The organism is Streptomyces dioscori (genome assembly GCF_003024195.1).
Taxonomy (GTDB): Bacteria; Actinomycetota; Actinomycetes; order Streptomycetales; family Streptomycetaceae; genus Streptomyces; species Streptomyces dioscori.
Genome location: NZ_KZ679061.1, coordinates 1 through 57,282, shown reverse-complemented (window position 1 = coordinate 57,282; position 57,282 = coordinate 1). Strand labels below are relative to the sequence as shown.

Annotated in this window: 52 protein-coding genes and 5 tRNA genes (1 of these 57 only partly in view); 37 read left to right on the top strand and 20 right to left on the bottom strand. The window is 70.5% G+C overall.

The window, feature by feature from the left end; all coding sequences use genetic code 11:
• The 3 genes from C6Y14_RS40600 to C6Y14_RS40590 form a co-directional block, all read left to right on the top strand.
• Positions 1-1,566 carry the 3' portion of a polysaccharide lyase 8 family protein gene (locus C6Y14_RS40600; protein WP_107021950.1) on the top strand. Its footprint begins 810 nt before the window's first position, so the window shows 1,566 of its 2,376 coding nt (coding positions 811-2,376); the start codon falls outside the window, past its left edge; it ends in the stop codon at positions 1,564-1,566.
• Positions 1,567-1,720: 154 nt separating this feature from the next.
• Positions 1,721-3,313, top strand: a complete 1,593-nt coding sequence (locus tag C6Y14_RS40595) for an acyl-CoA carboxylase subunit beta (protein WP_107021949.1) — start codon at positions 1,721-1,723, stop codon at positions 3,311-3,313.
• 57 nt (positions 3,314-3,370) lie between these two features.
• Positions 3,371-3,565, top strand: a complete 195-nt coding sequence (locus tag C6Y14_RS40590) for an acyl-CoA carboxylase epsilon subunit (RefSeq protein WP_107021948.1) — start codon at positions 3,371-3,373, stop codon at positions 3,563-3,565.
• 76 nt (positions 3,566-3,641) lie between these two features.
• On the opposite strand, the gene C6Y14_RS40585 is transcribed toward C6Y14_RS40590, so the two are convergent.
• Positions 3,642-3,827 (bottom strand): DUF397 domain-containing protein, encoded by a 186-nt coding sequence (locus C6Y14_RS40585; RefSeq protein WP_107021947.1) that lies wholly within the window; start codon positions 3,825-3,827, stop codon positions 3,642-3,644.
• Between the two features lie 9 nt (positions 3,828-3,836).
• A complete protein-coding gene (locus C6Y14_RS40580; RefSeq protein ID WP_225891526.1) occupies positions 3,837-4,688 on the bottom strand; it encodes a helix-turn-helix domain-containing protein in 852 nt (283 codons plus the stop codon).
• Between the two features lie 160 nt (positions 4,689-4,848).
• Between C6Y14_RS40580 and C6Y14_RS40575 the strand changes: the two genes are divergently transcribed.
• The 3 genes from C6Y14_RS40575 (at position 4,849) to C6Y14_RS40565 (ending at position 5,877) form a co-directional block, all read left to right on the top strand.
• Positions 4,849-5,178, top strand: a complete 330-nt coding sequence (locus C6Y14_RS40575; protein ID WP_107021945.1) for a hypothetical protein — start codon at positions 4,849-4,851, stop codon at positions 5,176-5,178.
• A 136-nt stretch (positions 5,179-5,314) separates the two neighbouring features.
• On the top strand, positions 5,315-5,635 hold the full coding sequence (locus C6Y14_RS40570) for a DUF6247 family protein (protein ID WP_107021944.1): 321 nt from the start codon (positions 5,315-5,317) through the stop codon (positions 5,633-5,635).
• Between the two features lie 26 nt (positions 5,636-5,661).
• Positions 5,662-5,877 carry a hypothetical protein gene (locus C6Y14_RS40565; protein WP_225891525.1) on the top strand — a complete coding sequence of 72 codons (216 nt, stop codon included), beginning with the start codon at positions 5,662-5,664 and terminating at the stop codon, positions 5,875-5,877.
• A gap of 77 nt (positions 5,878-5,954) precedes the next feature.
• Here C6Y14_RS40565 and C6Y14_RS40560 read toward each other — a convergent pair whose 3' ends face one another.
• The 8 genes from C6Y14_RS40560 to C6Y14_RS40525 all read right to left on the bottom strand — a co-directional run bounded on the left by C6Y14_RS40560 (position 5,955) and on the right by C6Y14_RS40525 (position 16,623).
• On the bottom strand, positions 5,955-6,536 hold the full coding sequence (locus C6Y14_RS40560; protein WP_006375305.1) for a GTP-binding protein: 582 nt from the start codon (positions 6,534-6,536) through the stop codon (positions 5,955-5,957).
• Positions 6,517-7,098, bottom strand: coding sequence for a DUF742 domain-containing protein (locus tag C6Y14_RS40555; protein ID WP_107021942.1), 582 nt, complete (start codon positions 7,096-7,098; stop codon positions 6,517-6,519). Before C6Y14_RS40555 ends, C6Y14_RS40560 begins: the two co-directional genes overlap by 20 nt.
• Positions 7,099-7,190: 92 nt before the next feature.
• Complete coding sequence (locus tag C6Y14_RS40550) at positions 7,191-7,604, bottom strand: roadblock/LC7 domain-containing protein (protein ID WP_033321188.1); 414 nt, start codon at positions 7,602-7,604, stop codon at positions 7,191-7,193.
• Between the two features lie 10 nt (positions 7,605-7,614).
• On the bottom strand, positions 7,615-10,941 hold the full coding sequence (locus C6Y14_RS40545) for a sensor histidine kinase (RefSeq protein WP_107021941.1): 3,327 nt from the start codon (positions 10,939-10,941) through the stop codon (positions 7,615-7,617).
• A gap of 383 nt (positions 10,942-11,324) precedes the next feature.
• Positions 11,325-11,900 (bottom strand): GTP-binding protein, encoded by a 576-nt coding sequence (locus C6Y14_RS40540; RefSeq protein ID WP_055520027.1) that lies wholly within the window; start codon positions 11,898-11,900, stop codon positions 11,325-11,327.
• The gene (locus tag C6Y14_RS40535) at positions 11,881-12,279 is read right to left on the bottom strand and encodes a DUF742 domain-containing protein (RefSeq protein WP_055520025.1); all 399 of its coding nucleotides are present in this window, start codon (positions 12,277-12,279) and stop codon (positions 11,881-11,883) included. Before C6Y14_RS40535 ends, C6Y14_RS40540 begins: the two co-directional genes overlap by 20 nt.
• Before the next feature lie 102 nt (positions 12,280-12,381).
• A complete protein-coding gene (locus C6Y14_RS40530) occupies positions 12,382-12,795 on the bottom strand; it encodes a roadblock/LC7 domain-containing protein (RefSeq protein WP_055520031.1) in 414 nt (137 codons plus the stop codon).
• 9 nt (positions 12,796-12,804) lie between these two features.
• Positions 12,805-16,623 carry a sensor histidine kinase gene (locus C6Y14_RS40525; RefSeq protein ID WP_107021940.1) on the bottom strand — a complete coding sequence of 1,273 codons (3,819 nt, stop codon included), beginning with the start codon at positions 16,621-16,623 and terminating at the stop codon, positions 12,805-12,807.
• A gap of 600 nt (positions 16,624-17,223) precedes the next feature.
• Between C6Y14_RS40525 and C6Y14_RS40520 the strand changes: the two genes are divergently transcribed.
• The 9 genes from C6Y14_RS40520 (at position 17,224) to C6Y14_RS40480 (ending at position 21,254) form a co-directional block, all read left to right on the top strand.
• Positions 17,224-17,412, top strand: coding sequence for a hypothetical protein (locus C6Y14_RS40520; RefSeq protein WP_199855040.1), 189 nt, complete (start codon positions 17,224-17,226; stop codon positions 17,410-17,412).
• 124 nt (positions 17,413-17,536) lie between these two features.
• Positions 17,537-18,325: a fumarylacetoacetate hydrolase family protein gene (locus C6Y14_RS40515; RefSeq protein ID WP_107021939.1), complete on the top strand. Its 789-nt coding sequence runs from the start codon at positions 17,537-17,539 to the stop codon at positions 18,323-18,325.
• Positions 18,318-19,802: a glutamate--tRNA ligase gene (gene gltX / locus C6Y14_RS40510; protein WP_107021938.1), complete on the top strand. Its 1,485-nt coding sequence runs from the start codon at positions 18,318-18,320 to the stop codon at positions 19,800-19,802. The genes C6Y14_RS40515 and gltX overlap by 8 nt, the downstream gene beginning before the upstream one ends.
• Positions 19,803-19,889: 87 nt before the next feature.
• A complete protein-coding gene (locus C6Y14_RS40505) occupies positions 19,890-20,657 on the top strand; it encodes an HAD family hydrolase (protein ID WP_107021937.1) in 768 nt (255 codons plus the stop codon).
• A gap of 89 nt (positions 20,658-20,746) precedes the next feature.
• Positions 20,747-20,818 (top strand) — tRNA-Gln (locus C6Y14_RS40500).
• Positions 20,819-20,860: 42 nt separating this feature from the next.
• A tRNA-Glu gene (locus C6Y14_RS40495) sits at positions 20,861-20,933 on the top strand.
• A 62-nt stretch (positions 20,934-20,995) separates the two neighbouring features.
• Positions 20,996-21,068 (top strand) — tRNA-Glu (locus C6Y14_RS40490).
• 21 nt (positions 21,069-21,089) lie between these two features.
• Positions 21,090-21,161, top strand: a tRNA-Gln gene (locus C6Y14_RS40485).
• 20 nt (positions 21,162-21,181) lie between these two features.
• Positions 21,182-21,254, top strand: a tRNA-Glu gene (locus tag C6Y14_RS40480).
• 164 nt (positions 21,255-21,418) lie between these two features.
• Here C6Y14_RS40480 and ndgR read toward each other — a convergent pair.
• Positions 21,419-22,135 (bottom strand): IclR family transcriptional regulator NdgR, encoded by a 717-nt coding sequence (ndgR, locus tag C6Y14_RS40475; RefSeq protein ID WP_107021936.1) that lies wholly within the window; start codon positions 22,133-22,135, stop codon positions 21,419-21,421.
• Between the two features lie 190 nt (positions 22,136-22,325).
• Here ndgR and leuC point away from each other — a divergent pair, with 190 nt between their 5' ends.
• The 4 genes from leuC to C6Y14_RS40455 all read left to right on the top strand — a co-directional run bounded on the left by leuC (position 22,326) and on the right by C6Y14_RS40455 (position 25,674).
• Positions 22,326-23,759 (top strand): 3-isopropylmalate dehydratase large subunit, encoded by a 1,434-nt coding sequence (gene leuC, locus C6Y14_RS40470; RefSeq protein ID WP_107021935.1) that lies wholly within the window; start codon positions 22,326-22,328, stop codon positions 23,757-23,759.
• A 2-nt stretch (positions 23,760-23,761) separates the two neighbouring features.
• Positions 23,762-24,355: a 3-isopropylmalate dehydratase small subunit gene (gene leuD / locus C6Y14_RS40465; protein ID WP_107021934.1), complete on the top strand. Its 594-nt coding sequence runs from the start codon at positions 23,762-23,764 to the stop codon at positions 24,353-24,355.
• A gap of 266 nt (positions 24,356-24,621) precedes the next feature.
• On the top strand, positions 24,622-24,852 hold the full coding sequence (locus tag C6Y14_RS40460) for an SCO5555 family protein (protein ID WP_107021933.1): 231 nt from the start codon (positions 24,622-24,624) through the stop codon (positions 24,850-24,852).
• A gap of 138 nt (positions 24,853-24,990) precedes the next feature.
• Positions 24,991-25,674: an HU family DNA-binding protein gene (locus C6Y14_RS40455; RefSeq protein WP_107021932.1), complete on the top strand. Its 684-nt coding sequence runs from the start codon at positions 24,991-24,993 to the stop codon at positions 25,672-25,674.
• A gap of 84 nt (positions 25,675-25,758) precedes the next feature.
• Here C6Y14_RS40455 and C6Y14_RS40450 read toward each other — a convergent pair whose 3' ends face one another.
• Together C6Y14_RS40450 and cofC are read right to left on the bottom strand one after the other, a co-directional pair.
• The gene (locus C6Y14_RS40450; protein ID WP_107021931.1) at positions 25,759-25,959 is read right to left on the bottom strand and encodes a hypothetical protein; all 201 of its coding nucleotides are present in this window, start codon (positions 25,957-25,959) and stop codon (positions 25,759-25,761) included.
• 210 nt (positions 25,960-26,169) lie between these two features.
• On the bottom strand, positions 26,170-26,802 hold the full coding sequence (gene cofC, locus C6Y14_RS40445; protein ID WP_107021930.1) for a 2-phospho-L-lactate guanylyltransferase: 633 nt from the start codon (positions 26,800-26,802) through the stop codon (positions 26,170-26,172).
• 144 nt (positions 26,803-26,946) lie between these two features.
• Between cofC and C6Y14_RS40440 the strand changes: the two genes are divergently transcribed.
• From C6Y14_RS40440 to C6Y14_RS40430, 3 genes are read left to right on the top strand one after another with little or no spacing between them, the layout of a single operon-like run.
• Positions 26,947-27,816, top strand: coding sequence for a lysophospholipid acyltransferase family protein (locus C6Y14_RS40440; protein ID WP_107021929.1), 870 nt, complete (start codon positions 26,947-26,949; stop codon positions 27,814-27,816).
• Entirely contained in the window at positions 27,813-28,832 is a 1,020-nt protein-coding gene (locus C6Y14_RS40435) for an NAD(P)H-dependent glycerol-3-phosphate dehydrogenase (RefSeq protein WP_107021928.1), read from the top strand. The genes C6Y14_RS40440 and C6Y14_RS40435 overlap by 4 nt, the downstream gene beginning before the upstream one ends.
• A 58-nt stretch (positions 28,833-28,890) precedes the next feature.
• On the top strand, positions 28,891-30,048 hold the full coding sequence (locus tag C6Y14_RS40430; protein WP_107021927.1) for a D-alanine--D-alanine ligase family protein: 1,158 nt from the start codon (positions 28,891-28,893) through the stop codon (positions 30,046-30,048).
• 226 nt (positions 30,049-30,274) lie between these two features.
• Here the strand turns inward: C6Y14_RS40430 and C6Y14_RS40425 are convergent, their stop codons facing one another.
• Together C6Y14_RS40425 and C6Y14_RS40420 are read right to left on the bottom strand one after the other, a co-directional pair.
• A complete protein-coding gene (locus C6Y14_RS40425) occupies positions 30,275-30,784 on the bottom strand; it encodes a DUF3515 domain-containing protein (RefSeq protein ID WP_107021926.1) in 510 nt (169 codons plus the stop codon).
• 20 nt (positions 30,785-30,804) lie between these two features.
• A complete protein-coding gene (locus tag C6Y14_RS40420; protein ID WP_107021925.1) occupies positions 30,805-31,038 on the bottom strand; it encodes an Lrp/AsnC ligand binding domain-containing protein in 234 nt (77 codons plus the stop codon).
• A 285-nt stretch (positions 31,039-31,323) separates the two neighbouring features.
• Between C6Y14_RS40420 and C6Y14_RS40415 the strand changes: the two genes are divergently transcribed.
• Both C6Y14_RS40415 and thiD read left to right on the top strand, forming a co-directional pair.
• Positions 31,324-32,289 (top strand): thiamine-phosphate kinase, encoded by a 966-nt coding sequence (locus tag C6Y14_RS40415; RefSeq protein ID WP_107021924.1) that lies wholly within the window; start codon positions 31,324-31,326, stop codon positions 32,287-32,289.
• Positions 32,286-33,116, top strand: coding sequence for a bifunctional hydroxymethylpyrimidine kinase/phosphomethylpyrimidine kinase (gene thiD / locus C6Y14_RS40410; protein ID WP_107021923.1), 831 nt, complete (start codon positions 32,286-32,288; stop codon positions 33,114-33,116). The genes C6Y14_RS40415 and thiD overlap by 4 nt, the downstream gene beginning before the upstream one ends.
• Positions 33,117-33,255: 139 nt before the next feature.
• Here the strand turns inward: thiD and rpmB are convergent, their stop codons facing one another.
• The gene (gene rpmB, locus C6Y14_RS40405; RefSeq protein WP_107021922.1) at positions 33,256-33,441 is read right to left on the bottom strand and encodes a 50S ribosomal protein L28; all 186 of its coding nucleotides are present in this window, start codon (positions 33,439-33,441) and stop codon (positions 33,256-33,258) included.
• Between the two features lie 285 nt (positions 33,442-33,726).
• Between rpmB and C6Y14_RS40400 the strand changes: the two genes are divergently transcribed.
• Positions 33,727-35,529 carry a DAK2 domain-containing protein gene (locus tag C6Y14_RS40400; RefSeq protein WP_199855039.1) on the top strand — a complete coding sequence of 601 codons (1,803 nt, stop codon included), beginning with the start codon at positions 33,727-33,729 and terminating at the stop codon, positions 35,527-35,529.
• A 498-nt stretch (positions 35,530-36,027) separates the two neighbouring features.
• Here the strand turns inward: C6Y14_RS40400 and C6Y14_RS40395 are convergent, their stop codons facing one another.
• Positions 36,028-39,174: a tetratricopeptide repeat protein gene (locus tag C6Y14_RS40395; protein WP_225891524.1), complete on the bottom strand. Its 3,147-nt coding sequence runs from the start codon at positions 39,172-39,174 to the stop codon at positions 36,028-36,030.
• Positions 39,171-41,018, bottom strand: coding sequence for an HSP90 family protein (locus C6Y14_RS40390; protein WP_107021921.1), 1,848 nt, complete (start codon positions 41,016-41,018; stop codon positions 39,171-39,173). Before C6Y14_RS40390 ends, C6Y14_RS40395 begins: the two co-directional genes overlap by 4 nt.
• A 163-nt stretch (positions 41,019-41,181) precedes the next feature.
• On the opposite strand from C6Y14_RS40390, the gene recG reads away from it, so the two are divergent.
• The 8 genes from recG (at position 41,182) to mutM (ending at position 49,049) form a co-directional block, all read left to right on the top strand.
• Entirely contained in the window at positions 41,182-43,392 is a 2,211-nt protein-coding gene (recG, locus tag C6Y14_RS40385; protein ID WP_107021920.1) for an ATP-dependent DNA helicase RecG, read from the top strand.
• Positions 43,393-43,760: 368 nt separating this feature from the next.
• On the top strand, positions 43,761-44,348 hold the full coding sequence (gene rsmD / locus C6Y14_RS40380; RefSeq protein WP_107021919.1) for a 16S rRNA (guanine(966)-N(2))-methyltransferase RsmD: 588 nt from the start codon (positions 43,761-43,763) through the stop codon (positions 44,346-44,348).
• Positions 44,349-44,374: 26 nt separating this feature from the next.
• On the top strand, positions 44,375-44,854 hold the full coding sequence (gene coaD / locus C6Y14_RS40375; protein ID WP_199855041.1) for a pantetheine-phosphate adenylyltransferase: 480 nt from the start codon (positions 44,375-44,377) through the stop codon (positions 44,852-44,854).
• Positions 44,855-44,947: 93 nt separating this feature from the next.
• On the top strand, positions 44,948-46,051 hold the full coding sequence (locus C6Y14_RS40370; RefSeq protein WP_107021917.1) for an ATP synthase F0 subunit B: 1,104 nt from the start codon (positions 44,948-44,950) through the stop codon (positions 46,049-46,051).
• A 160-nt stretch (positions 46,052-46,211) separates the two neighbouring features.
• On the top strand, positions 46,212-46,865 hold the full coding sequence (locus C6Y14_RS40365) for a YceD family protein (protein WP_107021916.1): 654 nt from the start codon (positions 46,212-46,214) through the stop codon (positions 46,863-46,865).
• A gap of 2 nt (positions 46,866-46,867) precedes the next feature.
• Positions 46,868-47,041 (top strand): 50S ribosomal protein L32, encoded by a 174-nt coding sequence (gene rpmF / locus C6Y14_RS40360; RefSeq protein ID WP_006139588.1) that lies wholly within the window; start codon positions 46,868-46,870, stop codon positions 47,039-47,041.
• 7 nt (positions 47,042-47,048) lie between these two features.
• Complete coding sequence (gene rnc / locus C6Y14_RS40355; protein WP_225891523.1) at positions 47,049-47,924, top strand: ribonuclease III; 876 nt, start codon at positions 47,049-47,051, stop codon at positions 47,922-47,924.
• Positions 47,925-48,188: 264 nt separating this feature from the next.
• Positions 48,189-49,049, top strand: coding sequence for a bifunctional DNA-formamidopyrimidine glycosylase/DNA-(apurinic or apyrimidinic site) lyase (gene mutM / locus C6Y14_RS40350; protein ID WP_107021915.1), 861 nt, complete (start codon positions 48,189-48,191; stop codon positions 49,047-49,049).
• Here the strand turns inward: mutM and C6Y14_RS40345 are convergent.
• Together C6Y14_RS40345 and C6Y14_RS40340 are read right to left on the bottom strand one after the other, a co-directional pair.
• Entirely contained in the window at positions 49,022-49,426 is a 405-nt protein-coding gene (locus tag C6Y14_RS40345; protein WP_107021914.1) for a winged helix-turn-helix transcriptional regulator, read from the bottom strand. The two genes, mutM and C6Y14_RS40345, sit on opposite strands and share 28 nt — an antisense overlap.
• Positions 49,427-49,529: 103 nt before the next feature.
• On the bottom strand, positions 49,530-50,708 hold the full coding sequence (locus tag C6Y14_RS40340) for a CAP domain-containing protein (protein WP_107021913.1): 1,179 nt from the start codon (positions 50,706-50,708) through the stop codon (positions 49,530-49,532).
• Positions 50,709-50,839: 131 nt separating this feature from the next.
• On the opposite strand from C6Y14_RS40340, the gene C6Y14_RS40335 reads away from it, so the two are divergent.
• The 4 genes from C6Y14_RS40335 to C6Y14_RS40320 all read left to right on the top strand — a co-directional run.
• Complete coding sequence (locus tag C6Y14_RS40335) at positions 50,840-51,121, top strand: acylphosphatase (protein ID WP_107021912.1); 282 nt, start codon at positions 50,840-50,842, stop codon at positions 51,119-51,121.
• 394 nt (positions 51,122-51,515) lie between these two features.
• The gene (locus C6Y14_RS40330) at positions 51,516-51,719 is read left to right on the top strand and encodes a hypothetical protein (protein WP_107021972.1); all 204 of its coding nucleotides are present in this window, start codon (positions 51,516-51,518) and stop codon (positions 51,717-51,719) included.
• Positions 51,720-51,955: 236 nt separating this feature from the next.
• On the top strand, positions 51,956-55,897 hold the full coding sequence (locus C6Y14_RS40325) for an AAA family ATPase (protein WP_199855038.1): 3,942 nt from the start codon (positions 51,956-51,958) through the stop codon (positions 55,895-55,897).
• A gap of 466 nt (positions 55,898-56,363) precedes the next feature.
• The coding region (locus tag C6Y14_RS40320) for an MFS transporter (protein WP_159074405.1) at positions 56,364-57,282 on the top strand (919 nt) is incomplete at its 3' end.

Below are 57,282 nucleotides of genomic sequence, written 5' to 3'. Positions count from 1 at the left end.
GGGCTCGGGCGGCTCTTCGCGCTGCTCGCCGGGTCGCCGTGGGAAGTGACCGATCCCGGCCGGCAGATCATCCTCGACAGCGTGGAGCAGGCGTACGCGCCGCTGATCCACGACGGGCTGATGATGGACAGCGTCAACGGCCGTGCCATCAGCCGGGGTTACCTCAAGAGCGACGACCGGCAGGTCATGCGCAGCGACCACTTCCACGGGCAGGCGCTGATCGCCGCGATCACCCTCCTCGCCCAGGGCGCGAGCGCCGCGGAACGCGAGCGCTGGCAGGGGAGGATCAAGGGCTGGATCGAGCGGGACACGGTCACACCGATCCTGACGGCCCGGCAGTTCGGGGTCGCGGACCTGGCCCGGCTGCACGCCGTCGCCGACTCGGCCCTCCCGGCCGCGCCCGAACCGGCCGGCCACCACCTCTTCGCGGCCATGGACCGGGCGGTCCACCGGGGCTCCGGCACCGGTTCCGGGAAGGGCGCGGGCTTCACCGCGAACATCTCCATGGCGAGCGAGCGGATCGCGTACTACGAGTGCGGCAACGGCGAGAACCCGCGCGGCTGGCACACGGGTGCCGGAATGCTCTACTGGTGGGCCGACGGGAGCCGGTCCGGTCCATCGGGCGGGTCCGGTCAGTACACGGACTGGTACTGGCCGACCGTCGACTGGTACCGGCTGCCCGGGACGACCGTGTCCACCAAGCGGCTCGCCGACCGGGCCGGCGGTGAGTGGGGCGAGCCCAAGCCTCCGCCGCGCTGGGTCGGCGGCACGACGGACGGGGAGTTCGCGGCCGTCGGGCAGCACTTGCTGGGCCTCGGCTCGACCCTCCAGGCCCGTAAGTCGTGGTTCTGCCTCGACGACGCGATCGTCTGCCTCGGCGCGGGCATCACCGCCACGGACGGCGTCCCGGTCGAGACGGTCGTCGACAACAGGAACCTGGGGGAGGGCGGCACCCAGGCCTTCGTACGAGGTCCGGGCTGGGCCCACCTGGAGGGCCACGGCGGCTGGGTCGTCCTGGCGGGACCCGCCCTGCGCACCCTCCGCGAGGACCGCACCGGCGCCTGGTCCGACATCAACACCACCTCCACCACCGAACGCCGCACCCGCCGCTGGCAGACGCTGTGGCTCGACCACGGCACCGACCCGGTGGACGCCTCGTACGCGTACGTCGTGCTGCCCGGGGCCTCGCGCCGTACGGTCGCCGCCCGCGCCGCCGACCGGCACCGGCTGTCGGTCCTCGCCAACGACTCCGGCCGCCAGGCGGTCTCCGTACCGGCGCTGGGGCTCCTCGCGGCGAACTTCTGGCGCCCGGGAACGGCCGGTCCGCTCACCGTCACGGCCCCCGCGAGCGTGCTCGTACGCCGCCGGGGCAGGACCGCGACCCTCTGCGTGAGCGAGCCACCGCGGACCGGAGAGGCCCTGGAGGTGCTCTGGGACCGTCCCGTACGCGGGGTCGTGCGCGCGGATCCGGGCATCGAGGTACTCGCGACGGGACGCCGGCTCAGGCTGCGCGTCACTCCAGGGAAGGTATGCGCATCGATGGAGTGTGAGGTGACTCTCAGCTGAGCGCTTTGTGCGACCCCTACAAGCCAGAGGGCCCCTGAGCAGTCGGATCGCCTGCATGCGGGCAGGGTTCTGTTCAGGGCTACCAGTAAAACGGGCCGGAGACTGTACAGAGTCGACGGCCCGCTTTCCTTGGTGGACTTCGTAAGGTCACTACATGACCGTTTTGGACGAGACCGAATCCTTGGCCGACGAACCCGCGGATGCCCGTGGGCGCGTGGCCGAGCTGCAGGCGATCCGTGCGGAGGCTCTTCGCGGACCCAGCGACAAGGCGACCGCGGCGCAGCACGCCAAGGGCAAGCTGACCGCCCGGGAGCGGATCGAGTTGCTGCTGGACGAAGGCTCGTTCAACGAGGTCGAGCAGCTGCGGCGGCACCGCGCCACCGGCTTCGGCCTGGAGGCCAAGAAGCCCTACACGGACGGTGTCATCACCGGCTGGGGCACGGTCGAGGGCCGCACGGTCTTCGTCTACGCCCACGACTTCCGTATCTTCGGGGGCGCGCTGGGCGAGGCCCACGCCACGAAGATCCACAAGATCATGGACATGGCCATCGCGGCCGGGGCGCCGCTGGTCTCCCTCAACGACGGCGCGGGCGCCCGTATCCAGGAGGGCGTCTCCGCCCTCGCCGGGTACGGCGGCATCTTCCAGCGCAACACCCGCGCCTCCGGCGTCATCCCGCAGATCTCCGTCATGCTCGGCCCGTGCGCGGGCGGCGCGGCCTACAGCCCCGCCCTCACCGACTTCGTCTTCATGGTCCGCGAGACCTCGCAGATGTTCATCACCGGACCGGACGTCGTCAAGGCGGTCACCGGCGAGGAGATCACCCAGAACGGCCTCGGCGGCGCGGACGTCCACGCCGAGACGAGCGGCGTCGCGCACTTCGCGTACGACGACGAGGAGACCTGCATCGCGGAGGTCCGCTACCTCCTGTCGATGCTGCCGCAGAACAACCGCGAGAACCCGCCGGCCACCGAGTCCGAGGACCCGGCGGACCGCCGCTCCGACGTCCTGCTGGACCTGGTGCCTGCGGACGGCAGCCGCCCGTACGACATGACCAAGGTCATCGAGGAGCTCGTCGACGACGGCGACTTCCTGGAGGTCCACGAGCGCTGGGCCCGCAACATCATCTGCGCGCTGGCGCGGCTCGACGGCCAGGTCGTGGGCATCGTCGCCAACCAGCCGCAGGCCCTCGCGGGCGTGCTGGACATCGAGGCGTCGGAAAAAGCGGCGCGTTTCGTCCAGATGTGCGACGCTTTTAACATCCCGATCGTCACGCTGCTGGATGTGCCGGGCTTCCTGCCCGGCGTCGACCAGGAGCACGGCGGAATCATCCGCCACGGCGCGAAACTGCTGTACGCGTACTGCAACGCGACCGTGCCGCGGATCTCCCTGATCCTGCGCAAGGCCTACGGCGGCGCGTACATCGTGATGGACAGCCAGTCCATCGGCGCCGACCTCACCTACGCCTGGCCGACCAACGAGATCGCCGTGATGGGCGCGGAGGGCGCCGCGAACGTCATCTTCCGCCGCCAGATCGCGGAGGCGGAGGACCCCGAGGCGATGCGGATCCGCATGGTCAAGGAGTACAAGGCAGAGCTGATGCACCCCTACTACGCGGCCGAGCGCGGCCTGGTCGACGACGTCATCGACCCGGCCGAGACCCGCGAGACCCTCATCCGCTCCCTCGCGATGCTGCGCAACAAGCACGCGGACCTGCCCTCCCGCAAGCACGGAAACCCGCCGCAGTAACCCGTCGGATTCATGACGGCAACCCCGCGTACCTCTCTCTCCCGGAGACTGACACCCATGGACATTCCTGATATCCGCGTCGAGAAGGGCCACGCCGGCCCCGAGGAACTCGCCGCGGTAACGGCCCTCCTCCTGGCCCGCGCGGCCTCTGCGCCCGCCGAGGCCCCGACCCACCGAGCCCACCCGAAGGCCGGCTGGCGCCGCCTGGAACGCACGCCCGGCTTCCGTGCGCCGCACTCCTGGCAGGGCTGAGCTCCAGCTTTCCGATCGCCGGGCCCGCTCCTCGTGGAGCGCGTCCGGCGACTGCCGTTTCCGGGCCCTGGACCGCTCAGGGGGAGGGGGCCTGCTTGACGGCCACCAGCAGCGCGGAGAGCCCTTCGGGCCGCAGGGCCAGCATTCGGCCGGGGTCGTCACTCTCGCGGAGGCGGAGGGTGCCGTCGGGTGCGGTGGCGAGGTTGAGGCAGTTCGCGCCCTCGGTGCTGAACGAGGACTTCTGCCAGGTGTAGGTGGGCACGTGGTTCCCTCACAGGTCCTTGGCAAGATGACGGATGAAGTCGCGGCTCTTGCTGGGCGCGAGAGCGCACGCTTCCATGCGGGCGAGTACGGAGCGGTATCTGTGCAACTGGGCTTCGGCGTCGAGGAAATCGCAGCCGTGGTCGGAGTCGAGCAGGACCGTGTCCAACTGCGGGACGAGTCCTGACGCGTAACTGATGGGCTGCCCTGAGGCTGGAAAATCGACCTGGTCGAAGGGGACGACAAGGATGCGGATGTTTCTGTGCTCGCTCATCTCGATCAAGTGCAGAAGCTGATCGCGCATCACGCCCGGAGGGCGCACTCGCATCCGCAGCGCGGCCTCGTGGACGATCGCGGTGTACGGGGTCGGCCGCTCCGCGAACAGAATCGCCTGACGCTTGATGCGGAACGAGACACGGTGCTCGATCTCGTACGGGCGCAGCGCGGGGACGCTCTGCCGGAAGGCCGCGCGTGCATGCTCAAGGGTCTGGACCAGGCCCGGCATGGTGGCAACCACGCCGATCCGCAGTTCGGTGGCGTCGGCCTCGAACTCGGCGACCTCGACAAGTGAGGGCGGGAGCAGTTCTCGGTATTCGTCCCACCAGCCCCGGCCGCGGCGCCCGGTCATCGCAGCCAACGCCTGAACCAAGTCGCCGTCGTCGCATGAGTAGGCGATCGCCAGCGTGCGTACGCGCTCGTCGCTGACACCGTGCCGTCCTGCCTCCATCATGCTCATCCGGGCCTGCTGTACGCCGATGTGCGCGGCACCCGCCGTAGAGCTCAGCCCCGCCCGCTCGCGGAGCTTGCGCAGCTCGGTTCCCAGGCGTCGCTGCCTCAGCGTGGGTGGGCCGGTCGCTGCCACTTCTTCTCCCTCTCCTGTCCGTCTCACCCGTCCGCGCGGGAGCGCTGCGCGTCCCTCACGCGAGTGAACCGCATAGGACATGCAGAATATTGAGCATAGATCTATGCGCTAATGACTACCGTTCTGCCAAGCAACTCCCCGTGCGCAAAGGAAAATTGCCATGTCCACCGTATCCCCGGGGCACTCGGTACCCGACCGTCCCGACGGCTTAACCGCCGAGATCCGCGCCCTCGTCAACGCCACCGCCCCGCGCCTCTTCGCCGTGGTCGAGGAGTGGACCACCGAAGCCGGCGACCGCGACGCCCGCGTCGCAGCGTGGGGTCTCGCCCATAGGGACGGGAGCGCTCAGGTCGCCACCGAGAGCGGCGGACTGCGTATGTCGCTGCGGAACCCCGAGCGGGCCGCGCAGCTCGTCTCCAGGTGCCCCGGCAGCGTAGGCAGTCTCGTGTGGCCGCAGGCCGAGTCGGACGCAGGTGGTCTCCTTGCGTGACGTGCCGGACAGGGGTGGCCGTCGGCGTTCACGCACCGACTCGAACGCCGTCGTCGCGCGTCCGGGGTGCGGGGCCGGGCCCACCCCCTCTACGGTGGGCGGCGACTCACCCGTTCCTCGCCGGAGGTCGCCGAACATGGCCCACGAAGTCGACCCGAACGCCTGCGAAAGAACGCCGGCCGCCATTCGCGCCGCGCTTGAGCGGCGACCGGACTGGTTGCAGGGATTCGAGCAGGACTGGCTAAGTGCCGCTGCGGACTTCGATCAGCGGGCTCTTGACGGCGTACTCGACAAGTGGCTGCCGTTCGCCTGCGCCGCCGCGACCCCGGGCTATCTCGACGAGATCGAGCAGACCATCAAGCGGATGACCGAGGGTGACACCGAGGGGCTCGTCTTCTGGGACGAGGAGGGGCGCCCCTTCGACGCTGACAACAACCCAGTGGATACGGGCAGGTGAGCGTGAGCGCGTACACGATCAGGTACGTGGACCGAGCCGCTCGGCGCAAGGCCGCCCTGGCCGCCCCGCAGCGGCTGGCGCTCGAAAGCCTTGAGAAGAGGCTCAGCCTCAACCCGTTCGGACCGCCCGCCCAGAGCAACCGGGACAGCAGTTGGTCGGCGTCCTTCGAAGGCGGCTTCATCACGTACGTCGTGTCGAACCGGCACGTAGTGATCAACGTGATCGATCTGGTCGCGATCTGAGCGCACGGGTCGACGCAGATGGGGCGCGGCAGCCGGTGAACGGCTGCCGCGCCCCATCTCATACTTAAGCAAACCCGCTACCGCAAGCGCGCCATCAAAGCATGCTCCACCAGCGTGATCAGCGCCGACTTCGCGTCCGCCCTGTGGCGGGCGTCCGTCGTGATGATCGGGGTGTCGGGGCCGATCTGGAGCGCTTCCCGGACTTCGTCCGGGTTGTACGGCTGGCTGCCGTCGAAGCCGTTGAGAGCGATCACGAACGGCAGTCCGCTGTTCTCGAAGTAGTCGACCGCCGGGAAGCAGTCGGCGAGACGGCGCGTGTCGACGAGCACGATCGCGCCGATCGCGCCGCGTACCAGGTCGTCCCACATGAACCAGAAGCGGTCCTGGCCGGGTGTACCGAAGAGGTACAGGATCAGGTCCTGGTCCAGGGTGATACGGCCGAAGTCCATGGCCACCGTCGTGGTGGTCTTGTCCCCGGTGTGGGTGAGGTCGTCGATGCCCGCCGAAGCGGACGTCATCACGGCCTCGGTACGCAGCGGGTTGATCTCCGAGACGGCCCCGACGAACGTGGTCTTGCCCACGCCGAAGCCGCCCGCCACCACGATCTTCGCGGACGTGGTGGAGCGGGAAGGCCCTCCGCTAGAGCTTGCGAAGTCCACTGAGCACCCTTTCGAGCAAAGTCACGTCTGGCTGACCGCCGGCGTTCTCGTCGCCGCCGGGCTGATGAATGGCGACCAGGCCCGCCTCCGCCAAGTCGGCGACAAGGATCCTGGCCACACCGAGAGGAATCGTCAGCAGGGCCGAGATCTCGGCCACCGACTTGATCTCCCGGCAGAGGTTGCAGATGCGCTGATGCTCGGGCAACTGCCCCTGCATCTGGTGCGGCTGCGCTGTAGTGTGCACCAGCGCCTCGATGGCGAGCTGGTATCGCGGCCTGGTACGGCCGCCCGTCATCGCGTAGGGGCGGACCAGCGGATTGCTGGCGCTCCCCGCGGGAGACGGTTCGGGCGAGCGCCGCTGCGGCTGCACGGGCTGGATGCGCGGTGCCGGCGGCTGGTCGTAAGGAGAGGGGCCCGGACCCTGAGGAGAGTAGGGCTGCTGGCGTCGGGGGCTCGGCGCGGAGGGAAAGTTGTACCGGTTCGGCGAACCGTCGCCGCCCTGGCCCTGGCCGGGGCCGTAGGACCAGTTGCCCGAAGACGAACCGCCTGGGGGTGTTGCCACTTTCTCCTCCTCCGAATGTGCCGGGCCCATCAATGTGGAGCCGCGTCCCGAAACCTTACGGCCACGGGACGCCAAAACGCATCGCTTGTCTGCTAGTTGAGAAGGCTCCCCTGAAGCTCGGCACGCAGATCCGGGGTGAGGACCGTACCGGCGCGGTCGACCAGAAGGGCCATCTCGTACCCAACGAGACCGATGTCCGCTTCCGGATGTGCGAGAACGGCGAGTGAGGAACCGTCGGAAATGGACATGATGAACAGGAATCCCCGCTCCATCTCCACAACCGTCTGATTCACGCTCCCGCCCTCGAAGATGCGGGACGCGCCCGCGGTCAGTGAGGTCAGGCCCGACGCGACGGCCGCCAGCTGGTCGGCGCGGTCACGCGGGAACCCTTCGGACATCGCCAGAAGGAGTCCGTCGGCGGAGACCACCACGGTGTGGGACACCCCGGGGGTGTTGTCCACGAAGTTGGTGATCAACCAGTTCAGGTTCTGTGCCGCCTGGCTCATCGGGCTCACACTAACGCTCCTGGTTGTAGGTGCTGTCAGGGCCACCGTGCTGGTTCCTGGTGGCCTGACCGTTCGTTTCACTGGTTGCGTCTCGGCCCCGCTGCACGCCCCGTCGCAGGCTGCTCAGCCTGCCCCGGACTTCCTCGGGAGCACGGGAGACCTGAGGGCCGCCCTGCGGGGTCGATTCCGCGGTGCCCTCGACCAGATTGGCCTTGGGTACCCGCCGCGGCAGGCCGGAGGAGGTGACCCCGCCCGCCTTGGGCTGCTTCAGCGCTTCGGCCCGGTGCCACATCTGGTCGTTGTTCGACCGCCAGTCGCCCTTGCCGCCGGTGCCGTTGCTGCTGCCGCCGCCGTTGCTGTCGTTGTTCGCGAAGGGCGCCGGTGACTCCTGGCCCACGGACTGCTTGCCGGCCGCGGTGGCTCCGCGGCGGGGAAGTCCGGCGTCGGTGGTTCCGCGGCGCGGAAGTCCGGCGTCGGTGAGCTCGGGGGCGCTGGAGGGGACCGGTCCCGGAGCATCGAAGCCTACGCTGTCCTGCTCGGCCGCCTCAGCGGTCTGCGAGGACTCGGCCTGCGGAGCGTACTCGGCGGGGAAGCCGTTCTGGTACGCGTCCTGCTGCGGCCAGTCGTCCTGGTACGGCTGCTCCTGGAAGGGCGGGAACGCGTCCTGCCCGGCGGCCGGGTCCGGCTGCTGCTCGTCCTGGCCCGGCTCCGCGTAGGTGCCTTCCTGGTACCCGCCGGCCTGCGGGACCTGCGGGAAGTACGTCTCGTCGTACGACGTCTGCTGCTGTCCCTCGTACGACGTCTGCTGGTCGTAGGCGGGAGCGTCGGTGTACGCGGGCGTCTCGGTGTACGCGGCCGACGTGTCGTCGAACGCGGGCTGCCCGTTCTCGTACCCCTGGCCACCGTTGTCGTAGGCCTGCTGCGGGTCGAACTCGCCCTGGAAGGAAGGAGCCTCGCCGTCGGGGCCGTGCGTCTGGGCCTCCAGGGCCGCGCGGCGCTCCTCACGCATGAGCGAGCGGCCCACCGGGTCCAGCTCGCGTATGTCGTCGGGGACCTCGGGGTTGTAGCGGCTGTCGTCGAAGCCCAGTTCGGCCGCCGTGCGCAGGGCCGGCTGGGCGCTCTGGAACTCCTCGCCGCCGAAGGGCGGCTGCGGCTGCTGCTCGGGCTCCGGGATGATCTGCGAGACCGTGAAGTCGTCGCGCTGCACCTGGTAGTCGCCGCCCCCACCGTGGGTGATGGCGTCGGGGAGCATGACGAGCGAGGTCGTGCCGGCCTGCTCGCCCGAGGGGCGCAGCTGGACGCGGATGCCGTGCCGGTCGGACAGCCGGCCGACCACGAAGAGGCCCATGCGCTGGGAGATCGCGGCGTCCACGGTCGGCGGGTTGGCCAGCTTGTGGTTGATGTCCGCGAAGTCCTCGGCGGTGAGGCCGATGCCCTTGTCGTGGATCTCGACCATGATGCGGCCGTCGGGCAGGCGGGTCGCGGTGACGCGGACCTTGGTCTGCGGGGAGGAGAACGTGGTGGCGTTCTCCAGGAGCTCGGCGAGCAGGTGCACGAGGTCGGTCACGGCACGGCCGTGGATCTCGGCCTCCGGGACACCGGACAGCTCGATGCGCTCGTACTGCTCCACCTCGGAGGAGGCGGCGCGCAGCACGTCGACCAGCGGGACCGGCTGGTCCCAGCGGCGGCCGGGCTCCTCGCCCGCGAGGACCAGGAGGTTCTCGCCGTTGCGGCGCATACGGGTGGCCAGGTGGTCCAGGCGGAAGAGGTTCTCCAGCTGGTCCGGGTCGGCCTCGTTGTTCTCCAGGTCGGTGATGAGGGTCAGCTGGCCCTCGATCAGGGACTGGTTGCGGCGCGACAGGTTGGTGAAGATCGCGTTGATGTTGCCGCGCAGGAGGGCCTGCTCGGCGGCCAGTCGTACGGCCTCGCGGTGGACCTGGTCGAAGGCGCGGGCGACTTCGCCGATCTCGTCCGTGGTGTTGATCGGGATGGGCTGGACACGGGTGTCCACCCGGCCCGGGTCGGTGCGCGAGAGCTGGTCGACGAGCATCGGCAGGCGCTGTTCGGCCACTCCGAAGGCGGCGTTGCGCAGCTGGCGCATCGAGCGGCTCATCTGGCGGGCCACCATGCCGGCCAGGATGAACGCGGCGAGCAGGGCGATGACGACGGCGGCACCGGTGATGAAGGCGTCGCGCTTGGCGTCGGAGGCGATGGTCGAGGCCTCGGACACGGCCTTGTCGCCGAGGTCCGCCTCGATGGTGCGGTAGGCGTTGTACTTGGCGGTGTTGACCGCCCACCAGTTCTGCGCGGTGATGCCCTTGTCGGCGAGCGCGACCCGCGCACTGGCGTCGGTCGTCGCGAGCGTGCCGATACCGCTGACCATGGCGGTGTCGCCGGACGGCGGCGGGACATACGTCTGCCCACGGGCCGCGGCGGTCTCCGCGGCCTCCTTGGCCTGCGCCGCGCCGTCTGTCTGGATCTGCTTCTTGGCCTGCTCCAGCTTGGCGGCGTCGCTTTCCGTACCACCACCGATGTACTCCTCGATGGCGATGCCTTCGAGGTAGGCGTACGAGGTGAGGGCGACGCGCTGCTTGGCCAGGCTCTCCTCGGAGGGCCCCGGCTTGATCAGCAGATGGGTGCCGATGGAGCGCTGGAGCGAGAGAGCGGCCTTGGAGAGGGAGATCGCGTAGACCGTACGGCCGTAGCTGGTGATGTTTCCGGTGCCCAGACCGAGTTCGTTGGCGAACTCCATCAGCGGGTGCTGGATCTCGACGTAACCCTCTTCGGTCTCCACGCCCTTGAGCTTCGAGGTGTACGCGGCCGCGCGCAGGGCGGCGAGCTTGGGCTCCTGCTTGCGGAAGATCGCGAGGCGGCGTTCGAGTCCGGCCTTGGCCGGCATGTTCTTGGCGGCCTCGTTGAAGGCGACGGCCGCCGCGTTCGTCTCGCTGCGGGCCTCGACGACGGTCGCGTCCTTCTCGCCCTTGCCCTCCAGGAGGGGGGCGGCCGTGATGTCGCGTTCGGCGTACAGCTTGTCGCCGTAGGTGAGGGCGGCGCGGACCAGGCGCGCGGTGCTCTCCGCGTCCTCGGCCTCCTGCCAGGTGTCGATCGAGCTCTTCACCTGGAAGCCGCCCATGACGAGGCCGACCACCACGGGTATGAGCAGGATGGCATTCAGTCTGGTCGGTACGCGCCAGTTACGCGGAGACAGACGGCCCCCGCTGGGCGGGGGTGCGGCCGTCGGCTCCGAGCCGGGCACATGTGCGGGTGCCGCTCCGCGCGGCGGCGGGGTGAAGTTGCCCCGTGCCGACGGCTCGGGACCGTTCTTGCTTCGCCTCACTCGACCAACAACCTCTCGGCTCGGCACCTTCGTCGTGCCGCGTGTGTCTTCCGGCCCTTACTACTGGGCAGTTCTGGCATTCCAGCACGTCAGTGTGTGCTCGTCCAAACACTCGGAACCGAAGATTCCGGGTGACGTGAACCGCAGATAAAACGGAACATAAAGAACGAGCCCCGCCAAAAGGCGGGGCTTTTGTGAGCACAGCGGCATCAGACGACCGCGTCGCGTGGCGGCACCACTCGATATCTCTGTCGAAACGTTATGAACACTGAGGCCGACCGTGTCAAACGACACAGCCGGCTCCAATGCGTCTACGACAACTTTCGTACGGCGTTGCCTACTTGAATGCCGAGCCTCCCAGGACGCCATCCGCAGGGCGGGCCCTACCGCAGGCGCGCCATCAGGGCGTGCTCGACGAGCGTGATCAGAGCACTCTTGGCGTCCGAACGATGGCGGGCGTCCGTCGTGATGATCGGGGCGTCGGGCCCGATCTGCAGAGCCTCGCGAACCTCTTCGGGAGTGTAGGGCTGGTGTCCGTCGAAGCCGTTGAGGGCGATGACGAACGGCAGTCCGCTGTTCTCGAAGTAGTCGACCGCCGGGAAGCAGTCGGCCAGGCGCCGGGTGTCGACCAGGACGACGGCGCCGATCGCGCCGCGTACCAGGTCGTCCCACATGAACCAGAAGCGGTCCTGACCCGGTGTACCGAAGAGGTACAGGATCAGGTCCTGGTCCAGGGTGATACGGCCGAAGTCCATGGCCACCGTCGTGGTGGTCTTGTCCCCGGTGTGCGTGAGGTCGTCGATGCCGGCGCTCGCGGACGTCATCACGGCCTCGGTGCGCAGCGGGTTGATCTCGGAGACGGCACCCACGAACGTGGTCTTGCCGACGCCGAAACCACCCGCCACTACGATCTTTGCGGAGGTGGTCGCCCGCCCTCCGTCAGAGCTTGCGAAGTCCACTGAGCACCCTTTCGAGCAGTGTCACGGCCGGAGCGCCACCGTTGCTCTCGTCGCCACCAGGCTGGTGGATCGCGACGAGTCCGGCCTCCGCGAGGTCCGCGACAAGAATCCGTGCCACGCCCAGGGGCATGGAGAGCAGAGCCGAGACCTCGGCCACCGACTTGACTTCACGGCAGAGGTGGCAGATCCGCTGGTGCTCGGGGAGCAGCCCCATGAGCGCTGCCGGATCGGCCGTGGTGCTGATCAGTGCCTCTATGGCGAGCTGGTAGCGCGGCCGGGTCCGGCCGCCGGTCATCGCGTACGGACGTACCAGCGGCTGGTCGCCCTCATCCTCGTACGAATGAGCGTACGGATCATGAGAAGCGGTGGGCGGGGTCATGGATCCTCCGGGCGGGACAGCAAGTCGGTCAGTCGTGCCGTCTGACGGGGCCGGTGGGGGGAGGGCGGCCGGACGGTTTTTCCTGTATTCGGTAGAACCTTGCTAGTGGAGCAGGCTGCCCTGGAGCTCCGCCCGCAGATCCGGTGTGAGCACTGCGCCCGCACGGTCCACAAGCAGAGCCATCTCGTATCCGACGAGGCCGATGTCGCAGTCCGGGTGGGAGAGGACCGCGAGGGAGGACCCGTCCGAGATGGACATGAGGAAGAGGAAACCCCGTTCCATCTCGACGACCGTCTGGGCCACCGTGCCGCCCTCGAAGATGCGGGAGGCGCCGGCGGTCAGGGACGTGAGTCCGGAGGCAACGGCCGCGAGCTGGTCGGCGCGGTCGCGCGGGAAGCCCTCGGACATTGCCAGAAGGAGTCCGTCGGCGGAAACGACGACGGTGTGGGACACCCCGGGGGTGTTGTCAACGAAGTTGGTGATCAACCAGTTGAGGTTCTGTGCCGCCTGGCTCATCTGGCTCAACTAACGCTCCTGCTGGTGAGTGGGGCTGGGGAAGCTGCCGGTCTGGCCGGTACCGGCCTGGCGCCCCTGCTGAATGCCCCTACGAAGATTGGTCAGCCGTCCACGTACGTCATCGGGCGCACGCGAGACCTGCGGACCGGTTTGGTGCTGTTGCTGCTGCTGAGCCGTTCCCGCGACAAGGTTCGCGCGGGGGACCCGGCGCGGCAGACCCGAGACGGTCACGCCACCCGCGGAGGGCTGGCGTACCCGCTCGGCCTGACGGCCGAGTTCGTCATTGGGAGTGGTCCGCCAGGAAGAGGCGGAAGCGCCGGCGGGTGCCGGACGCTGCGGGGCCGCGGGAGCCTGTACGGGCTGCTGCGGCGTCTGCTCGTTCTGGGCGCCGTCGCCGCCCTGAGCCTGGTTGAACCAGTTGGTTTCCAGGGTGTCGTACAGCGGTGTACGTCCGTCGCCGGGACTCGTCGCCGGCGGCAGTTCCCAGCCGTCGTTCGGCCCCCGCACCTCGTCGGGCCGCTGAGGAGCGGTCCTGTTGTCCGGCTCCGGGGGGAGCGCGGGGCGGCGGCGCGCCTGCGGGCGCTGCTGCGGCGGGCGGTTGCCGTTGGCCGGCCGCTCGAACTGACCGGTGCCACCGTCCTGCCGCTCGCCGTAGCCCTGCGCCGGGTACTGCCCGGTGTCCTGCTGGGCGGGCGCCGCGTACTGGCCGTTGCCGTTGGTCCCGGTGTCGTACCCGTTCGGGGCGTACTGCGCCGGGTCCTGGCGGTTGTACTGGCCGCCCGCCTGCGGGTTGTGCCCCGCACCGGAGTGGTTCGGCGCACCGAACACGTCCGTGCGGACGAACTGTCCGTTGTCCTGCGGCGCGTTCGCGCCGGGACGCGGGGCGTCGTAATCGGGCCGCTGGAACTCGGCGGTGGACGCGGGTCCGGCCTGCCGGTCGTCGATCCGCGGCATCTGCGAGGTGACGTCCGGCTCCTCGTGGCCGCGCGGGGCGTCCTGCGCGGAACGCGGCACCGGCGGCTGCGCGTTGTCGTCGCTCCAGCTGGGCACCCGCGGCTGCGGGTTGCCGCCCGGCAGCTCGGCGCGCGGGCCGCCGCGGGGCGGCAGCTGCGGAGACTGCTGCTGGGGGCGACGGCCCTGGTCGCCGTTGCCGGCGGGCCGCTGCTGGGGCTGCTGCCCGGAACCGGGGCCGCGGTTGCCGCCCATGGTGTCCTGGCGGTTGCCGCCGAACAGGTCCTGCTGGCCGCCGGAGTTGTTCCCGAAGCCGTTGAAGCTCTGCTGGGCACCGGCGCCCGCGGGTGCCGGCCTGCCCTGCGGGGGATACGGGGGCTGCTGCGGAGACTGCTGGTTGCGGTTTCCGCCCTGCGCACCCGGTCCACCCGGACGGCCGCCCGCCTCGGGCCTGGGCAGTGCGGCCCGCGGCGCGGAACCCGCTCCGACCTGGCCACGCTGCGGCGGCGGGTTCAGCCGGCCGCCGTTGCCCTGACCGTTGCCCTGTCCCTGCGCACCCGCGCCGAGAGCGGGACCGCTGCCGGCACCGCCCCGGCGGGCCGCCGCGACACCGGCCGCGGCCTGCGCCGCCGCCGGACCGCCGACGGCGGGAGCGCCCTGGCCCTGCTTGTTGCCCGGAACCTTCTTGCCGCCCTGGGCGACGTCGACCGGCAGCATGACCAGCGCGGTCGTACCACCGGAGTCGGACGGGCGGAGCTGGATGCGGATGCCGTGCCGCTGCGACAGCCGGCCGACCACGAACAGACCCATGCGGCGCGAGACCGAGACGTCCACGGTGGGCGGCGAGGCGAGCCGCTCGTTGATCGCCGCGAGGTCCTCGGGCGAGAGGCCGATGCCGGTGTCGTGGATCTCGATCAGTACGCGGCCGTCGGGCAGCGCGTGACCGGTGACCTTGACCTTGGTCTGCGGGGAGGAGAACGACGTGGCGTTCTCCAGCAGCTCGGCGAGCAGGTGCACGAGGTCGTTGACCACGCGGCCGGCGACCTCGGTGGTGGGCACCGAGGAGAGTTCGATGCGCTCGTACTGCTCCACCTCGGACGCGGCGGCGCGGAGCACGTCGACCAGCGGGACCGGGCGGGTCCAGCGTCGGCCGGGTTCCTCACCGGCGAGGACCAGGAGGTTCTCACCGTTACGGCGCATGCGGGTCGCGAGGTGGTCGAGCTTGAACAGGGAGGACAGCTGGTCCGGGTCGGCCTCGCGGGACTCCAGTTCGGAGATGAGCGAGAGCTGACGCTGGATGAGGCCCTGCGAACGGCGCGAGAGGTTGGTGAACATCGCGTTGACGTTGCCTCGCAGGAGGGCCTGCTCGGCGGCGAGTCGTACGGCCTCGCGGTGCACGTCGTCGAAGGCCGCGGCCACCTGGCCGATCTCGTCCTTGGAGTGCACACCGACCGACTCGACGGACGTGTCGACGTCCTGCGGGTCGGACTCGGAGAGCTGCTTGACGAGCTCGGGCAGCCGGTCCTGGGCGACCTTCGTCGCGGTGTCCTGCAGCCGGCGCAGCGAGCGGATCATCGAGCGGGCCACCACGAAGGCGCCGACCAGCGACACACCGAGCACCAGCAGGATCAGCGCACCGGAGATGATCGCTTCCTGCTCGGCCTCGTTGCGCAGCTCGCGGGCCTTCTGCTCCATCTGGTTGAGGAGCGTCAGCTCGATCTTCGACATCTCCAGGATCTTGGCGGAGTCGGCGTCCACCCAGTCCAGGTACGAGCGCTTGGCCTGCAGCTGCAGACCGTTGTTGCGCTGCAGGACGCGCGACAGATAACCGTCGGCGTCCTTGATGGTCGGGCTCGGCTCGTCGAGCGGCTTGGTGAGCTGGTCGGCGTTGCCCTCGTAGATGTTGGCGAAGCTCGTGAGTTCGAACTTCTGGTTCTCGAAGGCGGAGAGGCCGTACTGCCGGTCGTTCGGGGAGAGCTCACCGAACGTCTTGTTCGTGGAGGGCAGGGCCGCCGCGATGATCGCGCGCTGGACCGACGCGTACTCCTTGGCGGTGGAGAACGCCGCCAGGGCGCGCGTGCGCTGGATCATCTCCGGGTTGCTGGTCGCCTCGGCCATGTCCTGGGAGAGACCGAGCAGCTGCTCGATGAGGCGGTGGTACGCCTCCACCGACTGGGACGAGTTGTCCTCGTCCTGGAAGGCGTTGTTACGGACCTTGTTGAGGGTGTTCAGCTGGGTGGCGATGGCCACCACGTTGTCGCGTACACCGTCGAGGTTCTCGTTGTTGTCCGCGTCGTCGAGCTCGTGGGTGCCTTCCAGGAAGGCGGCACGCGCACGGTCCGTCTTGTCGCGGAGGCCCTTGATCGTGACGTCGCTGGCCTTGGTGCCGTTGGCGAGCGGACCGGCCGACTTGTCGCGCTCCGTCTGGAGCGCCGCGGCGAGCTCGGTCGCCTGCTTCGTCATGTCGGTCAGCAGCTTCATGTTTTCGAGCTGCTGGATCTCGTCCATCGTGTCGCTGATGCGCAGCGCGCCCAGCGAGGTGGCCGCGACCACGGGCAGCGCGAGCAGCGAGACCAGACGCGTGGAGATGCGCCAGTTACGCAGTGCTATGCGCGAGCCGGGGCCGCTGGGGCCCTTCGCCTTGGGCGGCGCGGGTGCCGGGGTGCCGGGAGCACCGTTCGCCGCGTTCGGACCGCCCTTGCCCTGGGCGCCCTTGGGCGCACCGGGCCGCGAGGAGCGGTCACCGCTGTTGCCGGCCTGCGCCGGTCCCGGGTTCTGGGCGTGCTGGGGCGAGGAGCCGACTGCCCTGGGGCCAGTCCCGCCTTGCGGCTCCGGCTCCGCCGAAGCGCTGCCATCCCTCTTGAAACGTCCCTGCACTAGCGTCGCAACCTCTGGACCAGGCGCCCCTCCGCGTGAACGGTGGGACGGTGTCGGCGTCTTGGGAGCGCCCTGAAAGCACTCCCAGTGGTGGTCGTGAGTGACCGGCGCAGGTTCCCCTTTCCCGCCGCCACTCGGCGCTGCGTTGCGCCCCTGCGCGCCGGGTCGTTCCTGCGGCGGTCCGAGGAATTCCAGCACAGTGCCGGATCTCCAACAAGGCCCATGAGCCATGCTGTGACCTCCGTGACGCGTTGTGAGGGCAGCGTCACGAGACGTAGAAAGTGACCTCGTCCATATCGGACACTTAGGGACGAGACCTTCGTGGGCGAGGGGTGTCCCAGTCGCCATGATCAGGAGCGGAATGATGTCTTCCGTGGCGCAATGTCCGTTTGATGGCCTGGGGATGCGGGTCCCAATTGACCCAAATGCCCAGCAGTAAGTGAGGAAACTCACACGGCGATCACGGAGTCTTCACGGCTTCGACAGGGAAGCGCATGTTTAGCCTGACGCTTTACAGGGATGGCAAATCCGACAACCCGCGCCTACGCGACGGTTCCCGAACCCGCCGGCGCCTCCAAGGAACAGGGCCTGTAACCCCAGATGAAGACGACGATGACCTTCCTCAACATAGCCAACCCGCGGCGCACCACCCTCGCGCACCTCGACGACGCCGAGGAGCTGCGCACGCCGGAGCAGGAGGGGCACGCCGTCGAGCTCCCCGCGCAGACCGCCAACCCCCGCCGCACGATCCTCATGGACGTCCCGGTCGCGGCGGGCGTCACCGAGTAGTCACCCCACCCCGGCGGGCCACAGCCCAGTGGGCCCGGCCCGTAATGCGCGAGGCGGCCGCCCCTTGCCGCGTTAGCCTGGAGCATCAGACTCCGGCCAGCTCAGTGAGGGGCGCAAGGACACCGTGCGCATCGCCAGGTTCTCCATCGACGGCAACGTCGCGTTCGGTGCGGTCGAGGGCGAGAGCCCTCCTGGATCGACCGACGGCCTCGTGCTCGACATCATCAAGGGCATCCCGTTCGCCGACTTCGAGCTCTCCGGGACCAAGGTCCCGCTGAGCAAGGTCCGCCTCCTGCCGCCCGTGCTCCCGAACAAGGTCGTGGCCTTCGGCCGCAACTACGCGGACCACGCCAAGGAGATGGGCGGCGAGGTGCCCGACGCCCCGTTCGCCTTCTTCAAGCCCTCCACCTCGGTGATCGGCTCCGGCGACGAGATCGCGTACCCCTCCTTCACCGAGGAACTGCACCACGAGGCCGAGCTGGCCGTGGTCATCGGCCGGATGTGCCGTGAGGTCCCGCGCGAACGTGTCAAGGACGTGATCCTCGGCTACACCTGCGCCAACGACGTCACCGCACGTGACGTCCAGCGGCGCGAGAAGCAGTGGGCCAGGGCCAAGGGCTTCGACTCCTCCTGCCCGCTGGGCCCCTGGGTGGAGACGGACCTCGACCCGTCCGACCTCACCATCCAGTGCACGGTCAACGGCCAACAGCGCCAGCTGGGCCGCACCAGCGAGATGATCCACTCCATCGAGGATCTGATCGTCAACATCACCGAGGCCATGACGCTGCTCCCCGGCGACGTCATCCTCACGGGCACCCCCGCCGGGGTCGGCCCCCTCAGTGCCGGCGACGAGGTCGCCGTCACCATCGAAGGCATCGGCACTCTCACCAACAAGGTTGTCAAGCGTGGCTAGCGCATCCGACCCCGCCGTCCGAGTACGTTTCTGTCCCTCCCCGACCGGCAACCCCCACGTGGGCCTGGTCCGCACGGCCCTCTTCAACTGGGCGTACGCCCGCCACACCGGCGGCACGTTCGTCTTCCGTATCGAGGACACCGACGCGGCCCGCGACTCCGAGGAGTCGTACGAGCAGCTCCTGGACTCGCTGCGCTGGCTGGGCTTCGACTGGGACGAGGGCCCCGAGATCGGCGGCCCCCACGCGCCGTACCGCCAGTCGCAGCGCATGGACCTCTACAAGGACGTCGCCCGGAAGCTGCTGGACGCCGGCCGCGCCTACCACTGCTACTGCTCGACCCCCGAGCTGGACGCCCGCCGCGACGCCGCCCGCGCCGCGGGCAAGCCGTCCGGCTACGACGGCCACTGCCGCGACCTGAGTGCCGAGCAGAAGAGCGCGTACGAGGCGGAGGGGCGCACGCCCATCGTCCGCTTCCGGATGCCCGACGAGCCGATCATCTTCACGGACCTGGTCCGCGGCGAGATCACCTACCTCCCGGAGAACGTGCCGGACTACGGCATCGTCCGGGCCAACGGCGCCCCGCTCTACACGCTGGTCAACCCGGTCGACGACGCCCTGATGGAGATCACCCACGTCCTGCGCGGCGAGGACCTGCTCTCCTCCACCCCGCGGCAGATCGCCCTCTACAAGGCGCTGACCGAACTGGGCATCGCCAAGGAGACCCCGGCCTTCGGCCACCTCCCCTATGTGATGGGCGAGGGCAACAAGAAGCTCTCCAAGCGTGACCCCGAGTCCTCGCTGAACCTCTACCGCGAGCGCGGCTTCCTCCCGGAGGGGCTGCTGAACTACCTGTCCCTGCTGGGCTGGTCGCTCTCGGCGGACCGCGACATCTTCTCCGTCGAGGAGATGGTCGCCGCCTTCGACGTCTCGGACGTGAACCCCAACCCGGCACGCTTCGACCTCAAGAAGGCCGAGGCCATCAACGCGGACCACATCCGCCTGCTGGACGTCAAGGAGTTCGCCGAGCGCTGCGCCCCCTGGCTGAAGGCCCCCTTCGCGCCCTGGGCGCCGGAGGACTTCGACCCGGCCAAGTGGGACGCGATCGCCCCGCACGCGCAGACCCGCCTGAAGGTGCTCTCCGAGATCACCGACAACGTCGACTTCCTGTTCCTGCCGGAGCCTGCCGTCGACGAGGCGTCCTGGACGAAGGCCATGAAGGACGGCTCGGACGCTCTCCTCGCGACGGCCCGCGAGAAGCTGGAGGCCGCGGACTGGGCCTCCGCCGAGTCCCTCAAGGAGGCCGTGCTGGCCGCCGGTGAGGCGCACGGCCTGAAGCTGGGCAAGGCGCAGGCCCCGGTCCGTGTCGCCGTCACCGGCCGCACGATCGGCCTGCCCCTCTTCGAGTCCCTGGAGATCCTGGGCAAGGAGAAGTCGCTGGCGCGCATCGACGCGGCCCTGGCGAAGCTGACCGCGTAGGCGATACACGGGGAAGGGGCGGCATCCGTACGGGATGCCGCCCCTTCCCGCGTCCACCGGGAACCGCGCCGGAGGTACCGTCGGACCATGACGATCCGAGCCGTGCTGTGGGACGTGGACGACACCCTCTTCGACTACACCACGGCCGACAGGGCCGGTATGCGCGGGCACTTGACCGCCGAGGGCCTGCTCGACGGATTCGGGTCCGTGGAGCAGGCCCTGGACCGCTGGCGCGAGCTCACCGACGAGCAGTGGGCGCGGTTCGCGGCCGGCGAGGTGGACTGGGAGGGCGGGCGCCGGGACCGGGTGCGGGCGTTTCTGGGCAGGCCCCTGACCGACACGGAGGCGGAGGGCTGGTTCGGCCGTTACCTCGGTCACTACGAAGGGGCCTGGGCGTTGTTCCCGGACGTCCTGCCCGTCCTCGACCTTCTCGCGGGAAGCCACCGGCACGCGGTGCTCTCCAACTCCAGCCTGCGTGTCCAGGACCACAAACTGCGCGTCCTCGGCGTACGGGACCGCTTCGAATCGGTGCTGTGCGCGGCCGAACTGGGCGTCTCCAAACCCGCGGCCGAGGCCTTCCACACGGCCTGCGAGGCTCTGGACCTGCCACCGCAGGAGGTCGCGTACGTCGGTGACCACCCGGAGATCGACGGGCGGGGCGCGGCCGACGCCGGCCTGTTCTCCGTCTGGATCGACCGCACGGGCATGAGCGCGGTCACACCCCCCGCTCCGGACACCGCACCGGGCCCGCCCGCGGATCGGCTCTCCCACCCGCGCCGGATCGTCTCGCTGGCCGAACTCCCCGGGATCCTCCGGCCCGATACCCGTTTTGGAGCGCCGTCCACCTTCAGGTAATGTTCTTCCTGCGCCGCCGGAGTGCGGGCCGAAAGGCCGGAGACCGGAGGCGCAAGCTAAAACAAAATCCCCATGGGGTTGAGTTTCAGTGGCCTATGGTGTAATTGGCAGCACGACGGTTTCTGGTTCCGTTAGTCTAGGTTCGAGTCCTGGTAGGCCAGCTCGCAGAGCTTATCTGCACAAGCAGAGACCAGCTCTGCAAGGCCCCCGTTGTGTAGCGGCCTAGCACGCCGCCCTCTCAAGGCGGTAGCGCCGGTTCGAATCCGGTCGGGGGTACAGATCCTTCCCAGGGGGTCAGTCCGGGTCGCACCCGCTGACTCTCATGCAGGATCGCTAGGGCCCCCGTTGTGTAGCGGCCTAGCACGCTGCCCTCTCACGGCAGTAGCGCCGGTTCGAATCCGGTCGGGGGTACAGAGTGGTGTAGACCACTATTGGGCTATGGTGTAATTGGCAACACGACGGTTTCTGGTTCCGTTGTTCTAGGTTCGAGTCCTGGTAGCCCAGCTGGATCACTTGTGGTCCTCGCCCCCGTTGTGTAGCGGCCTAGCACGCTGCCCTCTCACGGCAGTAGCGCCGGTTCGAATCCGGTCGGGGGTACAGAGAGAAGAAGCCCTCCTCAACTGGGGAGGGCTTCTTTCGTGCTGCGCGCCCGGAGGACAGCGGGTGAGGGACAGCAGGTGAGGCATCAGCTGAGGGCGTCAACCCTGGCCGTTCGCTGCGGCGTTGAAGCGATCGGCCGGGGGAGTCGACAGGGCGGGGATTCAGCTGGTGCGGCGCAGGGCCTCGGACAGACGCGCGGCCGCGTCGATGATCGCCTGGGCGTGCATCCGGCCCGGGTGGCGCGTCAGCCGCTCGATCGGGCCCGACACCGAGACGGCGGCGACCACGCGGTTCGAGGGCCCGCGCACCGGCGCGGAGACGGACGCGACGCCCGGCTCCCGCTCGCCGATCGACTGGGCCCAGCCCCGGCGCCGTACGCCCGACAGGGCCGTCGCCGTGAAGCGGGCGCCCTGGAGGCCGCGGTGCAGGCGCTCCGGCTCCTCCCAGGCCATCAGGATCTGGGCCGAGGAACCGGCCTTCATCGTGAGCGTCGAGCCGACCGGGACCGTGTCCCTGAGGCCCGACAGACGCTCCGCCGCGGCGACGCAGATGCGCATGTCGCCCTGGCGGCGGTAGAGCTGGGCGCTCTCGCCCGTGATGTCGCGCAGATGCGTGAGCACCGGGCCCGCCGTCGCGAGGAGGCGGTCCTCGCCCGCCGCCGCTGCCAGCTCGGCCAGCCGGGGGCCGAGAATGAAACGGCCCTGCATGTCACGCGCCACCATCCGGTGGTGTTCAAGTGCCACGGCGAGGCGATGTGCCGTGGGCCGTGCCAGTCCGGTCGCCGCGACCAGTCCCGCGAGGGTGGCCGGACCGGACTCCAGTGCGCTCAGGACAAGGGCTGCCTTGTCCAGAACGCCGACGCCGCTACTGTTGTCCATGAAACGATACTCGCGTCTCACTCTGTGAAACGCAAGTTCAATTTTCCGTGGAACGCGCCACCCTGATACATACACGGCCCGTGGACCGACGGGCCTGGCGGAAGACGTCCGGTACGGGGGGTACGGGCGCCCGCCGCCCCGGAAATCTCTAGTTGGGCCGGCGCCACACAGGCCGGCCGGAGGGAAAGCGATGGGTAGGACACTCGCGGAGAAGGTCTGGGACGACCACGTCGTCCGGCGCGCGGAGGGCGAGCCCGACCTTCTCTTCATCGATCTGCACCTGCTGCACGAGGTGACCAGCCCCCAGGCCTTCGACGGCCTCCGTCAGGCGGGGCGCCCCGTGCGCCGGCTCGACCTCACCATCGCCACCGAGGACCACAACACCCCCACCCTCGACATCGACAAGCCCATCGCGGACCCGGTCTCCCGGGCCCAGCTGGAGACGCTGCGCAAGAACTGCGCCGACTTCGGCGTGCGCCTGCACTCGCTGGGCGACGTCGAGCAGGGTGTCGTCCACGTCGTCGGCCCGCAGCTGGGCCTGACCCAGCCCGGCACCACGGTCGTGTGCGGCGACTCCCACACCTCCACGCACGGCGCGTTCGGCGCGCTGGCCTTCGGCATCGGCACCTCCCAGGTCGAGCACGTGCTGGCCACCCAGACGCTGCCGCTGGCCCGCCCGAAGACCATGGCCATCACGGTCGACGGCGAACTGCCCGAGGACGTCACGGCCAAGGACCTGATCCTGGCGATCATCACCAAGATCGGAACGGGCGGCGGCCAGGGCTACATCCTGGAATACCGCGGCTCCGCCATCGAGAAACTCTCGATGGAGGCCCGCATGACCATCTGCAACATGTCGATCGAGGCCGGCGCCCGCGCGGGCATGATCGCCCCGGACGAGACCACCTTCGCGTACATCGAGGGCCGCGCCCACGCCCCCCAGGGCGAGGACTGGGACGCCGCCGTCGCGTACTGGAAGACCCTGAAGTCGGACGACGACGCGGAATTCGACGCGGAGGTCGTCATCGACGCCGCCTCCCTCGCGCCGTTCGTCACCTGGGGCACCAACCCCGGCCAGGGAGCACCGCTTTCGGCCGCCGTCCCCGATCCTGCTTCGTACGAAGACGCTTCGGAGCGGTACGCCGCCGAAAAGGCCCTGGAGTACATGGGGTTGACCGCCGGACAGCCGCTGCGGGACATCAGGGTCGACACCGTCTTCGTAGGTTCGTGCACCAACGGCCGTATCGAGGACCTGCGGGCCGCCGCGGAGATCGTCGGAGGCCGCAAAGTCGCCGACGGCGTACGCATGCTGGTCGTCCCCGGCTCCGCGCGCGTCGGACTGCAGGCCGTCTCCGAGGGCCTCGACCTGGTCTTCAAGGAGGCCGGCGCCGAATGGCGGCACGCGGGCTGCTCGATGTGTCTGGGCATGAACCCCGACCAGCTGGCCCCCGGTGAGCGCTCCGCGTCCACCTCCAACCGCAACTTCGAGGGCAGGCAGGGCAAGGGCGGCCGTACGCACCTGGTGTCGCCGCAGGTCGCCGCCGCCACGGCCGTACTGGGCCATCTGGCGTCCCCCGCCGACCTGTCCGAAGCCGATGCCCGTACGCCCGCTGGAGTCCGATAGCCATGGAAGCATTCACCAAGCACACCGGCCGGGCGGTCCCGCTGCGCCGCAGCAACGTGGACACCGACCAGATCATCCCCGCCCACTGGCTCAAGAAGGTGACCAGGGACGGCTTCGAGGACGGGCTCTTCGAGGCTTGGCGCAAGGACGCGTCCTTCATCCTCAACCAGCCCGAGCGCGCGGGCGCCACGGTCCTGGTCGCGGGCCCCGACTTCGGCACCGGATCCTCGCGCGAACACGCCGTCTGGGCGCTGCAGAACTACGGCTTCAAGACGGTCATCTCCTCGCGCTTCGCGGACATCTTCCGCGGCAACTCTCTGAAGAACGGCCTGCTCACAGTGGTTCTGGAGCAGAAGATCGTGGACGCGCTCTGGGAGCTCACCGAGAAGGACCCGCAGGCCGAGATCACGGTCGACCTGGAGGCCCGTGAGGTGCGCGCCGAGGGCATCACGGCCGCCTTCGAACTCGACGAGAACGCCCGCTGGCGGCTGCTGAACGGGCTGGACGACATCTCCATCACCCTGCAGAACGAGGCGGACATCTCCACGTACGAGGCCAAGCGGCCCTCCTACAAGCCGCGGACCGTTCAGGTCTGACCGGAGCCGGACCCGCACGGCTGATTCCAGCCAGGCAACAAGCCTCTGTACCCCCAATCGTGGACGGTTGGGGGTACATCCGTGTCTGCCTCCGGAAGGGGTGTTCCGGCCTTTGTGATTGGCCTCAACTACCCTTGTTTGCGGGGCCTTTGATGGGGTAGCCGAAACCCGGCAGAGCCTTGTGGGCAGGTGCGCCGGAGGCCTTCGGGAGGCGGTAGTTACCCCCTGCGCAGGCGACAACTCGCCCCAGATGGCACAATCTGTGCATGGAACACGACGGCCAACTCGACCTCTATGCGGCAGTCGCGTCCCAACTCAAGGAAGCGCACACATCGGTGCGCGCACTGCAAGTCCCGGAGGGCGTACGGATGGCGCTGACCCGGAAGCTGCTGGTCATTACGGCCGTGGCCAAACACGATCTCGCCGATGCGACAAGGCGTCTGGAGCGGTTCACGACGGACCTCGACGAGGGCCGAATCCCCGAAGAGGAACGCTGAGGAACTTGGGCGGCGCCCCAGTTCGTTGCGGCACAAGGGTGATTAGCCCGTTTCGTGTTTGATTTGCGGTATATATCTGCCTAACGTGCGAAAAAGCTTGAACACTTTCGTTCTGGCAATGTCTCCGAAGGGGAAGACGTGAACAAGGCGCAGCTCGTAGAAGCGATTGCCGACAAGGTCGGCGGGCGTCAGCAGGCCGCTGACGCGGTCGACGCCGTACTGGACGCCGTGGTGCGTGCAGTTGTCGGCGGGGACCGGGTCTCGGTCACCGGCTTCGGTTCCTTCGAGAAGGTGGACCGTCCGGCCCGTTACGCCCGCAACCCGCAGACCGGAGAGCGGGTTCGGGTCAAGAAGACCTCCGTGCCCCGTTTCCGCGCGGGCCAGGGCTTCAAGGACCTGGTGAGCGGCTCGAAGAAGCTCCCCAAGAACGACGTGGCGGTCAAGAAGGCCCCCAAGGGCAGCCTGAGCGGTGGCGCCTCCGCCACGGTCAAGAAGGCCGCGGCCAAGAAGGCCACCACCGCCAGGAAGGCGACGGGGGCCGCGAAGAAGACCACGGCCGCTGCGACGACCCGGAAGGCGACCGCGGCGAAGAAGACCTCGTCCGCAGCTGCGAAGAAGACCACCGCCACGGCCAAGAAGGCGACCGCCAAGAAGACGTCGGCGACCGCGAAGAAGACCTCGGCGGCGGCCAAGAAGACCACCGCGAAGAAGGCGGCGGCGAAGAAGGCCCCCGCGAAGAAGGCCGCGGCCAAGAAGGCGCCGGCCAAGAAGTCGGCGGCCCGTACGACCACCACCGCCAAGAAGGCCACCGCCCGCAGGTAGACAGGGGCGCAGGGCATACACGCGCCGGGCCGGGCTCCCATGGGGGAGCCCGGCCCGCGGCGTTTGCGGATGCTTTGGGTTGCCTCAGAAGGTCTGCAGGGTCACCAGGGTGATGTGGTGGTTGTCCTCGCCTTCGACCTCGATCCGTACGCGCTGGCCCGGACGGAGCAGTCTGAGGCCGCCCTTGTCGAAGGCCGGGGCGTCGAAGGGGACGGGGGTGCCGTCGTCCAGGAGTACCTGGCCGGTGCGGGTTTCTGGGTCGTATGTGTACGCGGTCGCCTGCATGGCAGCAGGGTATGCGGTTCCCCTTGCCGGGGGGTGGGGCATCTGTGGTTGGGGTCGGTGGGTACGTGCCGGCCCGGTGGGGGCTTGTCGCGCCGTTCCCCGCGCCCCTTTGGGGTGTCCGGCGTGGTGGGTACGTGCGGGTTCGGTGGGGGCTTGTCGCGCAGTTCCTCGCGCCCCTGAAGGGCGCCCCTTGGGGGCGGCCGTCGGGGGTCAGGCTGCTTTGAGGTGTTGGGCTGCCGCTGTCGTGCGGGGGCCCGTGCCCAGGGTCAATGCCGCTTGCAGGTCCGCGCCCGTGTCCACGTCCTGGCGTACGGAATCCACCGCGGTCAGCAGGAGTTCCTCGGCGCCCGAGGCGCGATGGCGCGCGCGGGAATCCGTTCCGAAAGCGGGAAGCAATTCATGGCCCGGGGACGCGGCCAGGAGAGTGGTGCCGATTCCTGCTGCGTCCGCGAGGAAAGCACGGGGGAATTCAGCGGCGGCGGTGAGGACCCGGGCCAATTCGAGAGGGCGCAGAGCGGGCAGATCCGCGTTCAGCGCGGCCAGCGCGGTGTGCGGGTTCGCGGTGCGCACGACCGCCTCCGCGTGCCGCAGGGCGGTGTTCAGGCCGCCCCCGGGTTCGTCCGGGACGATCCGGGCACCCAGGGCCGCCAATTCGCGTCCGGCAAGCGCGTCGCCCGTGACTACGGCCACACCCGCGACTTCCGGGCAGGCCAGCGCCGCGGCCACCGTGTCCTGTGCGAAGGCGAGGGCGAGCCCGGGGCGCAGACCGTCGGCCGCGGTGTCCGAGAGCCTGCTCTTCGCCCGCGCAAGGGCTTTGAGGGGTACGACCATGATCCATTGCACGAGCGTTTCGTCCCTCCCTTGTCCGGCCCATTGTCCCCCGCGCACCGGAGAGGGGCCGAGGCCGGGGCGTACGGTGTTCTCGACAGACCGGCGGCCCGGGGTGACACTTGTGCGGCCCCCAAGGCCCAAGAGGAAGGTGTTCGCGTGTCCCGCCGCAGAATCGGCTTCTGGTACCGCTTCTCAGCGGTCCTCGTCAAACCGCCGCTGGTGGTTCTGATCAAGCGGGACTGGCGCGGAATGGAGAACATTCCTGCCGATGGCGGATTCATCACCGTGGTGAACCATAATTCTCACGCCGATCCGTTCGCGTACGGGCACTTTCAGTACAACACCGGCCGGGTTCCGCGTTTCCTCGCCAAGAGCGGGCTTTTCAAGAGCGGATTCGTCGGCGCGGCCATGCGCGGCACCGGACAGATCCCGGTGTACCGCGAGAGTTCCGACGCGCTCAGCGCCTACCGGGCCGCGATCGACGCCGTGGAGCGCGGGGACTGCGTCGCCTTCTATCCCGAGGCCACCCTCACCCGTGACCCCGACCTGTGGCCGATGACCGGCAAGACGGGTGCCGCGCGGGTCGCGCTGGAGACCAGGTGCCCGGTGATCCCGGTGGCCCAGTGGGGCGCCAACCACCTCCTGGCCCCGTACGCGAAGAAGCCCGACCTCTTCCCGCGCAAGACGCACCACGTACTCGCGGGCCCGCCCGTGGACCTCTCGCGGTTCTACGGCAAGGAGATGACCCCCGACCTCCTCAAGGAGGCGACCGAGGTCATCATGGCCGCGATCACCGCGCAGCTGGAGCTGATCCGCGGCGAGAAGGCGCCGGCCACGCGGTACGACCCGCGCCTGGTGCGGATCGAGCAGCGGCGCAGGACACGGGAACAGGACGAGCAGGAAGCGCACGACGACCACGACGAGCTGACCGCGCGCCGGGGACCGGCCGCGCAGGAGAAGACCGCGCGGGAAGCAGGCGTGCGGGACACGACCGAGGCAGAGCACGAAAAGAGGCACGGCAAGTGACGACATCCGGCAGGCCCGTCAAGGCGACCGTCTTCGGGACCGGATCGTGGGGCACCGCCTTCGGCATGGTGCTCGCCGACGCCGGCTGCGACGTGACGCTGTGGGGACGGCGGGCCGAGATCGCCGAAGCGGTCAACTCCACCCGCACGAACCCCGACTACCTGCCGGGCATCGAACTCCCGGAGAACCTGCGGGCCACCACCGACGCCGCCGAGGCCGCCCGCGGAGCCGACTTCACGGTGCTCGCCGTGCCCTCGCAGACCCTGCGCGAGAACCTGGCCGAATGGGCGCCGCTGCTCGCGCCCGGCACGGTCCTCGTCTCCCTCATGAAGGGCGTCGAACTGGGCTCCGCGATGCGGATGAGCGAGGTGATCGAGGACGTCGCGAAGGTCGGCGCCGACCGGATCGCCGTCGTCACGGGGCCCAACCTGGCCCGGGAGATCGCCGCCCGGATGCCGGCCGCCGCCGTGGTCGCGTGCAGCGACGAAGGGGTGGCCCAGCGGCTCCAGGCCGTCTGCCACACGCCGTACTTCCGGCCCTACACCAACACCGACGTGGTGGGCTGCGAGCTCGGCGGCGCGGTCAAGAACGTCATCGGCCTCGCCGTCGGCATCGCGGACGGCATGGGCCTGGGCGACAACGCCAAGGGGTCCCTCATCACACGGGGGTTGGCGGAGACGACCCGGCTCGGGCTGAGGATGGGCGCCGACCCGCTGACGTTCGCCGGACTCGCGGGCCTGGGCGACCTCGTGGCGACCTGTTCCTCACCGCTCTCGCGCAACCACACCTTCGGTACGAACCTCGGCAAGGGCATGACCCTCCAGGAGACCATCGCGGTCACCAAGCAGACCGCCGAGGGCGTCAAGTCCTGTGAGTCCGTACTGGACTTGGCGCGCCGGCACGGAGTCGACATGCCCATCACGGAGACCGTCGTCGAGATCGTCCACGAGGGCAAGCCGCCGGTGGTCGCCGTCAAGGAACTGATGTCACGCACCGCCAAGCCGGAACGGCACTGAGCGACCCCGCCACCGGCCGCTGACTCGGAGCCGTACCACCGGGTACTCTCAACCCGATATGAGCACCGAGAACCTTCCCCAGAACCCTGAGCAGCCGCCTCGCAAGCCGCGCGTGGCCGTCGTCTTCGGCGGGCGCAGCTCCGAACACGGGATCTCCATGGTCACCGCCGGAGCCGTCCTGCGGGCCGTCGACCGGACCAAGTACGACGTCCTGCCGATCGGGATCACCCGGGAAGGCCGCTGGGTGCTCACGGCCGACGACCCGGAACGGATGACGATCACCGAGCGTCGTACGCCCGACGTCGAGTCGCTCGCCGAGTCGAGCGAGGGCGGCGTGATCCTGCCCCTCGACCCCGCCGACCGCGAAGTGGTCTACAGCGAGCCGGGTTCGGTGCCTAAGGCGCTCGGCGAGGTCGACGTCGTCTTCCCGATGCTGCACGGTCCGTACGGCGAGGACGGCACCCTGCAGGGTCTGCTGGAGCTCTCCGGTGTCCCGTACGTCGGCTCGGGCGTGCTCGCCTCGGCCGTCGGCCAGGACAAGGAGTACATGAAGCGGGTGTTCACCTCCTTCGGGCTGCCCGTCGGTCCGTACGTGGTGATCCGGCCCCGTGAGTGGGAGCAGGACGAGTCGGCGGCCCGCAAGAAGATCATCGACTTCGCGGGGGAGCACGGCTGGCCGCTCTTCGTGAAGCCCGCGCGCGCGGGGTCGTCGATCGGCATCACCAAGGTCGAGGACCTGTCCGGCCTCGACGAGGCGATCGCGGCGGCCCAGCACCACGACCCGAAGATCCTCGTCGAGGCGCTGCTGCGCGGCCGTGAGATCGAGTGCGGGGTCCTGGAGTTCGAGGACGGGCCCCGGGCGTCCGTACCGGCCGAGATCCCGCCGGTGCAGTCGCACGCGTACTACGACTTCGAGGCGAAGTACATCGACTCGACGCCCGGTATCGTGCCGGCGCCGCTGACTCCCGAGCAGACCGCGGAGATCCGGCGTCTGGCCGTCGAGGCCTTCGAGGCCGCGTCCTGCGAGGGCCTGGTCCGCGCGGACTTCTTCCTCACGGAGGACGGCGAGTTCGTGATCAACGAGATCAACACGATGCCCGGCTTCACGCCGATCTCCATGTACCCCAAGATGTGGGAAGCGTCAGGAGTCCCGTACCCGGAACTGGTGGACCGCCTCATCCAGGCGGCCCTGCGCAGGTCGACGGGCTTGCGGTAGGGGGTTGTGCCGTAGGGGGGCGCCGACTCCGGCTTTCGGGCGGGCGGGCACGGCTTTCGGCTTTGAGCGCGTGGGCACCGGCTTCGCTTCTTCGGGCGGCGCCGGGCCGGGCCTTCGCCTTCATGGGCGCCGGGCCCATGCCTTCAGGGGCGCGGGGAACTGCGCAACGCCAACCACGACGCACCCGCGCCCGGCAACGCACCCGCCAACGCTCAGGCCTAAGCCATCAATCCGCGATCCCCAAAGGAATCGCCTTCTTGATGGCCCCGGCCAGATCGACAAGAACAGCGGACGTGTCCCGCCCCGAAGGCACCGTCACCTCGACGTACACCCGCCGCTGAGCGGAGGTGAAGCGGGTCACCCCACCGTCCCGCTCCTCCATCAGCCACCCCACCCCGTTCACGCCACCCCCGATCGCGTCGGGATCGCTCCCGTCGGCCACCTTGGGGTCGACCATCTTCGCGGGCCGCGACACCCCGCAGCGCAGTATGATCGCCGGGCTTCCCCAGCCCGCGGTCAGCGCTGACCGGGGCTCGGGATCCTCCCGATCGAGGCCGTCCACCTTCCGTGGCAACGACTTGTCCAGGTTCCGGCACAACTCGGCGGCCTTCGCCCCCGGACTGGGAACCGGGGCCGGGGCGTTGTCGTCTGCTGAGGAGCAGCCTGTGGCAGCGATCAGCAGAACGAGGGCGGGCAGCCCGACCAAAGAAGCACGCCGGTGACGGAAGAAGTCCACCGGCCCAGCGTAGACGGGGGCTACAGGTGCACGACCGGGCAGGTCAGGGTGCGGGTGATGCCGTCCACTTGCTGGACTCGCGCGACCACCATGCGACCGAGCTCGTCCACCGTGTCGGCCTGGGCCCGCACGATCACGTCGTACGGCCCGGTCACGTCCTCGGCCTGGATCACCCCCGAAATCTTGCTGATCGTCTCGGCGACGGTCGACGCTTTGCCGACCTCCGTCTGGATCAGGATGTACGCCTGTACCACGGAACCTCCAGGGCGGCCACGAGGATCATGTGGGGAAAAGGAACGCCACGGTATCGCGTCGCCGCACGCCACGGGGAGACCCGCGGGGGCGGGGGCTTGCGCGCCAGGGTGCACGGACGGCACAGGTTGACGGTTGACTCGACGGTACCGAGGTACGGGACGGCCCGCGACCGGACGGACGTGCGACGCGACCGGGCCGGCGTGGGAACAGAAGCGCAGCTGAGCGGCAACAGAAGCAGACAAGGCAACCCGGTTCATGGGCACGAAGGGAACAGGTGAGACTCGGTGAAGGGAACCGTGGGCGAGTTGGGGGAGTTCGGGCTCATCAAGGAGCTCACCTCCCGGCTCACCACCACCCCGGCGGTACGCGTCGGGCCGGGTGACGACGCGGCCGTGGTGGCCGCCCCCGACCGCAGGGTCGTGGCGAGCACCGACATCCTCCTGGAGGGGCGACACTTCCGGCGCGACTGGTCCACGGCGTACGACGTCGGGCGCAAGGCCGCCGCGCAGAACCTCGCGGACATCGCCGCCATGGGCGCGGTGCCGACCGCACTGCTCCTAGGCCTGGTCGTCCCGGCCGAACTGCCCGCCACCTGGCCCTCCGAGCTGATGGACGGCCTGCGCGACGAGTGCCAGGTCGCGGGCGCGGCCGTGGTCGGCGGCGACGTCGTACGCGGCGACACGATCACCGTGGCGATCACCGCGCTCGGCGATCTGCGCAACCACGAGCCGGTGACCCGCGCCGGCGCCCGGCCCGGCGACGTGGTGGCCGTGACGGGCTGGCTGGGCTGGTCCGCGGCCGGGCACGCCGTGCTCTCCCGCGGCTTCCGCTCGCCGCGCGCCTTCGTCGAGGCCCACCGGCGCCCGGAACCCCCGTACCACGCCGGCCCCGCGGCGGCCGGGCTCGGCGCGACCTCCATGACGGACGTCAGCGACGGGCTGATCGCCGACCTCGGGCACATCGCCGAGGCCAGCAAGGTACGCATCGACATCCGCTCCGGAGCCGTCGACATCCCCACGCAGATGAACGACATCGGGCAGGCCGTCGGCGTCGACCCGATCCAGTGGGTGCTGACCGGCGGTGAGGACCACGCGATCGTCGCCACCTTCCCGCCGGACGTGAAACTGCCCGCCCGCTGGAAGGTCATCGGCGAGGTCCTCAACCCGTCGGCGCTGCCCCAGGTCACGGTCGACGGGGCGCCCTGGACCAGCAAGGGCGGCTGGGACCACTTCGGGGACATCGAGTCATGAGCGCGCCACCGGATGTTCCCCAGGGCACCCCGCCGCGCGTACTGACGGTCGCGGGTTCCGACTCCGGTGGCGGGGCCGGGATCCAGGCCGACCTGAAGACCATGCTCGCGCTCGGCGTGCACGGCATGAGCGTGCTCACCGCCGTCACCGCGCAGAACTCCCTCGGCGTGCAGGGCGCCTGGGAGCTGCCGGTGGAGGCGGTGCGCGCCCAGTACCGCAGCGTGGTCGACGACATCGGCGTCCAGGCGGTCAAGACCGGCATGCTCTCATCCGCCGAACTCGTGGAGGCCGTCGCCGAGTTGATCGGCGGCACCGACGCACCGGCCGTGGTCGACCCGGTCGGCGTCTCCAAGCACGGCGACCCCCTGCTGGCCTCGTCCGCCCTGGACTCCGTACGGACGAAGCTGCTCCCGGTGGCCACGGTGGCGACGCCGAACCTCGACGAGGTGGCCCAGCTCACGGGCGTGACGGTCGAGTCGGAGGACGGGATGCGGCGGGCCGCGGAGGCCGTGCTGTCCTACGGGCCCGGCTGGGCGCTGATCAAGGGCGGTCACCTGAGCGGGGACGCGGTGGACTTCCTCACCGACGGCTCCGACGAGCTGTGGCTGCGCGCGCCCCGGTTCGACAACCGGCACACCCACGGCACGGGGTGCACGCTCGCCAGCGCGATCGCCTCGGAGCTGGCGAAGGGGCTGTCGGTGCCGGACGCGGTCGTGGCGGCGAAGGAGTACGTCACCGGGGCGATCGCGGCCGGATTCGCGCTCGGGGCCGGGATAGGCCCGGTCGATCACCGCTGGCGGTTCACCTCGGTGACCGAGCGCGGCTGAGAGCAGCTGAGGGCGACCGGGCAGCCGGGCCGCCCGCCGCATCGCGGAGCGGCCAGGGAACAGCAGAAAGCCGGTCCTCCGTGAGGGGGACCGGCTTCGAGCGGTGGACCAGCAGTGGCTGCGCGCTGTTGCAGAGCGATCAGCGCGAGACCTTGCCGGCCTTGATGCACGAGGTGCAAGCGTTGACGCGCTTCGGCGTCCCGCTGACCACGGTACGGACGCGCTGGATGTTCGGGTTCCAGCGACGGGACGTACGGCGGTGCGAGTGCGAGATGCTGTTGCCGAAGCTCGGCCCCTTGCCACAGACGTCGCAGTTGGCAGCCACGGGTCACTCCAAAGACTTCAGATGCTCTTACGGTGGATCCCGGCATGCCGGGATCAGGATCGTAGGATCTGAGTGGCGCTGCCAGGGGGAAGGCCCGATGAGATCGGGCAACCGGAGCAGCATACAACGACTGCGTCCGTACAACGAAACTACCATGTCCGGCGCGGGGTCCCTCCCGGCCCTCGTCCGGCCCTCTTCCGGCGGGCACCCCACCTGGGTCTACGCTGCGTCGGACGTTCGGCCGCTCGCTCCGGCCGCTCAGACCGGCTGCTCAAGGAGGCGCAGGTGCCGCAGGTGCCGCAGACGTTGGACGCATCCGCGGTACGCGCCTGGTGCGGACTCGCGCTGGAGGCCCTCGGCCGTGCGCGCGAGGAGATCGACGCGATCAATGTCTATCCCGTCGCCGACGGGGACACCGGCACCAACCTCTATCTGACCGTCGAGTCGGCCGCCGCGGCGGTCGAGGCGGTCTTCGCGGCGCACGCGGCGATGTCCGTGGTCGGCACCACACCCGAGGGGCCGGAATCCGGCGGGCCGGTGTCCGAGGGGGCTGCGTCCGAGAGGTCTGCGCCTGGCCGGTCGGTCTCCTACGGGCCTGTGATCGAGCCGCCCACGCTCGCGGACGCGGTACGGGCCATGGCGCACGGCGCGCTCATCGGGGCCCGGGGCAACTCGGGGACGATCCTCGCGCAGCTCCTGCGGGGCATGGCGCAGGTGCTCGCCGCCGACACGGGCACGGCCCGGACCGACGGTCCGGGCCTGCGGCTCGCCCTGCGGCACGCGGCCGACGCGGCCCGGCAGGCCGTCGCGCATCCGGTCGAGGGCACGGTCCTCACGGTCGCCTCGGCCGCCGCCGACGCGGCCTCGGGTGCCGAGGGGGACTGCGCGCTGGTCGCGCGGGCCGCGTACGAGGGCGCGCGGGCGGCGCTCGCGGCGACCCCCGGGCAGCTGGCCGTCCTGGAACGGGCCGGAGTGGTCGACGCGGGCGGACGGGGACTGGTGGCCGTGCTGGGGGCGCTGGTGGAGACGTTCACCGGAGCGGCCCCCGCCGTGGGAGCGGTCCCGGTACTCGCGCCCCACGCGCGCGTGCAGGCCGAGACGGGGGAGTGCGCCGACGGCGGTACCGGCGCAGGCCCCGCACCCGCCCGGGACGACGAGAGCGGCCCGGCCTTCGAGGTGATCTACCTCCTGGAGGCGGACGACACGGCCGTGGCGCGGCTGCGGGACCGGCTCGACGCGCTCGGGGACTCGCTCGTCGTGGTCGGCGGAGACGGGCTGTGGAACGTACACGTGCACGTCGACGACGCCGGCGCGGCCGTGGAGGCGGGCGTCGAGGCCGGCCGGCCGCACCGGATCCGGATCACGCACTTCGGTCCCGCCGACGCGCACACCACGGGCTCGACGGTCCGGCCGGTCCGGGAGAGGGCACAGCGCGCGGTCGTGGCGGTCGTCCCCGGGGAGGGCCTCGCACGGCTCTACGCCGAGGCGGGGGCCACCACCGTCCTCGCGCGCCCCGGGGAGCCGCCGGCCAGCGGAGAACTCGTGGACGCGGTACGGCGGGCCCACGCCCTGGAGGTCGTCCTGCTGCCGAACGACGCCGAGCTGCGCCACACGGCCGCCGCGGCGGCCGAACAGGCCCGCACCGAGGGCGTACGGGTCGCGCTGATCCCCACGCGCTCGGCGGTGCAGGGGATCGCCGCGCTCGCCGTGCACGAGCCCGAGCGGCGCTTCGACGAGGACGTGGTCGCGATGACCTCGGCGGCGGGCGCGACCCGGTACGCCGAGGTGGAGGTCGCGGAACGCCAGTCCTGGACCATGGCCGGCATCTGCCAGGCCGGCGACGTCCTCGGCCTCATCGACGGCGACGTGGCCGTGATCGGCTCCGACATCACGGCCACCGCAGAGTCGGTCCTCAACCGCATGCTCTCGGCGGGCGGCGAGATGGTCACCCTGGTCCTGGGCGACGAGGCGCCCCCGACGATCGCCGACCACCTGGAAGCAAGGGTCCGCGAGTCCTACCTGGCGGTGGACACGGTGGTATACCGGGGCGGCCACCAGGGAGCCCTCCTACTGATCGGCGTGGAGTAGCCGCCGCCTGAGCCCCGTAAGGGGCGCGGGGAACGGCGCGAGCGCCGCGACGCTCCCGCACCGACCCGAACCCCGGACTCCGTCGGGTGCGGGCCCGGTGGGGGCTGGCCGCGCAGTTCCCCGCGCCCCTTACAGGGCGCAAGCCGGTCACTGCCCTCGCCTTTCATGGGCGCGGGGAACGGTGCGCCTAGCCACGAGGCTGCCGGAGCACCCGAATCCCGGACTCCTGTCGGGTGCGGGCCCGGTGGGGGCTGGTCGCGCAGTTCCCCGCGTCCCTTACAGGGCGCAAGCCGGTCGCTGCCCTCGCTTTTCCGGGATGCGGGGAACGGTGTGAGCGCGGCGACGAACGGGCGGGTCCCGTAAGGGGCGCGGGGAACGGCGCGGCCGGCCACGACGCTCCCGCACCCACCCCACAACCCCTCCGGGGCGAAGCCCCGTCTCAGGGGCGCGGGGAACTGCGCGACCAGCCACAGCGGACCCGCACCCGGTGCCCGGCGCTCAGCCCCCTCCCGCAGCCCGCAACAACCGCTCCGCCTCAGCAACCCGAGCCACCCCGACGTCGTCGGAGCCGGCGCTGTCGTCGGCCTGGGCGTAGGCGTCAAGGACCGCTCGGGCCCGCCCAACAGCCTCGCCCGGCCGCTCAAGATCCGCCTCCAGCCACCCCGCGGCAAGCTGCGCCCCCGTCCGGTCATGGAGCGCACCCTCACCGAGCGAGAGAAACCCCGACGCGGCCAGCGTGTAATGCCCCAGCGCCTCCTCGAACACGGCACGGATCGCGTCGTCCGCGGCACCCTCGGGCACGGACCGTGCAACCAGGTCGCCGAACTGCCGGTGCGTATGGGCGAGTTCGGCGACCAGTGACCCACGAGCAGCCTCCCTGCCCGCGTCTCCGTCCTCGTCCCTGTCCCCGGACTCGGACTCGGGCCCGGACACGGAACCGGTCACACCCGCCTCGCACGCCCCGACGGCCCGTCCCATCAACCCCCGCGCCACATCGACCCCCGCGCCCGCAGACACCTCGGCGTCCCCGGCACCTTCAAGGCCCCCGCCGTCCCGCCCGCGTACAGCGAGCCACGCGCGGGCCCGCAGCGACCGGACCAGCCCGTGGACGTTTCCGAGGGCCGCCCACAGATCCCCGGCACGCTCATAGGCCAGCTCCGCCTCAGGAAGCTGCCCCGCGTGCCCGAGCGCCTCCGCGGCGAGGTGCGCGAGCGTCGCGTGGTCCTGCTGCTCGGGCCACCGCCGCGCGAGGTCGGCCGCCCGGAGCCAGTGCTCGGCGGCCTCGCGGTGCCCACCCAGCTCGGTGAGACAGTCACCGAGCCACCACCGGGTCTGCACGATCGCCTCGTCGCCGTGCGTGTCCGCGCTCAGTTCCGTCAGCGCCGACTCCAGGACCTCCGCGGCCTCCGCCCACCGCTCCTGGCGCAGCAGGAAGCCGCCCAGCTGATGCCGCGCCCAGGCGCCGAACGTGGCACTCTCGCCGCCCTCGTCGGCCCAGTGCGACGCCTCCAGGGCGTGGTCCGCCGCCGGCCCGAACCGCCCTGTGGCGCCGAGGATCTCGGCCAGCTGGAGATGCAGCTGGGCATGCCCGACCGCCTCCATGAAGGGCGCCCCGTGCTCCAGCGCGGCCCTGGCCGCCCGCTCGGCCGCCCCGGCGTCGCCCAGCCGGCGCGCGAGCCCGGTCAGCCGGGCCTCGTACTCGACCGCGAACCACGGCACCCCGGCCGCGACGAACGCCTCCGAGGCCGCCGTGAGCAGCTCGGCGGCCTTCTCCGTGTCTCCGGAGAGCGCCGCGAGCTCCCCGAGCATCGCCTGAGCCTCCGCGGCCCGCGAGGCGACCAGGAGATCGTCCCCGGCGCCCGGCCCGGCGAGGGCCAGCAGTTCCCGGGCGGCGGTCCGGGCAGCGTTCCTGGCGGCGGCCGAAGCCTTCGACCTGCCCCCCGATCCGCCCTCCGAGCCGCCGTTCACCCCGTTCGTCGCCGCCGCCTCGTGCACCTGCTGCAGCAGAATCCGGGCCCGCCCGACCAGCACGGAAGCGGCCTGCGGGAGCCCGGTCGCCCCCTCCGCGAAGAGCGCGAGCACCAGCTCGTACGGCTCCGAGACGGCGGCCAGTGCCTCCTCGCTCCGGCCGGACAGGGCCAGCGCGTACGCTCCACGCGCGCGTGCCGCCAGTGCCTCGCCCGGGTCGCCCGCGTCCTCGTACAACTCGGCGGCGCGGGCGAACAGTTCCACGCCCTCCGGGCCGAGCCCCATCGCCTGGTGGTCAACCATCTCTGCCCGGTCGCGAGGAGCCAGCTCCTGCTCCCCGGCGCCCTCGACGGCCCCGGCGGCCTCCACGGCTCCGACGGCCTCGGCGACCGCCGCCCACGCCGCGACGGATTCCGGATGCAGCGACGCCGAGAGCCGCCGGGCCTCGGCGAGCAGCGCGGGCAGCTCCGGCCCCGCGTCGGCGACGGGAGCCGGCGCCGACCGCACGGGAGCGGTGGCGACGCCGGTCACCGCCGCTGCCCGTACCCCCAGCGGCAGGCGCTCCACCAGCGGCTGCCGGTCCATGCGCCGACGGATCCGCTCGCTCACCCGTGTCGTGCCGTTGCGCGCGTCGAAGCGCCCGGCCAGCGAAAGTGCCTCCACGCGCGCGTGGGCGCCGAGTTCGGCCGCCGTCCAGGTGCGCCCCGCCGGACCCGGCACGGTCTGGGCGCCGAGCCCGAGCGAGGTCAGCCGGTCCGCGAGCAGGGCGACCACGGCCAGGAAGTCCATACGGCTGCGCGGCTCCCCGCCGTCCGTGAAGTACGAGGGCCGCTCCGACAGCAGTTCCAGGGCACGCGCCTCGTTGCCGCTGAGCACGCAGAACTCCACGTGGTCCGCGTACGCGCCGCGCATGCTCTCCATGGGGCGCACCAGCCGGAAACCGCGCAAGTGGTGGGCGCGTGCCTCATCCGTACGGCCGAGGCGCAGCAGGGGCAGCAGCGAGGACGCGAGAACGGCGTGCGGTTCGTGGGCGCAGGTGTACTCGCCGTCCAGGACCGGCCGCCACAGGTCGAGCGCCTCGGCGTCCGCGCCCCGTTCCGCCCGCCAGCCGCCCTGGTCGTGCAACTCGCAGGCGTGGCAGTCGGCCATGGCGTCCCGGTCCGCGGCGAGCCACGCCGCGTACGCGCGCTCGGCCCGCCCCAGGTCGCCGACCTCCCGGGCCACGGTGAACTCGGCGGCGCGCACGGCTCGTTCGGAGTGTCCGGCGAGCCGGTAGCGGTGTTCCATCTCGCCGAGCCACTTCTCGATGGAGGCGAGCGGTATGTGCGGCTGGCCGAGCATCCCCGAGGACACCCACTTGAAGACCCAGTGCAGGGAGTGGATCTCGTACTCGTCGAAGTCCTCGGGCCGTTCGTCCCACATGCGCAGCAGACGCGCGAAGGGGACGAACATCCGGTCCTTCTCGGAGCTGTAGTTGTAGACCTTCAGCTGGTGGCCGAGCGCCTCGATCACCGCGAGCGGGATGTTCAGCTTCTCGGCCTCGGTGAGCAGCTGCTCCGCGCGCGCGTTGCGGGCGGGGCCCTCCGGCTGCTCGTAGTTGTCCTGCATCGCCCGGCGCAGCGCGTCGAAGTCCCTGCCCCTGCCCCTGTCCATGTCCATGTCCATGGGCTCGCTCATCGGTGGCCCTCCTCCGGGGGGTCGTTGTGGGTGGCCCACTCCAGGAGGCCCATGAAGGCGCGGTTCAGCAGTGCCGAGTCCGCGGGCCGCAGTGGTCGCTGGGCCATCAGCAGGGCCTGCCCGTAGAGCGACTCCGTGGCCGTGCCGATCAGCTCCCGGTCGTCGAGCGAACTGATCCGCCGGATCAGCGGGTTCAGGTGGTTGAGCACCAGCCGCGCGCGCGGGGCGGTGCCGCGCAGCGAGCCGAGGATGCCCGCCCACAGGTCGTCGGCCTGTTCCTCGGCGTCCGCGCGGGCCTGCTCGTGGCGGGCCGCCCGGTCGTCCAGGTGCAGGGCCGGCACGGAGAGCGGATGGAAGGCCCGCAGGACGACATCGCACCCCAGGGGGTCGAGTTTCGCCCGCGCGGCCCCCAGGAAGGCCGACAGGGCCAGCTCCACCGCCGGGTCGACCGCGTCCAGATGGGCGGTCACCGTGTCGGCGTCCAGCTCCGCGACGACCGTTCCCGGGCGTACGGAGGGCAGGGCCTCGACCAGTTCGGTGTCGTACGTGTAGCCGCCGTTGACGACCCCCACGCCCTGCGCGGACGCGATCTGCGCGACCTGCCGGTACTCCTCCACGGTCCGCGTGAAGTGCACCACCGGATGCCGCTGCGCGAACTCCTCCAGGGACAGCCGCCCGTCGGTCGTCTCGAACGGCAGCCACGGCAGCATCGTGCGCAGCATCTCGCCGTCGTGCCGCGCCAGGGACTTCACCCCCAGGTGGTGCACGGACAGGAAGGCGGCGAGGCGCTCCGGATCCCCGGCCGCGAGCCCCGTCAGCCAGGTCCGGATCCGCTCGCCCAGCGCCTCCCGTACGCCCGCCAGGGTCTCGTCCTCGTACAGTGACTCCCTCGACGCGGTGGGCCGCAGGCTGTCCGTGTCCAGGACGCAGCGCACGAAGAACGCCCAGTCGGGCAGCAGCTGTTCGGCCCGCTCGGTGAGCAGCATGCCCTTCAGATGGACGCGGTGACCGGCACGCTGGGCGGGGCTGACCGCGGACGGCAGCACGTACGCCACTCCGCGGATCCCGGCCAGCGGCACGTTCAGCTCGATCGAGTCCAGCGGGGTGAACCCGAACAGGTCGTGGCAGTGCCGGGCCAGGGCGACCCGCCGGGCGGAGGGGCCGGGATACGAGCGGTCCCAGGGCGCCGGCAGATCCGTCACGGCCTCGTCGCCCACCCGGACGTCGTACGGCAGCAGCGAACCGAAGTCCCGGGCCAGCGACAGCACCCGCTCCTCGGCCAGCCAGTCGGCGGCGCCCGGACGGGCCTCCAGATACACGGTGGTGCCCGGTTCGGCACGGGCCTCGGGCGGCAGCGTACGGACCCGGTACGAGCCGTCGTCGCTCGCCGTCCACTCCACGGGTGGTGCGTCGGGCGTACGCGCGCTGCGGCTGACCACCCGGATGCGTTCGGCGACCACGAAGCAGGCGAGCAGGCCGATGCCGAACTGGCCCAGGAAGTCGGAACGGGCCGACTCCAGGCCGTCCGCCCGCTTGGAACTGCGGCCGATGGTCGCGAGGAGGCTGTGCACGTCCTCCTCGGTGAGCCCGATCCCGGAGTCCTCCACGCGCAGGGTGCCGTCCTCGGCGAACAGACGCACCTGGGCAGGCGCGTCCGGCTGCTCGGCACGCCGGGCGGTGATCGCGTCCACGGCGTTCTGCAGCAGTTCGCGCAGATAGACCTTGGGACTGGAGTAGAGGTGGTGGGAGAGAAGGTCCACGAGGCCGCGCAGGTCGACCTGGAACGAATGAGGTGACTGGGATGACTGGGGTGCCTGAGACGGCTGTGGGATCTGGGAGTCCATCGTCGCTGCGCCGGTGGGGGGACGTGCGACGGCGCGGGGTCGGGCGGTCCCGTGACGAGGCGACCGCGAACAGTGCCGGAGCCGCACATCCTAGAGCCGGAACGAGCCGTCTGACCAGGGGATTTCCGGTACGTATACGGCATTGTCAGTGGGGTGGTGTGCAATGGATCTCGTGCCCGCGCTCGAAGAACCACTGAAGAAGGTGCTCGGACCCGCCACCGCGAAGGTGATGGCCGAGCATCTCGGCCTGCACACCGTCGGTGACCTGCTGCACCACTATCCGCGCAGATACGAGGAGCGCGGGCAGCTCACGCACCTCGCCGACCTGCCCATGGACGAGCACGTGACGGTGGTCGCCCAGGTCGCCGACGCCCGCCTGCTCACGTTCGCCTCGGCCAAGGCACCCCGCGGCAAGGGCCAGCGCCTCGAAGTGACCATCACGGACGGCAGCGGCCAGCTCAAGCTGGTCTTCTTCGGCAACGGCGTGCACAAGCCCCACAAGGACCTCCTGCCCGGCACCCGCGCGCTGTTCTCGGGCAAGGTCTCCGTCTTCAACCGCCGCCTCCAGCTGGCCCATCCGGCGTACGAGCCACTGCGCGGCGAGGACGCGGACGAGGCCGTGGACAGCTGGGCCGGGGCACTGATCCCGCTCTACCCCGCCACCGCCAAACTGGAGTCCTGGAAGATCGCCAAAGCGGTGCAGACGGTGCTGCCGAGCGTCCAGGAGGCCGTCGACCCGCTGCCGGAACCGCTCCAGGAGGGCCGGGGCCTGGTCTCCCTGCCGGAGGCTCTCCTCAAGATCCACCGCCCGCACACCAAGGCGGACATCGAGGACGCCCGCGCCCGCCTCAAGTGGGACGAGGCCTTCGTCCTCCAGGTGGCCCTCGCCCGCCGCCGCCACGCGGACTCCCAACTGCCCGCGGTGGCAAGGAAACCCCAGCAGGACGGCCTGCTGACCGCCTTCGACGCGAAGCTCCCCTTCACGCTCACGGAAGGCCAGCAGAAGGTCTCCAAGGAAATCTTCGACGACCTCGCCACGGAACACCCGATGCACCGGCTGCTCCAGGGGGAGGTGGGTTCCGGGAAGACGATGGTGGCCCTGCGCGCCATGCTCGCCGTGGTCGACGCGGGCGGACAGGCCGCGATGCTCGCCCCCACCGAGGTGCTCGCCCAGCAGCACCACCGGTCGATCACCGAGATGATGGGGGAGCTGGCCGAGGGCGGCATGCTCGGCGGGGCCGAGGACTCCACCAAGGTCGTGCTGCTCACCGGCTCCATGGGCGCGGCCGGCCGCCGGCAGGCGCTCCTCGACCTGGTCACCGGCGAGGCAGGGCTCGTCATCGGCACGCACGCGCTGATCGAGGACAAGGTGCAGTTCCACGACCTGGGCCTGGTCGTGGTGGACGAACAGCACCGGTTCGGTGTGGAACAGCGCGACGCCCTGCGCGGCAAGGGCAAGCAGCCCCCGCACCTGCTGGTGATGACCGCCACGCCCATCCCACGCACGGTCGCCATGACCGTCTTCGGCGACCTGGACACCTCGGTCCTCGACCAGCTCCCCGCCGGCCGCTCGCCCATCGCCAGCCATGTCGTCCCGGCCGCCGACAAGCCCCACTTCCTCTCGCGCGCGTGGGAGCGCGTGCGGGAGGAGGTGTCGAACGGGCACCAGGCGTACGTGGTCTGCCCCCGCATCGGTGACGAGGACGACGACCCGAAGAAGTCGAAGAAGAAACCGTCGCCCGAGGACGAGGCCGAGAAGCGCCCGCCCCTCGCCGTGCTGGAGGTCGCCGACCAGCTCGCCAGAGGCCCGCTCCAGGGACTCAAGGTCGAAGTGCTGCACGGCCGCATGCCCCCGGACGACAAGGACGCCGTGATGCGGCGCTTCGCCGCCGGGGAGACGCACGTCCTGGTCGCCACGACGGTCATCGAGGTCGGGGTGAACGTGCCGAACGCGACCGCGATGGTGATCATGGACGCCGACCGGTTCGGCGTCTCCCAGCTCCACCAGCTGCGCGGCCGGGTCGGGCGTGGTTCCGCCGCGGGCCTGTGCCTGCTCGTCACCGAGATGCCGGAGGCGAGCCCGGCCCGCCAGCGGCTGACCTCGGTGGCGTCCACGCTCGACGGCTTCGAGCTCTCCCGCATCGACCTCGAACAGCGGCGCGAGGGCGATGTCCTGGGCCAGGCCCAGTCCGGGGCCCGCACGTCCCTGCGGATGCTCACGGTCATCGACGACGAGGACATCATCGCCGAGGCCCGCGAGGAGGCGACGGCGGTGGTGTCCGCCGACCCGGACCTCACGCACCTCCCCGGCCTGCGCACGGCGCTCCAGGCCCTGCTGGACGACGAAAGAGAGCAGTACCTGGACAAAGGCTGAGAGCCGCCTTCCCCTGGGGGCTGCGCCCCCAGACCCCCGCATCGGCCTGAACGGCCTCGTCCTCAAACGCCGGACGGGCTTAAATGCAGAGGCGCAGCCCCGCTTCCCAGCCGCCGAGATGAAAGGCACGGCGAAGCCGGCTTTTCAGGGGCGCGGGGAACGGCGCGCTCGGCCCTCACCGGCCCGCACCCGACGAAGGACCCCGAGGGCAGGGGCGCAGCCCCGCCTCCCGGGGGCGCGGGGAACTGCGCGACCAGCCCCCACCGGACCCGCACCCGCCCACCGTGCGAAGGACCCCCCACCTGCCAGACTGATCCCGTGACCACCCCCTCCGGCAAGGCGGCCGGTAACGCCGACAAGGACCCCACATGACCCGCGTGATCGCAGGCGTCGCGGGCGGCAGACGCCTCGCGGTCCCGCCAGGCACCGGCACAAGACCCACCTCCGACCGCGCCCGCGAGGGCCTCTTCTCCACCTGGCAGTCCCTGCTCGGCGGCCCCCTGGACGGCGACCGCGTCCTTGACCTGTACGCCGGCTCGGGCGCCATCGGCCTGGAGGCGCTGAGCCGCGGCGCAGGCCACACCCTGCTCGTGGAGGCCGACGCCCGCGCCACCCGCACGATCCGCGAGAACGTGCAGACACTCGGCCTGCCCGGCGCCGAGGTGAGGTCCGGCAAGGCGGAACAGATCGTCCGCACCGCCGCCCCGGAGGCCCCGTACGACCTGGTGTTCCTCGATCCGCCGTACGCGGTCACGGACGACGATCTTCGCGAGATCCTGCTCACACTCCGTGCGGGGGGCTGGCTCGCGGACGATGCGCTCGTCACCGTTGAACGCAGTACAAGAGGCGGCGAATTCCGATGGCCGGACGGCTTCGAGGCCCTGCGCTCCCGTCGCTACGGCGAGGGAACGTTTTGGTACGGTCGCGCCGCCTCTACGTGCGAAGACGCACGATGACCGGACCGGAGAGCGAGGGATCTGAAGTGCGCCGCGCCGTCTGTCCCGGGTCGTTCGACCCGATTACCAACGGACATCTCGACATCATCGCCAGAGCCTCCAAGCTGTACGACGTCGTGCACGTCGCGGTGATGATCAACCAGTCCAAGAAGGGCCTCTTCGAGATCGAGGAGCGCATCGACCTGATCCGCCAGGTCACGGCGGAGTTCGGGAACGTCGAGGTGGAGTCCTTCCACGGCCTCCTCGTCGACTTCTGCAAGGAGCGCGACATCCCGGCCATCGTGAAGGGCCTGCGCGCGGTCAGTGACTTCGACTACGAGTTGCAGATGGCCCAGATGAACAACGGTCTGTCCGGCGTCGAGACCCTCTTCGTGCCGACCAACCCCACCTACAGCTTCCTCTCCTCCTCGCTGGTCAAGGAGGTCGCGACCTGGGGCGGAGACGTCTCCCACCTGGTCCCGCCGCTGGTCCTCGGGGCCCTGACGGAACGTCTCAAGACGGACTGAGCAAGTCCGGCATCCGGTGTCGGACGGGGCGGGAGTGGTCGTACAGTCGAACCGTCCGTCTCCATCACGGTTGTAGAGAGTGGCGAGCACACGGTGGACGTGCAGAAGAAGCTCGATGAGATCGTCTCGACGGTCGGCAACGCCCGCTCGATGCCCATGTCGGCCTCGTGCGTGGTCAACCGCGCCGAGCTGCTCTCCCTGCTCGAAGAGGTACGCCAGGCGCTGCCCGGCTCTCTCGCCCAGGCCGAGGAACTGATCGGCGGCCGCGAGCAGATGGTCGAGCAGGCCCGTCTTGAGGCCGAGCGGATCGTCGAGTCAGCGCACGCCGAGCGCGGCTCGCTGATCTCCGACACCGAGGTCGCCCGCCGCTCGCAGAACGAGGCCGACCGCATCCTGGCCGAGGCCCGCAAGGAGGCCGAGGAGGTCCGCGCCGAGGCGGACGAGTACGTCGACTCCAAGCTCGCCAACTTCGAGGTCGTCCTCACCAAGACCCTCGGCTCGGTGGGCCGCGGCCGCGAGAAGCTGCTGGGCACCGGCCCCGGCACCGACGAGCAGGGGTACGAGGACGAGGACGCCCCCGAGCGCAGCCTCGACCCGGAGACCCTGCGCCACAACGCCGACCAGTACGTCGACGTCAAGCTCGGCGCCTTCGAGGCCGTCCTCGCCAAGACCCTGGACGCCGTCGGCCGCGGCCGGCAGAAGCTGCACGGCCGGATCGCCAGCGACGACCTGGGCGACCTGGGCGCCTTCGGCGAGGACGGGACGACCGGGCAGCACACCACCGACGCCGAGTACCTGGACGGCCTCGCGGAGATCCCCGAGCAGGCCGCCAGGCCCCGGGCCGCCGACCAGCCCCGGCCCCCGGCGGAGGTGCCCCACCAGCAGCAGTACGGGCAGCAGGACGCGTACGCCTACCAGCAGCAGCCCGCCGACCCGTACGGCTACCAGCAACAGCAGTACGCGCAGCACGACGGGTACGGCTACCAGCAGAACGCCGACCCGTACGCCGCCTACCCGCAGCAGGGGTACGACCAGCAGGCCCAGCAGAGCGCGTACGACCAGGGCGGACAGCAGCAGGCGTACGCCCAGGCTCCCCAGACGCCCCAGCCGCAGGAGAACGCGCTCGACGAGACCAGTCTCTTCGACACCACCATGATCAGCGCGGAGCAGCTGCGGGCGTACGAACAGGGGCGCTGACCGGAGGCCCGGCGAGGGCCACGGGAGGGGTACGGGCACCGGATTGGGCCGTGAGCGAAAGGTCCAGTATCCTGGCTCTTCGGTCGTGTGCACGTCCGCGATCACCGCTGCCCGGGAATCACCGAGGGCAGCACCCCGAGTTTCGAGATCGAAAGCAGGAATGGCTCTGAACGCCCGCCTCGACCACCGCAACCCTCTCGTGTTCGACACACACGAGCTGGGGCGGCGTCCCGGTGCGCTGCAGCGCCTGACCCGTGAGATCGACGCTCCCAAGGACCTCGGTCTGCAGGGAGTCATCGGAGTGCCGGAAGGCGCCCCGGTGAAACTCGACCTCCGTCTGGAGTCGGTCATGGAAGGGGTGCTTGTCACAGGCACCGCCCATGCACTGGCCAAGGGGGAGTGCGTAAGGTGTCTGGAGCCGGTCGAGCAGCAGCTCGAAACGGATTTCCAGGAGATGTTCTCGTACCCTGACGCCGACGACCGGGGCCGTGTGAAAGCGGAGCCGGCCGACGACGCCGAGGACGACGAGGACACGCTCTTCATCGAGGACGGTTTGTTCGACCTCGAACCCGTGCTGCGTGATGCGGTGGTGCTCGCACTGCCGATGCAGCCGGTGTGCCAGGACGACTGCCCGGGCCTGTGCTCCCAGTGTGGAGCCCGGCTCGCGGACGACCCGGACCACCATCATGACGCCGTCGACATCCGTTGGGCGGCACTGCAGGGACTCGCCGGTTCACTCGAAGATGGCGAGAAGGACGAGTTGGCCGGCGGCGCGCTTCCATCAGCGCCCGCCGACGAGAAGCAGGAGAAGTAGCCGTGGCTGTTCCGAAGCGGAAGATGTCGCGCAGCAACACGCGCCACCGCCGGTCGCAGTGGAAGGCTGCGGTCCCCACCCTGGTTGCGTGCGAGCGCTGCCACGAGCCCAAGCTGCAGCACATCGCGTGCCCTGCTTGTGGCACCTACAACAAGCGCCAGGTCCTCGAGGTCTGAGCGGCTGGTGAGAGGCACTGTGTCTAGCCCCAAGAAGGCGGACGACGCCAAGGCGGAAGTCAGCGCCAAGAAAAAGGCGGAGAACACAGCCTCGTCCCACACCCTTCTGGAAGGGCGGCTCGGGTACAAACTTGAGTCCGCCCTTCTGGTGCGTGCACTGACCCACCGTTCGTACGCGTACGAGAACGGCGGTCTGCCGACCAACGAGCGTCTGGAGTTCCTCGGGGACTCCGTGCTCGGCCTCGTGGTCACGGACACGCTGTACACGACCCACCCCGACCTGCCCGAAGGCCAGCTGGCCAAGTTGCGGGCCGCGGTGGTCAACTCGCGTGCGCTTGCGGAGGTGGGCCGTGAGCTCGACCTCGGCTCCTTCATCCGGCTCGGCCGGGGCGAAGAGGGCACAGGTGGCCGGGACAAGGCTTCCATCCTCGCCGACACCCTTGAAGCGGTGATCGGCGCTGTCTATCTCGACCAGGGTCTGGGTGCGGCGGGCGAACTCGTCCACCGTCTCTTCGATCCCCTGATCGAGAAATCCTCGAATCTGGGTGCGGGCCTGGACTGGAAGACCAGTCTCCAGGAACTCACGGCGACCGAGGGGCTCGGGGTTCCCGAGTACCTGGTCACCGAGACCGGCCCCGATCATGAGAAGACCTTCACTGCTGCTGCCCGCGTCGGAGGCGTCTCGTACGGCACCGGCACCGGCCGCAGCAAGAAGGAGGCGGAGCAGCAGGCCGCGGAGTCCGCCTGGCGGGCCATCCGCGCCGCCGCGGACGAGCGTGCCGCGGCAGCCGCCACCGCCGAACCGGAGGCCCCGACGGTCGAGGTCACGGAGGAGCCGCCCGCCGCCTCCTCCCCACCCACGACCGACCCGGCCTCAGCCTGACCCCAAGCCTTTGCCCGCCCCCGACCAACGGGGGCGGGCGAAGTCTTTTCTCCTTCGCTTCCAGGGGCGCGGTCCAGGGGCGCGGGGAACGGCGCAATCTTTGACCTTCGCCCCCCCCAGGGGCGCGGGGAACGGCGCAATCTTTTGTCTTGAGGGGGGCGCAGCCCCCAAGGGGCGCGGGGAACGGCGCGACCAGCCCTCACCCACCCGCACTCGAACACCACCCGCACCCGAACATGGAACCGCCCCCCTCCGGAGGAGCCCGTGCCAGAACTGCCCGAGGTCGAGGTCGTACGGCGAGGCCTCGAACGCTGGGTGAGCGGCCGAATCGTCGCGGACACCAGCGTCCTGCACCCCCGAGCCGTCCGCCGCCACATCGCCGGCGGCGAGGACTTCGGCGCCCGCCTCAAGGGCCACCGCATCGGACTGGCCCAGCGCCGCGGCAAATACCTCTGGCTGCCGCTCGCGGACTCCGCGACCGCCGTCCTCGCCCACCTCGGCATGAGCGGCCAGCTTCTCGTCCAGCCGCAGGACGCGACCGACGAGAAGCACCTGCGCATCCGCGTCCGGTTCGAGGACGCCCTCGGCACGGAACTCCGCTTCGTCGACCAGCGCACCTTCGGCGGTCTCTCCCTGCACGAGACCTCGCCCGACGGACTCCCCGACGTCATCGCGCACATCGCGCGCGACCCCCTGGACCCGTTGTTCGACGACGACGCGTTCCACGAGGCGCTGCGGCGCCGGCGCACGACCGTCAAACGCGCCCTGCTCGACCAGTCGTTGATCAGCGGAGTCGGCAACATCTACGCGGACGAGGCCCTCTGGCGCGCGCGGCTCCACTACGAGCGCCCCACGACCGGGTTCACGCGCCCGCGCACGGCCGAACTCCTGGGCCACGTACGCGATGTGATGAACGCGGCGCTCGCCGTCGGCGGCACCAGCTTCGACAGTCTCTACGTCAACGTGAACGGCGAGTCGGGCTATTTCGACCGTTCACTCGACGCGTACGGGCGTGAGGGCGAGCCGTGCCGACGCTGTGGCACCGTGATGCGGCGCAGGCCGTGGATGAACCGGTCCAGCTACTTCTGTCCGCGCTGTCAGCGTCCGCCGCGCGCGGTGTCGTAGCGCTCGCGGGCCTCCAGCACCTCGTCCATACGCCCCTCCACGAGGTGGATGAGGGCCAGCAGCCGTCCGGCGACCTCGCGGCCCAGCGGCGTCAGCTCGTAGTCCACCCTCGGTGGGTTCGTCGGCTGTGCGTCCCGGTGCACCAGCCCGTCGCGCTCCAGCGCGTGCAGGGTCTGGGAGAGCATCTTCTCGCTCACGCCGTCGACGCGCCGGCGCAGTTCGTTGAAGCGCAGTGATCCCTCGGCCTCGGGCAGTGCTGCCAGCGCCCCCAGCGTGAGTGCGCCCCAGCGCCCCGTGACGTGCTCAAGGGTGCCCCGGGAGGGGCATGCCTTGGAGAACACGTCGTACGCGAGGTCAGGCGTCTCGGTGAGGTCCACGCGGTGAGCGTACTCCGATGCAGCGCTCACCAGAAGTGGGCACTAACCAGAAGCAGGCGCTAACCAGAAGTTAGCGCCTGCTTCCCGCTTCCGTACGGTCCGGCTAGTAGCCGAAGTCCTGCGTCCACCACGGGCCGCCCGACGCGAAGTGCGCGCCGACGCCGAGGGTCTTGAAGTCGCAGTTCAGGATGTTCGCGCGGTGGCCGGGGCTGTTCATCCAGGCTTCCATCACCGCGGCGGCGTCGGCCTGGCCGCGGGCGATGTTCTCGCCGCCGAGGTTCGCTATGCCGAGCTTTTCCGCCCGGTCCCAGGGGGAGGCCCCGTCCGGATCCGTGTGGTCGAAGAAGTCCCGTGCGGCCATGTCCTCGCTGAAGGACTCGGCCAGCGCGGCCAGCGAGCTGGACGCGGTCACCGGGCTGCAGCCCGCCTTGGCCCGCTCGTCGTTGACCAGGGAGAGGACCGCGGCCTCGGCCGTGGACGGCGTGGAGGCTGCCTTCGACGGTGTGGTCTCGGCGGGGGCATTCGTCGCCGGAGCCTTCGCGGCGGGCTCCTCCGTCTTCGACTCCTCGGTGGCCGGAGCCTTCGTCGACGGCTTCGCGGAGGGCTTCTTCGCGGCCTTCTCCGGAGCCTTCGTCGGCGAGACCGAAGGAGAGGAGGGGGAGCGTTCCAGGTCACGGCTCGTGCCCGGGTCCACGCGGTCGTCCGCGGAACCGTTCGTGCCGCCCTGGGTCTCCACGTCGGTCGGGGTGTCCTGGGCACGGACCTTGTCCGAGCCGCCGCCGATGGACAGGGAGTCGCTGCCGGGTATCACCCCGGAGGCGACGGCGACGGCACCCATGGCCACGGCGGCCGAGACACCGAGCAGACCGGTGCGTACGGGCGTCGCGCCCTTCCTGCGGCGGCGCTGGCCGCCTCGCCGGGCACCCCGGTCGGGTGTGTAGTCGCCCGACGCGTGGCCGGCGGGCTCGTCGTCGGTGAAGAGGTAGGCGTCGCTCTTCGAGTAGAGGTCGCCCGTCTCGTGGATGCCGCCCGGGGAGTCGTACATTCCGGCGGTCGAGTACGGGCCGCCCGTCAGGTAGTCCCCGGCGGTGCGGTGGTCGCCCGCGGTGGCGTAGTCGCCCAAGCTCGGGTAGTCGCTCAGGCTCGGGTGGTCGCCGAGGGCGGCGAAGTGGCTCGCGTCATCCGTCGCGTGGCCGCCCGTGTACGTCTCGTACGTATCTGTGACCCCGGTGGCGCGGCCTGTGGCGGCGCGGCCGGCGGCGGAGCGTCGGTGGCGTCCCATCTCCTGGCCTTCCTCATCCTTGCGGTCAACGTTCCTCACCCGAACGAGTGAGGCTCATTGGGTCGGGACGGTACCCCATGGCGCAAGGGGAGGAAGTGCTCCGAGAGCAATTGGCCGGTTAGCGTGCAGCCATGAGTGAGCATACGAGGCTGGTTGCGTGGGTACGCGGGCGCGTGCAAGGCGTGGGTTTCCGCTGGTACACGCGAGCCAGGGCCCTGGAGATCGGCGGCCTGAGTGGTTTTGCTCTCAATTTGGAGGACGGACGGGTCCAGGTGGTCGCGGAGGGCCCCCGTGAGGGGTGTCAGGGGTTGCTGGAGTGGCTCACGGGAGACGACACGCCGGGCAGGGTCGACGGAGTCACTGAGATCTGGGACACGCCCCGTGGCGGTTACGACGGCTTCGCTATCCGGTGAGATCCACTCCGCGGCGGCGGTCTGGGCCCACTTCCACGTGAGCGCGGGGCGTGCGCCGGGTACCCGTCCCGGGGAGAAAGCACCAGGTGGTTGCCAAGAAACCGCCACTCGTGGCAGGCTCCGCCGACAAGGATGATCTCCACGCCCCAGGGGCCCCGACACAGAGGCCGCGCCGCCCGTTCCGAGGCCGCGCGCCGAGGGTCGCCCGCCAATACGGGGCGTGATCGTGTTGACCGTCAAACTTTTTGGTGAGACGCTGAAAGTCCCCGCGCACCTTAGCTGTTTGGCATGTAAGAGCGGCAGTAAGAACACAAGATCGCCAAGCATCGCGGGTGCGATTCCCTCACGACCCACACCGCTTCGGTCGGTCACTCAGTGTGGAGGACCATCCATCATGGCAAAGGCGCTTCTCGGTTACGTCGGCGGCTCCGACCCGCGACTCATTGCCGAGATGCGACGGCTCCAGCAGCGCGTCCAGGACCTGGAATCCGAGCTCGGACGAATCCAGGCCGAGAACGACGCGCTCGCGGCTGCCGCTTCTCACGACTCGCTTCTCGAAAGCATCGACGTACCCCAGGCGGAGCCTGCGCTCACCTGATCGCTGAAGAGCACCCATCACCACCACCAGTGAACAGGCTGCATATGTCAGCCGCTAACAGAGTTGCAAGGGACGCTTCGGCGTCCCTTCTTTCTTTCCCCCGGTGCCCCATTGCTCATCGTCCGCTGTTCACCCTCTTCAACGTCTGATGTGCCCTGCACGTTCATGGGTGAAACCGAGCGTTCGTGGAGTGAGACCGACCAGTTCGACGGACCCGGAAGGTAAAGTCCGGCTGCGTGCACCTCAAGGCTCTGACTCTCCGCGGGTTCAAATCGTTCGCCTCGGCCACCACGCTGCGGTTCGAGCCGGGCATCACCTGCGTCGTGGGACCCAACGGCTCCGGCAAGTCCAACGTCGTGGACGCCCTGAGCTGGGTCATGGGGGAGCAGGGCGCCAAGTCGCTGCGCGGCGGCAAGATGGAGGACGTCATCTTCGCCGGCACCACGGGGCGGCCCCCGCTCGGCCGCGCAGAGGTCTCGCTGACGATCGACAACTCCGACGGCGCACTGCCCATCGAGTACGCCGAGGTCACCATCACGCGGATCATGTTCCGCAACGGCGGCAGCGAGTACCAGATCAACGGCGACACCTGCCGGCTGCTGGACATCCAGGAGCTGTTGTCCGACTCCGGCATCGGCCGTGAGATGCATGTCATCGTCGGACAGGGCCAGCTCGACTCCGTCCTGCACGCCGATCCGATGGGCCGCCGCGCCTTCATCGAGGAGGCCGCGGGCGTCCTCAAGCACCGCAAGCGCAAGGAGAAGGCGCTGCGGAAGCTGGACGCGATGCAGGCCAACCTCGCGCGCGTGCAGGACCTCACCGACGAGCTGCGGCGGCAGTTGAAGCCGCTCGGCCGGCAGGCCGCCGTCGCGCGCCGGGCCGCCGTCATCCAGGCCGACCTCCGGGACGCCCGGCTGAGGCTGCTCGCCGACGACCTCGTACGGCTGCGTGGGGCGCTCCAGGCCGAGGTCGCCGACGAGGCCGCGCTCAAGGAGCGCAAGGAGGCCGCCGAGGCCGAGCTGCGCAGGGCCCTCCAGCGCGAGGCGACGCTGGAGGACGAGGTGCGGCGGCTCGCCCCGCGCCTGCAGCGGGCCCAGCAGACCTGGTACGAGCTGTCGCAGCTGGCCGAGCGGGTGCGCGGCACGGTCTCGCTCGCGGACGCCCGGGTGAAGAGCGCCACCGCCCAGCCGCCCGAGGAGCGGCGCGGACGCGACCCCGAGGACATGGAACGCGAGGCCGCGCGGGTACGGGAGCAGGAGGCCGAACTCGAAGCTGCCCTGGAGGCGGCCGAGCACGCCCTGGAGGACACGGTCGCCCACCGGGCCGACCTGGAGCGTGAACTGGCGGTTGAGGAACGGCGGCTGAAGGACGTGGCCCGGGCCATCGCCGACCGCCGCGAGGGGCTGGCCCGGCTGAGCGGTCAGGTCAACGCGGCCCGATCGCGTGCCGCCTCCGCCCAGTCCGAGATCGACCGGCTCGCCGCCGCCCGCGACGAGGCACAGGACCGCGCGGTCGCCGCGCAGGAGGAGTACGAGCAGCTCAAGGCGGAGGTCGACGGGCTGGACGCGGGTGACGAGGAACTCGCGTCACAGCACGAGGCGGCCAGGAGGGCCCTCGCCGACGCCGAGTCCGCGCTGACTGCGGCCCGTGAGGCGGCCACCTCCGCCGAACGCAGGCGCGCGGCCACCCAGGCCCGGCGCGACGCGCTCGCCCTCGGTCTGCGCCGCAAGGACGGCACGGGGGCGCTGCTCGCGGCGAAGGACCGGCTGTCGGGGCTGCTCGGCCCCGCCGCCGAACTGCTCACGGTCGCCCCGGGCCACGAGGTCGCCCTGGCGGCGGCCTTCGGCGCGGCGGCGGACGCGATCGCGGTGACCACGCCCGCCTCTGCGGCCGAAGCCATCCGCCTGCTCCGCAAACAGGACGCGGGCCGGGCGGCGCTGCTGCTGGCGGGGACGCCGGACACCCCGGAGCCGACGGTCACCCCGGGGGCGACGGTCACCCGGGAGCCGACGGTCACTTGGGGGGCGGCGGCCGTCGCGACCGGAGATCCCCGGCCCGTGACGGCCCCGGGCGGCACGTCCGTGACGGGCGATGCCGCCGACGGCGGGGACCGGGAAGGGAACCGGCCGAGGAACCGGGCGGACGGGCGGGCCGGTGAACGGTCCGCCGGGGCGGTCCCGGATCCTGTCCGCACAGGCACAGGCACAGGCACAGGCACAGGCACCGGCACCGGCAGCGACGACGACGGGGGTACCGGGAGTACGGGGGACTTCGGCGGCCGTGCCGAGTCGGGAGCTGCCGCCGAGTCCGGCGACCCGGCCCGCCACGCCGACTCCCTCGGCACCGGTCACCGACGCCCCGAGACGCCCCCCGGCAACCTCCCGTACGCCGCCGATCTCGTCCGAGCGTCCTCCGAACTCATGCCTGCCGTGCGGCGGCTGCTGCGGGGGATCGTCGTGGTGGGGACCCTGGAGGACGCCGAGGATCTGGTCTACGCGCGGCCCGAACTGACCGCCGTGACCGCCGAGGGGGATCTGCTCGGGGCGCACTTCGCGCAGGGCGGTTCCGCCGGGGCGCCCAGCCTGCTCGAAGTGCAGGCGTCGGTCGACGAGGCGGCGGCCGAACTGGAGGAGCTGGGCGTGCTGTGCGAGGAGCTGAGCGCGGCCCAGCAGCACGCCACCGAGCTGCGCAAGGAACGGACCGCGCTCGTCGAGGAGTTGGGTGAGCGGCGGCGCGCCGGGGAGCGGGAGAGGTCCCAGGTCGCGCAGCAGCTCGGGCGGCTGGCCGGGCAGGCGCGGGGTGCCGTGGGGGAGGCCGAGCGGAGCACCGCCGCGGCCGCCCGTGCGCAGGAAGCCCTCGACCGGGCCCTGGAGGAGGCGGAGGAGCTGGCCGAACGGCTCGTCGTCGCCGAGGAGATGCCGGTCGAGGAGGAACCCGACACCTCCGTACGGGACCGGCTCGCGGCCGACGGGGCCAACGCGCGGCAGACCGAGATGGAGGCCCGGCTCCAGGTGCGTACGCACGAGGAACGGGTCAAGGGGCTCGCCGGGCGGGCCGACTCGCTCGACCGGGCCGCGCGCGCCGAACGCGAGGCACGGGCCCGCGCCGAGCAGCGCCGGGCGCGGCTGCGGCACGAGGCCGCGGTGGCCGGGGCGGTCGCCTCCGGCGCCCGGCAGCTGCTCGCCCACGTCGAGGTCTCCCTCGGCCGGGCGGACGAGGAGCGGACAGCCGCGGAGAGCGCCAAGGCGCGCCGGGAGCAGGATCTCGTCGTCGCCCGGAACCAGGGCCGCGATCTCAAGGCCGAGCTGGACAAGCTCACGGACTCGGTGCACCGCGGTGAGGTGCTCGGGGCCGAGAAACGGCTGCGGATCGAGCAGCTGGAGGCGAAGGCGCTGGAGGAGCTGGGCGTCGAACCGGCGGGGCTCGTCGCGGACTTCGGGCCCACCCAGCTCGTCCCGCCCTCCCTGCCCGCCGAGGGCGAGGAGCTGCCGGACGACCCGGAGCATCCGCGGAACCAGCCGCGCCCCTTCCACCGGTCCGAGCAGGAGAAGCGGCTCAAGGCGGCCGAGCGGGCCTACCAGCAGCTCGGGAAGGTCAATCCGCTCGCGCTGGAGGAGTTCGCCGCGCTGGAGGAACGCCACAAGTTCCTCAGCGAGCAGCTGGAGGACCTGAAGAAGACGCGCATCGACCTCCTCCAGGTGGTGAAGGAGGTCGACGAGCGGGTCGAGCAGGTCTTCACCGAGGCGTTCCGGGACACGGCTCGGGAGTTCGAGGGGGTCTTCGGTCGGCTGTTCCCGGGCGGTGACGGCAGGCTGATCCTGACCGATCCCGACAACATGCTCACCACGGGCGTCGATGTCGAGGCGAGGCCCCCGGGCAAGAAGGTCAAGCGGCTCTCGCTGCTGTCGGGTGGCGAGCGGTCGCTGACCGCCGTCGCGATGCTCGTGGCGATCTTCAAGGCCCGGCCGAGCCCGTTCTATGTGATGGACGAGGTCGAGGCGGCGCTCGACGACACCAATCTGCAGCGGCTGATCGGGATCATGCGGGAGCTGCAGGAGGCCTCGCAGCTGATCGTGATCACGCACCAGAAGCGGACGATGGAGGTCGCCGACGCGCTGTACGGCGTCTCCATGCAGGGCGACGGCGTGTCGAAGGTCATCAGCCAACGACTGCGCTGACGCCGACCACGCCCCTGCCGGCAGCCGCGCCCCGGTCGGCACTCGCGCCTGGGCGAGCGCCGGCGTCTCGACCGGCACCTACGCGGGGCCGGTCGGCGCCCGCGCCCAAGCCGGCCCCGCGTCGGTCCTCGCCCGAACGGCGGTACCGGCCGTTCCGGGCGCCAGGGAACAGCCGTACGCGACCGACGGCGGTTGTGGCGTTCCCCACGCCGCTTACGGGGTATCCGTAGCTACGCAGCCCCTGTCTCTTCAAGTCTTGAACACTGTTCCGTCACATTGGGTGGTTTCTCGTTGCCCTCTCTACACCGGACCCTGTGTTGACTTCGAAACTTGAAGGCATAGTCTCTGCTTCGTTGCTTTTACCTTCAGGTGGTGGGTGGCGTAAACGTGTGCGCCACTGGAGACACCGTCCGGAAGGGCTCGCCCCCACCCCCGGCAGTGAGGCCGGTGGCCCGAGGAGTTACACGTGACCAGCACAGCGCAGCCACCCCAGTCGGGAGCCCGTCCGGCTCCTCCCGAGCATCTCGGGCATGTCATCTTCATCGCGGCCGCGGCCGCGATGGGCGGTTTCCTCTTCGGGTACGACAGTGCCGTGATCAACGGGGCCGTCGAGGCCATCCGTGACCGGTACGAGGTCGGTTCCGCGGCTTTGGCCCAGGTCATCGCGATCGCTTTGATCGGCTGTGCGATCGGCGCGGCCACCGCGGGCCGGATCGCGGACCGGATCGGCCGGATCCGCTGTATGCAGATCTCGGCGGTGCTGTTCACCGTCAGCGCGGTCGGTTCGGCGCTGCCCTTCGCCCTGTGGGACCTGGCGTTGTGGCGGATCGTCGGCGGGTTCGCGATCGGGATGGCCTCGGTCATCGGCCCGGCCTACATCGCCGAGGTGTCCCCGGCCGCCTACCGCGGGCGGCTCGGCTCGTTCCAGCAGGCCGCGATCGTCATCGGCATCGCGATCTCGCAGCTGGTCAACTGGGGCATCCTCAATGCCGCCGACGGCGACCAGCGCGGCAAGGTGATGGGCCTGGAGGCCTGGCAGGTCATGCTCGGCGTGATGGTCATCCCGGCCGTCATCTACGGGCTGCTGTCCTTCGCGATCCCCGAGTCACCGCGTTTCCTGATCTCCGCGGGCCGTGACAAGCGGGCCCGTGAGGTGCTGCGGGAGGTCGAGGGCGACATCGACCTGGACGCCCGCGTCGCCGAGATCGAGCACGCCATGAAGAGCGAGCACAAGTCGTCCTTCAAGGACCTGCTGGGCGGCACGTTCTTCTTCAAGCCGATCGTGTGGATCGGTATCGGCCTGTCGGTGTTCCAGCAGTTCGTCGGCATCAACGTGGCGTTCTACTACTCCTCCACGCTGTGGCAGTCGGTGGGCGTCGACCCGA

Bases quoted from the DNA above. Each gene is read 5' to 3' on its own strand.
- C6Y14_RS40570 (WP_107021944.1), top strand. From the start codon at position 5,315: ATGGCCCACGAAGTCGACCCGAACGCCTGCGAAAGAACGCCGGCCGCC.
- C6Y14_RS40330 (WP_107021972.1), top strand. From the start codon at position 51,516: ATGGCAAAGGCGCTTCTCGGTTACGTCGGCGGCTCCGACCCGCGACTC.
- C6Y14_RS40575 (WP_107021945.1), top strand. From the start codon at position 4,849: ATGTCCACCGTATCCCCGGGGCACTCGGTACCCGACCGTCCCGACGGC.
- C6Y14_RS40450 (WP_107021931.1), bottom strand. From the start codon at position 25,959: ATGCAGGCGACCGCGTACACATACGACCCAGAAACCCGCACCGGCCAG.
- rsmD (WP_107021919.1), top strand. From the start codon at position 43,761: ATGACCCGCGTGATCGCAGGCGTCGCGGGCGGCAGACGCCTCGCGGTC.
- C6Y14_RS40520 (WP_199855040.1), top strand. From the start codon at position 17,224: ATGAAGACGACGATGACCTTCCTCAACATAGCCAACCCGCGGCGCACC.
- C6Y14_RS40335 (WP_107021912.1), top strand. From the start codon at position 50,840: ATGAGTGAGCATACGAGGCTGGTTGCGTGGGTACGCGGGCGCGTGCAA.
- C6Y14_RS40535 (WP_055520025.1), bottom strand. From the start codon at position 12,279: ATGACCCCGCCCACCGCTTCTCATGATCCGTACGCTCATTCGTACGAG.
- leuD (WP_107021934.1), top strand. From the start codon at position 23,762: ATGGAAGCATTCACCAAGCACACCGGCCGGGCGGTCCCGCTGCGCCGC.
- C6Y14_RS40590 (WP_107021948.1), top strand. From the start codon at position 3,371: ATGGACATTCCTGATATCCGCGTCGAGAAGGGCCACGCCGGCCCCGAG.
- C6Y14_RS40550 (WP_033321188.1), bottom strand. From the start codon at position 7,604: ATGAGCCAGGCGGCACAGAACCTGAACTGGTTGATCACCAACTTCGTG.
- C6Y14_RS40430 (WP_107021927.1), top strand. From the start codon at position 28,891: ATGAGCACCGAGAACCTTCCCCAGAACCCTGAGCAGCCGCCTCGCAAG.
- leuC (WP_107021935.1), top strand. From the start codon at position 22,326: ATGGGTAGGACACTCGCGGAGAAGGTCTGGGACGACCACGTCGTCCGG.
- C6Y14_RS40595 (WP_107021949.1), top strand. From the start codon at position 1,721: ATGACCGTTTTGGACGAGACCGAATCCTTGGCCGACGAACCCGCGGAT.
- C6Y14_RS40505 (WP_107021937.1), top strand. From the start codon at position 19,890: ATGACGATCCGAGCCGTGCTGTGGGACGTGGACGACACCCTCTTCGAC.
- C6Y14_RS40340 (WP_107021913.1), bottom strand. From the start codon at position 50,708: ATGGGACGCCACCGACGCTCCGCCGCCGGCCGCGCCGCCACAGGCCGC.
- recG (WP_107021920.1), top strand. From the start codon at position 41,182: ATGGATCTCGTGCCCGCGCTCGAAGAACCACTGAAGAAGGTGCTCGGA.
- thiD (WP_107021923.1), top strand. From the start codon at position 32,286: ATGAGCGCGCCACCGGATGTTCCCCAGGGCACCCCGCCGCGCGTACTG.
- ndgR (WP_107021936.1), bottom strand. From the start codon at position 22,135: ATGGACAACAGTAGCGGCGTCGGCGTTCTGGACAAGGCAGCCCTTGTC.
- C6Y14_RS40390 (WP_107021921.1), bottom strand. From the start codon at position 41,018: ATGGACTCCCAGATCCCACAGCCGTCTCAGGCACCCCAGTCATCCCAG.
- C6Y14_RS40530 (WP_055520031.1), bottom strand. From the start codon at position 12,795: ATGAGCCAGGCGGCACAGAACCTCAACTGGTTGATCACCAACTTCGTT.
- C6Y14_RS40395 (WP_225891524.1), bottom strand. From the start codon at position 39,174: ATGAGCGAGCCCATGGACATGGACATGGACAGGGGCAGGGGCAGGGAC.
- C6Y14_RS40365 (WP_107021916.1), top strand. From the start codon at position 46,212: ATGGCTCTGAACGCCCGCCTCGACCACCGCAACCCTCTCGTGTTCGAC.
- C6Y14_RS40460 (WP_107021933.1), top strand. From the start codon at position 24,622: ATGGAACACGACGGCCAACTCGACCTCTATGCGGCAGTCGCGTCCCAA.